The sequence below is a fragment of the Chryseobacterium aahli genome (assembly GCF_022699665.1).
Classification (GTDB): domain Bacteria; phylum Bacteroidota; class Bacteroidia; order Flavobacteriales; family Weeksellaceae; genus Chryseobacterium; species Chryseobacterium aahli.
Window position 1 is genome coordinate 1 of the sequence record NZ_JALDNB010000003.1, and the last position, 57,671, is coordinate 57,671.

At 33.3% G+C, this 57,671-nt stretch carries 50 protein-coding genes (1 of these 50 running past the window's edge); 39 read left to right on the plus strand and 11 right to left on the minus strand.

What is annotated here, in order from left to right:
• Positions 1-39: 39 nt before the first annotated feature.
• Positions 40-1,065 carry a M23 family metallopeptidase gene (locus MQX03_RS06135; RefSeq protein WP_242802123.1) on the minus strand — a complete coding sequence of 342 codons (1,026 nt, stop codon included), beginning with the start codon at positions 1,063-1,065 and terminating at the stop codon, positions 40-42.
• Between the two features lie 223 nt (positions 1,066-1,288).
• On the opposite strand from MQX03_RS06135, the gene MQX03_RS06140 reads away from it, so the two are divergent.
• The 7 genes from MQX03_RS06140 to MQX03_RS06170 all read left to right on the plus strand — a co-directional run bounded on the left by MQX03_RS06140 (position 1,289) and on the right by MQX03_RS06170 (position 9,635).
• Complete coding sequence (locus tag MQX03_RS06140; protein ID WP_129534708.1) at positions 1,289-2,329, plus strand: NAD(P)H-dependent glycerol-3-phosphate dehydrogenase; 1,041 nt, start codon at positions 1,289-1,291, stop codon at positions 2,327-2,329.
• 507 nt (positions 2,330-2,836) lie between these two features.
• The gene (mqo, locus tag MQX03_RS06145) at positions 2,837-4,342 is read left to right on the plus strand and encodes a malate dehydrogenase (quinone) (RefSeq protein WP_242802124.1); all 1,506 of its coding nucleotides are present in this window, start codon (positions 2,837-2,839) and stop codon (positions 4,340-4,342) included.
• Positions 4,343-4,424: 82 nt separating this feature from the next.
• Positions 4,425-4,820, plus strand: coding sequence for a hypothetical protein (locus MQX03_RS06150; protein WP_129534706.1), 396 nt, complete (start codon positions 4,425-4,427; stop codon positions 4,818-4,820).
• Between the two features lie 4 nt (positions 4,821-4,824).
• Positions 4,825-5,451, plus strand: a complete 627-nt coding sequence (locus MQX03_RS06155; RefSeq protein ID WP_242802125.1) for a DUF1684 domain-containing protein — start codon at positions 4,825-4,827, stop codon at positions 5,449-5,451.
• 4 nt (positions 5,452-5,455) lie between these two features.
• A complete protein-coding gene (locus tag MQX03_RS06160) occupies positions 5,456-5,938 on the plus strand; it encodes a GNAT family N-acetyltransferase (RefSeq protein WP_242802126.1) in 483 nt (160 codons plus the stop codon).
• A 74-nt stretch (positions 5,939-6,012) separates the two neighbouring features.
• Entirely contained in the window at positions 6,013-6,822 is an 810-nt protein-coding gene (locus tag MQX03_RS06165; protein ID WP_242802127.1) for a glucose 1-dehydrogenase, read from the plus strand.
• Between the two features lie 152 nt (positions 6,823-6,974).
• Positions 6,975-9,635: an MGH1-like glycoside hydrolase domain-containing protein gene (locus tag MQX03_RS06170; RefSeq protein WP_242802128.1), complete on the plus strand. Its 2,661-nt coding sequence runs from the start codon at positions 6,975-6,977 to the stop codon at positions 9,633-9,635.
• A gap of 3 nt (positions 9,636-9,638) precedes the next feature.
• On the opposite strand, the gene recO is transcribed toward MQX03_RS06170, so the two are convergent.
• The 4 genes from recO to MQX03_RS06190 form a co-directional block, all read right to left on the minus strand.
• Positions 9,639-10,325 (minus strand): DNA repair protein RecO, encoded by a 687-nt coding sequence (recO, locus tag MQX03_RS06175; protein ID WP_242802129.1) that lies wholly within the window; start codon positions 10,323-10,325, stop codon positions 9,639-9,641.
• Entirely contained in the window at positions 10,325-12,568 is a 2,244-nt protein-coding gene (gene porZ, locus MQX03_RS06180; protein WP_242802130.1) for a type IX secretion system anionic LPS delivery protein PorZ, read from the minus strand. Before porZ ends, recO begins: the two co-directional genes overlap by 1 nt.
• 85 nt (positions 12,569-12,653) lie before the next feature.
• Positions 12,654-13,604 (minus strand): bifunctional metallophosphatase/5'-nucleotidase, encoded by a 951-nt coding sequence (locus MQX03_RS06185; protein ID WP_242802131.1) that lies wholly within the window; start codon positions 13,602-13,604, stop codon positions 12,654-12,656.
• Positions 13,604-14,359 carry a 5'-nucleotidase C-terminal domain-containing protein gene (locus tag MQX03_RS06190; RefSeq protein WP_242802132.1) on the minus strand — a complete coding sequence of 252 codons (756 nt, stop codon included), beginning with the start codon at positions 14,357-14,359 and terminating at the stop codon, positions 13,604-13,606. Before MQX03_RS06190 ends, MQX03_RS06185 begins: the two co-directional genes overlap by 1 nt.
• A 107-nt stretch (positions 14,360-14,466) precedes the next feature.
• Here MQX03_RS06190 and dapA point away from each other — a divergent pair, with 107 nt between their 5' ends.
• Positions 14,467-15,339: a 4-hydroxy-tetrahydrodipicolinate synthase gene (gene dapA, locus MQX03_RS06195; protein WP_242802133.1), complete on the plus strand. Its 873-nt coding sequence runs from the start codon at positions 14,467-14,469 to the stop codon at positions 15,337-15,339.
• A 263-nt stretch (positions 15,340-15,602) separates the two neighbouring features.
• On the plus strand, positions 15,603-16,103 hold the full coding sequence (locus MQX03_RS06200; RefSeq protein WP_242802134.1) for a GNAT family N-acetyltransferase: 501 nt from the start codon (positions 15,603-15,605) through the stop codon (positions 16,101-16,103).
• Here MQX03_RS06200 and MQX03_RS06205 read toward each other — a convergent pair.
• The 5 genes from MQX03_RS06205 to MQX03_RS06225 all read right to left on the minus strand — a co-directional run bounded on the left by MQX03_RS06205 (position 16,100) and on the right by MQX03_RS06225 (position 20,895).
• Positions 16,100-16,717 carry a hypothetical protein gene (locus tag MQX03_RS06205; RefSeq protein ID WP_242802135.1) on the minus strand — a complete coding sequence of 206 codons (618 nt, stop codon included), beginning with the start codon at positions 16,715-16,717 and terminating at the stop codon, positions 16,100-16,102. The genes MQX03_RS06200 and MQX03_RS06205 overlap by 4 nt on opposite strands.
• Before the next feature lie 121 nt (positions 16,718-16,838).
• A complete protein-coding gene (locus tag MQX03_RS06210; RefSeq protein ID WP_034756700.1) occupies positions 16,839-18,497 on the minus strand; it encodes a ribonucleoside-diphosphate reductase subunit alpha in 1,659 nt (552 codons plus the stop codon).
• A gap of 321 nt (positions 18,498-18,818) precedes the next feature.
• Positions 18,819-19,106, minus strand: a complete 288-nt coding sequence (locus MQX03_RS06215) for a hypothetical protein (RefSeq protein WP_242802136.1) — start codon at positions 19,104-19,106, stop codon at positions 18,819-18,821.
• 101 nt (positions 19,107-19,207) lie between these two features.
• Complete coding sequence (locus MQX03_RS06220; protein WP_242802137.1) at positions 19,208-19,915, minus strand: hypothetical protein; 708 nt, start codon at positions 19,913-19,915, stop codon at positions 19,208-19,210.
• Between the two features lie 5 nt (positions 19,916-19,920).
• The gene (locus tag MQX03_RS06225) at positions 19,921-20,895 is read right to left on the minus strand and encodes a ribonucleotide-diphosphate reductase subunit beta (protein ID WP_242802138.1); all 975 of its coding nucleotides are present in this window, start codon (positions 20,893-20,895) and stop codon (positions 19,921-19,923) included.
• 430 nt (positions 20,896-21,325) lie between these two features.
• Here MQX03_RS06225 and MQX03_RS06230 point away from each other — a divergent pair, with 430 nt between their 5' ends.
• The 5 genes from MQX03_RS06230 (at position 21,326) to MQX03_RS06250 (ending at position 27,325) form a co-directional block, all read left to right on the plus strand.
• Positions 21,326-22,015, plus strand: a complete 690-nt coding sequence (locus tag MQX03_RS06230; protein ID WP_242802139.1) for an ABC transporter ATP-binding protein — start codon at positions 21,326-21,328, stop codon at positions 22,013-22,015.
• Between the two features lie 80 nt (positions 22,016-22,095).
• The gene (locus MQX03_RS06235; protein WP_129534694.1) at positions 22,096-23,325 is read left to right on the plus strand and encodes an ABC transporter permease; all 1,230 of its coding nucleotides are present in this window, start codon (positions 22,096-22,098) and stop codon (positions 23,323-23,325) included.
• 84 nt (positions 23,326-23,409) lie between these two features.
• Positions 23,410-24,681 carry an ABC transporter permease gene (locus MQX03_RS06240; RefSeq protein ID WP_185145182.1) on the plus strand — a complete coding sequence of 424 codons (1,272 nt, stop codon included), beginning with the start codon at positions 23,410-23,412 and terminating at the stop codon, positions 24,679-24,681.
• Between the two features lie 118 nt (positions 24,682-24,799).
• Positions 24,800-26,113 carry a hypothetical protein gene (locus MQX03_RS06245; RefSeq protein ID WP_242802140.1) on the plus strand — a complete coding sequence of 438 codons (1,314 nt, stop codon included), beginning with the start codon at positions 24,800-24,802 and terminating at the stop codon, positions 26,111-26,113.
• Positions 26,114-26,128: 15 nt separating this feature from the next.
• On the plus strand, positions 26,129-27,325 hold the full coding sequence (locus tag MQX03_RS06250; protein WP_242802141.1) for an efflux RND transporter periplasmic adaptor subunit: 1,197 nt from the start codon (positions 26,129-26,131) through the stop codon (positions 27,323-27,325).
• Between the two features lie 106 nt (positions 27,326-27,431).
• On the opposite strand, the gene MQX03_RS06255 is transcribed toward MQX03_RS06250, so the two are convergent.
• On the minus strand, positions 27,432-27,725 hold the full coding sequence (locus tag MQX03_RS06255; protein ID WP_242802142.1) for a hypothetical protein: 294 nt from the start codon (positions 27,723-27,725) through the stop codon (positions 27,432-27,434).
• A 282-nt stretch (positions 27,726-28,007) separates the two neighbouring features.
• On the opposite strand from MQX03_RS06255, the gene glyA reads away from it, so the two are divergent.
• From glyA to MQX03_RS06380, 25 genes are all read left to right on the plus strand, one after another.
• Entirely contained in the window at positions 28,008-29,273 is a 1,266-nt protein-coding gene (glyA, locus tag MQX03_RS06260) for a serine hydroxymethyltransferase (RefSeq protein ID WP_242802143.1), read from the plus strand.
• 109 nt (positions 29,274-29,382) lie between these two features.
• Entirely contained in the window at positions 29,383-29,850 is a 468-nt protein-coding gene (locus MQX03_RS06265) for a regulatory protein RecX (RefSeq protein WP_242802144.1), read from the plus strand.
• Positions 29,851-30,194: 344 nt separating this feature from the next.
• Positions 30,195-33,017 carry a T9SS type B sorting domain-containing protein gene (locus tag MQX03_RS06270; protein ID WP_242802145.1) on the plus strand — a complete coding sequence of 941 codons (2,823 nt, stop codon included), beginning with the start codon at positions 30,195-30,197 and terminating at the stop codon, positions 33,015-33,017.
• Positions 33,018-33,168: 151 nt separating this feature from the next.
• On the plus strand, positions 33,169-33,420 hold the full coding sequence (locus MQX03_RS06275; RefSeq protein WP_242802146.1) for a regulatory protein RecX: 252 nt from the start codon (positions 33,169-33,171) through the stop codon (positions 33,418-33,420).
• A gap of 146 nt (positions 33,421-33,566) precedes the next feature.
• The gene (locus tag MQX03_RS06280) at positions 33,567-34,661 is read left to right on the plus strand and encodes a DegT/DnrJ/EryC1/StrS family aminotransferase (protein ID WP_242802583.1); all 1,095 of its coding nucleotides are present in this window, start codon (positions 33,567-33,569) and stop codon (positions 34,659-34,661) included.
• Between the two features lie 103 nt (positions 34,662-34,764).
• Positions 34,765-36,693, plus strand: coding sequence for a polysaccharide biosynthesis protein (locus MQX03_RS06285; protein WP_242802147.1), 1,929 nt, complete (start codon positions 34,765-34,767; stop codon positions 36,691-36,693).
• Positions 36,694-36,816: 123 nt separating this feature from the next.
• Positions 36,817-37,548, plus strand: coding sequence for a polysaccharide biosynthesis/export family protein (locus MQX03_RS06290; RefSeq protein WP_242802148.1), 732 nt, complete (start codon positions 36,817-36,819; stop codon positions 37,546-37,548).
• Between the two features lie 48 nt (positions 37,549-37,596).
• The gene (locus MQX03_RS06295) at positions 37,597-38,892 is read left to right on the plus strand and encodes a nucleotide sugar dehydrogenase (RefSeq protein WP_242802584.1); all 1,296 of its coding nucleotides are present in this window, start codon (positions 37,597-37,599) and stop codon (positions 38,890-38,892) included.
• 83 nt (positions 38,893-38,975) lie between these two features.
• Positions 38,976-41,354 carry a GumC family protein gene (locus tag MQX03_RS06300; protein ID WP_242802149.1) on the plus strand — a complete coding sequence of 793 codons (2,379 nt, stop codon included), beginning with the start codon at positions 38,976-38,978 and terminating at the stop codon, positions 41,352-41,354.
• A gap of 3 nt (positions 41,355-41,357) precedes the next feature.
• Complete coding sequence (locus tag MQX03_RS06305) at positions 41,358-42,545, plus strand: UDP-N-acetylglucosamine 4,6-dehydratase (protein ID WP_242802150.1); 1,188 nt, start codon at positions 41,358-41,360, stop codon at positions 42,543-42,545.
• A gap of 2 nt (positions 42,546-42,547) precedes the next feature.
• Positions 42,548-43,690: a LegC family aminotransferase gene (locus MQX03_RS06310; RefSeq protein WP_242802151.1), complete on the plus strand. Its 1,143-nt coding sequence runs from the start codon at positions 42,548-42,550 to the stop codon at positions 43,688-43,690.
• On the plus strand, positions 43,680-44,306 hold the full coding sequence (locus MQX03_RS06315; protein WP_242802152.1) for an acetyltransferase: 627 nt from the start codon (positions 43,680-43,682) through the stop codon (positions 44,304-44,306). The genes MQX03_RS06310 and MQX03_RS06315 overlap by 11 nt, the downstream gene beginning before the upstream one ends.
• Complete coding sequence (gene neuB / locus MQX03_RS06320) at positions 44,307-45,317, plus strand: N-acetylneuraminate synthase (protein ID WP_242802153.1); 1,011 nt, start codon at positions 44,307-44,309, stop codon at positions 45,315-45,317.
• Entirely contained in the window at positions 45,314-46,468 is a 1,155-nt protein-coding gene (gene neuC / locus MQX03_RS06325; protein WP_242802154.1) for a UDP-N-acetylglucosamine 2-epimerase, read from the plus strand. The genes neuB and neuC overlap by 4 nt, the downstream gene beginning before the upstream one ends.
• Positions 46,465-47,517 carry a nucleotidyltransferase family protein gene (locus tag MQX03_RS06330; protein WP_242802155.1) on the plus strand — a complete coding sequence of 351 codons (1,053 nt, stop codon included), beginning with the start codon at positions 46,465-46,467 and terminating at the stop codon, positions 47,515-47,517. The genes neuC and MQX03_RS06330 overlap by 4 nt, the downstream gene beginning before the upstream one ends.
• Before the next feature lie 6 nt (positions 47,518-47,523).
• On the plus strand, positions 47,524-48,252 hold the full coding sequence (locus MQX03_RS06335) for an acylneuraminate cytidylyltransferase family protein (RefSeq protein WP_242802156.1): 729 nt from the start codon (positions 47,524-47,526) through the stop codon (positions 48,250-48,252).
• 4 nt (positions 48,253-48,256) lie between these two features.
• Positions 48,257-49,174 carry a Gfo/Idh/MocA family protein gene (locus MQX03_RS06340; protein ID WP_242802157.1) on the plus strand — a complete coding sequence of 306 codons (918 nt, stop codon included), beginning with the start codon at positions 48,257-48,259 and terminating at the stop codon, positions 49,172-49,174.
• Positions 49,159-49,908: an SDR family oxidoreductase gene (locus tag MQX03_RS06345; protein WP_242802158.1), complete on the plus strand. Its 750-nt coding sequence runs from the start codon at positions 49,159-49,161 to the stop codon at positions 49,906-49,908. The genes MQX03_RS06340 and MQX03_RS06345 overlap by 16 nt, the downstream gene beginning before the upstream one ends.
• Before the next feature lie 12 nt (positions 49,909-49,920).
• Entirely contained in the window at positions 49,921-50,766 is an 846-nt protein-coding gene (hisF, locus tag MQX03_RS06350) for an imidazole glycerol phosphate synthase subunit HisF (protein WP_242802159.1), read from the plus strand.
• The gene (gene hisH / locus MQX03_RS06355) at positions 50,754-51,419 is read left to right on the plus strand and encodes an imidazole glycerol phosphate synthase subunit HisH (protein WP_242802160.1); all 666 of its coding nucleotides are present in this window, start codon (positions 50,754-50,756) and stop codon (positions 51,417-51,419) included. The genes hisF and hisH overlap by 13 nt, the downstream gene beginning before the upstream one ends.
• A gap of 3 nt (positions 51,420-51,422) precedes the next feature.
• Positions 51,423-52,655 (plus strand): N-acetyl sugar amidotransferase, encoded by a 1,233-nt coding sequence (locus MQX03_RS06360; protein ID WP_242802161.1) that lies wholly within the window; start codon positions 51,423-51,425, stop codon positions 52,653-52,655.
• Positions 52,656-52,794: 139 nt separating this feature from the next.
• The gene (locus MQX03_RS06365; RefSeq protein ID WP_242802162.1) at positions 52,795-54,057 is read left to right on the plus strand and encodes an oligosaccharide flippase family protein; all 1,263 of its coding nucleotides are present in this window, start codon (positions 52,795-52,797) and stop codon (positions 54,055-54,057) included.
• Between the two features lie 2 nt (positions 54,058-54,059).
• A complete protein-coding gene (locus MQX03_RS06370; RefSeq protein WP_242802163.1) occupies positions 54,060-55,409 on the plus strand; it encodes a hypothetical protein in 1,350 nt (449 codons plus the stop codon).
• 11 nt (positions 55,410-55,420) lie between these two features.
• The gene (locus tag MQX03_RS06375) at positions 55,421-56,677 is read left to right on the plus strand and encodes an O-antigen polymerase (protein ID WP_242802164.1); all 1,257 of its coding nucleotides are present in this window, start codon (positions 55,421-55,423) and stop codon (positions 56,675-56,677) included.
• Positions 56,678-56,812: 135 nt separating this feature from the next.
• Positions 56,813-57,671, plus strand: partial view of a glycosyltransferase gene (locus tag MQX03_RS06380; RefSeq protein ID WP_242802165.1) — the 5' portion only. It continues 344 nt past the right edge of the window; 859 of the gene's 1,203 nt are visible here — the first part of the coding sequence; it begins with the start codon at positions 56,813-56,815; its stop codon lies beyond the right edge, outside the window.

Below are 57,671 nucleotides of genomic sequence, written 5' to 3' on the forward strand. Positions count from 1 at the left end.
CAAAGGTGCCGCCGAGTCTGTTATAACTAAATTAAATATTTATAAATTCATAAACAACTTCGGATTAACCGGAGTATTGTTCTTGTGCACTTCATAATGCAAATGCGGACCCGTCGAACGTCCTGAGTTTCCAGATTTTGCAATCACTTGTCCTACTTTTACTTTGTCATTTGCTTTAGCAACTAACTGTGATAAGTGTCCGTATAATGTTGCCAGACCATTTCCGTGGGAAACAATCACACAGTTTCCGTAACCTCCCTTTTGTCCTGAAAAAATAACTGTTCCGGCAGCGGTTGCAATTACATCAGACCCAAACGGCACAGCAATGTCTAACCCTTTATGAAACTGCATTTGGTCAGCTTCTGCAGGTGGATTATTTTTCTCAGGTACTTTTGATGGAGTTGTAGCAACAGTTTTCGTAGAAGAAGTTATAGGTGCGGCAGCAACAGCCTCTGTTTTCGCTTTTGGCGTTACCCAAACTTTTACCTCACGTTTATTTCCGTAGCTGTCCGTTACTTCTAAGATTTTTTCGTAAGGTTCAGCTTTGACTTCAGGTTTTGGAGCTGCTACAGCAACAACTACTGGCTTTGCTTCTGCGGTTGGTTTTACAGATGCATATACTGTTTTGAATGGAATCGGGTTTTTTCTGATCCCAAAATTAGATGAAATATAACCCTCACTAGGCATTCCCAAAGGAACCTGCATTAATTTTTTCTGCAAATCCATCAGATATTTGCTGTATCTGTTTGATTGTTTTGCCAGATAAATAGAGTTCGAGATACTGTCGCTATCAAGAACCATGAGTTTTTCGTTCTTGATGTCTTTAGATTTTAAAAATGAGTTCAGTTGTCCTACCGTTTGATCTACTAAATTAAGATCTGTCTTCATTTTCAGGTAATCTACACTGTCTTTTTCGGTGTTTATTTTTACCAGATTGACTTCGTAATTTTTATCATCTTTTTTCGAAAATAAGCTGGCGATAAAAATACTTTGTGCAAAAACTATCAGTAAAAGTCCTCCAATCAGAATGTTTACCTTCTTTTTGCTTCTTAAAAATTTCTTCATTTTCTCTTTCTTAGAATTTAAAAACCGTTTTAAGGGTGCAAATTTAATTAAAAATAATATTTGAGCGATATCTTTAATTTAAATTTATGATAATCTATACTTAACGGATTTTTAGATATTTAATTGTATAGCAATGTTAAATTTTTCAAAAAATGAGGTTTATCAGATTTATAAAGTCTTGTTATTTCTTTGTTTTAATATATTTGCAGTTCACACTTTAATTATGGCGAAAAAGAAAACAATTTCAGAATCAGCAAACTCAAAAAAGCCTAAAAAAGACATTTCCGTAGGAGTTGTCGGCAGCGGAAGTTTTGCTACGGCGATTGTGAAAATGCTTGTTGAAAACTGTAAAACAGTACATTGGTGCGTGAGAAGTGAATTTGTAAAAGGTGCAATCGAGCTTCGTGGTCACAACCCGACGTATCTTACGGCAGTTAATTTTAATCTTAAAAATTTAAAGCTTACAACCGATATAAATGAGTTGGTTACAGCTTGCGATGTGGTGGTTTTGGCAACTCCTTCCATTTATCTGTCAGACACGATGGATAAAATGACCTGTGAGTACAAAGATAAAATCTTTGTTTCCGCTATTAAAGGGATAATTCCTAAAGTGAATGATGTCGTAGCGCACTATTTAAAGGAAGAATTCCAAATCGGTTTCAGAAATCAGGCGGTAATTGCCGGGCCTTGTCACGCAGAAGAAGTTGCGATGGAAAGATTGTCTTATCTTACAGTTGCTACCGTTGAAGATGAAACTTCTGATAAATTGGTTGGAATTTTCAATTCAGATTTTATCAAAGTCAATTCCAGCAAAGATATTTTAGGAAATGAGTACAGTGCCATTCTTAAAAATATTTTTGCAATCGGAGCGGGTATTGCAAGCGGTTTAGGTTACGGAGATAACTTTACGGCAGTTTTCGTGTCCAATGCGATTCGTGAGATGGAAACCTTCCTCGAAGCGATTTACGAAGCGCCTAGAGATGTTAACGAGAGTGCTTATTTGGGAGATTTACTCGTAACTGCTTATTCATTATTTTCAAGAAATAGAAACTTAGGAAACTTAATTGGGAAAGGATATACCGTAAAATCGGCCATTCAATCGATGAACATGGTTGCAGAGGGATATTATGCTGCAGACTCAATTTATAAAACGGCAAGACAGAAAAATCTTGAACTTCCCATCATTGATACTATTTATGCGATTTTGTATGAGGGTAAAAACGCAGAGAAACAGTTCAAAAAACTGACTGCAAAATTGAATTAGAATATTTTAAACTAAATCAAAAATAGAACATCAGCATTTGTTTGCTGGTGTTTTTTTATGGAAGCTTTTGACAGTAAGTCGAATAGCAATTTTATATTTTTATGGCAGCTATTTCCGCCTTCCACTCCCGCTTTTTCGCCTCCGCTTTGCTTCGGCAAAAAGAGCTCCGTTCAAGTCGGGCTGTTGCAATTCGATGTTTTAATAGTCAATGAAAAGTAAAGAGAGACAAGTATAAAGTATGAAACAACAGTAGAATGATACAAACATTCCGCTCCTACGGAGCTCCCAATTCCTCCGTGATATTGATTTCTACAAACATTTTGCACCTATTGAGCAAAAGTTTTCGTGATTTCAATTTTTAGAATATCAATTAAAAAATCTGCAAAATCCGTTCAATCTGCGAGAGAATAAAATCCCAAATTCTAAATCAAAATTTACCATGTTAAAAATCATTAAACACGCATTTAATAAAAAACTTTTCCCGAAATTCGTAGTAAATTTAATGGAATGCCGAATACAATTTTAAGCAGAACGCCAAAACAAAAATACGACGTTGTTCTAATCGGAGGCGGAATTATGAGTGCCACTTTAGCAACTTTACTTCACGAATTTGATCCTAATCTTGAAATAGCAATTTTTGAAAGACTTGGAAGATTTGCCAAAGAAAGTACTGCGGCTTGGAACAATGCAGGAACAGGACATTCAGCTTTCTGCGAATTGAATTATACACCGGAAAATGAAGACGGAACAATCGATATTTCAAAAGCAGAAAAAATTGCCGAACAATTTGAAATTTCAAAACAGTTTTGGTCTTATCTTATTGACAAAAAATATATTTCGACTCCTTCAGATTTTATCAATTCTTGCGCACACATGAGTTTGGTATTTGGCGAAAAAGATGCCGAATATCTTAAAAAACGCCACGATGCGATGAAAGATTCTCCATTGTTTTCAGCAATGGAATTTTCAACTGATCATGACCAACTAAGGGAATGGATTCCTTTGGTGATGAGCAAAAGGAATGAATCAGAAGTGCTGGCCGCTACAAAAATGGATTTGGGAACCGACGTTAATTTCGGAAGCTTAACCCGAAAAATGGGAAGACATTTATTGGAAGATTCAAATGTGGAAGTTTTCTTGTATCATGAAGTAAAAGACATTGACCCAAGAGATGATGGAAAGTGGGAAATGAAGGTCAAAGACAGAATTCACAGTCATAAGCAGGAAGTTGTTGCAGACTTTGTTTTCATCGGAGCCGGAGGCTACGCTTTGCCATTATTGGAAAGTTCAGACATTAAAGAAAGTGAAGGTTATGGTGGTTTTCCGGTTTCCGGAGAATGGCTGGTGACACACAATCCTGAGCTGGTAGAAAAACATCAGGCAAAAGTGTATACTCAGGCTACAGTTGATGCACCACCAATGTCGGTTCCGCATTTGGATTTAAGAATTATTGATGGTAAAAAGGCATTATTATTTGGTCCTTTTGCAGGTTTTTCAACTAAATTTTTAAAAGAAGGAAATTATCTCGATTTGCCTGCAAGTGTGAATACAAAGAATATCAAGTCACTTTTCGGGGCTTGGTGGCACAATATTCCGCTGACAAAATATCTGGTACAACAAGTAGCGATGACCAAAGCTCAGAGAATTCAGCATTTGCGAGAGTTTGTAAAAGATGCCAAAGAAGAAGACTGGGAACTGAAAGTTGCCGGACAACGGGTACAGGTCATCAAAAGAGACGGTAAACAAGGCGGAAAGCTTGAATTCGGAACTGAAGTCGTAGTCAATCAGGCAGGGACGATTGCCTCTCTGCTAGGTGCCTCTCCCGGTGCTTCCACAGCAGTTTTTGCAATGGTTAATATTCTTGAAAAATGTTTTCCTGAAAAATTGAATGGTGAGTGGAGAGAAAAATTATTGGAAATGATTCCGTCTTATGGACAGAAATTAGCCAACAATCCTGAACTTACAGAGAAAGTGAGAGCTTACAGCAAAGAAAAATTAGAACTCAAACATTAAATATAAATAATGGGTAATGAGTAATGTGAATTTGACCGAATTTAGATATTACCCATTACCGATTATGCATTACCCATAACCCATGGAAGAAGTCATTGTAAAACCCATTATCGCAAAAGAATTGCTGGAATCTCTTCAGACAAAGGTTGATGAAGAGAAGCAGGTGATTGTGCATTGTTGTTTTCCGGCGTCACCGTTTTTGGGAAATCTTATCAGAATATGGAATACGACTTACTTGGTAGACAATTCTTCCAGCCACAAAAGTAAGTTGATTCACGCAGAGAATATTACGATTTATCCTAATTGGACAGCAGTTCCTTTTATGAGAGATTTTTGGTTTACATTGGTGTTTTCTGGACTTCCGAAAGACTGTACAAGTTTTGATTTTAAAGAGATCATTCCTGAAGAAGGTGGTTTTTTTGTGAAATCAATTAAAAGAAATTCGTCAGATATTTATAGAATTAAAATTTCAGAATAATTCTATGAAAAAATATATCCTATTTCTGTTTTTTATACTTCCGGTATTTGCATTTTCCCAAATCAATAAACGGCAATCGAAAGAAATTAAAGAAATCAAGAAATTTCAGCAAGATTTAGATAAAGAATATTTAGATCCAAAAGAAACACCTCTTAGAGATGATAATTTTGCGAAATTTAAACAGCATCCTTTCTTTCCGATTGATTTAAAATACAGAGTTACTGCAAGATTTATTAAAACTGAAAATCCTCAACCTTTTGATTTGCCAACATCATCAGGAAAATCAAAATCGTATCAGGAGTTTGGGAAAGCTACCTTTGAATTACATGGAAAATCTTATACCTTAACCATTTACCAAAGTTTAGATTTAATGAAAATGGAAAAATATAAAGATCATCTTTTTCTTCCTTTTCATGATGAAACCAACAATAAAGAAACTTATGGTGGGGGAAAATATATGGATCTGAAAATTCCAAGCGACAATACAATTGTTTTAGATTTTAATCAATCTTATCAGCCCTTCTGCGCTTACAATGCGTATGATTACAATTGCCCGATCGTTCCTGAAGAAAATAAATTGGCAGTAGAAATACGAGCAGGAGTGATGTACGAAGATATTTATCATCATTAAAAATATGACTGAATTAAAATTTTATCAACCTGAAGACCTTCCTGAACTTGATTATGTTCTGGATGATATCCAGTCGCAGTATACCTCAACTGCAAAGCAATCTTTAGAAAGAATAGAAGAGAGAAATCACAAAGGAGATTTTTTCGCTTACCCAATTACCGTTTTCTATGATAAAAAGATTGCCGGATTTTTTGTGCTTGATTTTGGAGACGATAAATTTGATCTTACAGAAAATGCGGATTCGGTTTTGCTTCGATCATTATCTGTAAACCCAAATTTTCAGGGAAAGGGAATTGGAAAATCAGCAATGATTGAAGTCGATTATTTCATAAAAGAGCATTTTGCAGATTGCAATGAGATTGTTTTAGCTGTAAACGAAAAAAATACCTCAGCTTTTCAATTGTATGTCAAAAGCGGGTATGAATTTGAAGGTAAAACGAGAGAAGGCAGAAGCGGACCTCAGTTCTTATTGTTTAAAAAACTCTAGGATAATTTAGAAAACAAATTTCTAGTTTGGCGTGATACTTTCAATTGTGTTTAGACACTATTTGAATATTTATTATGGAAGTATCATTAAAAAATCAGGTTGCTATCATCACAGGTGCATCAAGCGGTATAGGAACGGGAATCGCAAAATCTATCGCCGAAGCCGGAGCAACCGTTATCATCAATCATTCTTCAGAAAAATCTCACGATAGCGCTCAGGAAGTCTTAAAGGAAATCACCGATGCCGGCGGAAACGGAATCACCTATCAGTGTGATGTTTCCAAGGAAGACGAGGTCATTAGAATGTTTAAAGATGTTATTGCACAATTTGGAACGGTCGATATTCTGGTCAATAATGCCGGAATTCAGAAAGATGCAAAGTTCACCGAAATGACATTGGATGATTGGAATGCAGTAATGGGTGTCAATCTCACGGGGCAATTTCTTTGCTCAAGAGAAGCCATTAAAGAATTTCTACGTCGCGGCATTGATACTACCCGTTCTGTGGCTTGTGGGAAAATTATTCATATCAGTTCGGTACACGAAATTATCCCTTGGGCAGGTCACGCAAACTATGCCGCAAGTAAAGGAGCAATCAAAATGCTGATGCAGACGTTGGCGCAGGAATACGGTGCAGATAAAATCCGGGTGAATTCTATTGGTCCGGGAGCCATTCAAACGCCAATCAATAAAGATGCGTGGGAAACAAAAGATGCTTTGAATTCTTTACTGGATCTCATTCCTTATAACAGAATTGGTCAACCGAAAGATATTGGCAATTTGGCGGCATTTTTAGCGAGTGACCTTGCCGATTATATTTCCGGAGCAAGTATTTTTGTGGATGGAGGAATGACCAGCCTGGAGAGTTTCTCTTCGGGAGGATAGTTCTTCGGGCGCACAATTCCGGCTTTCACTACTTGCTTTTTTGTGCCTTTTCATTTGCCCTTTCGTACAAAAAGAGCTCATACATGCCGTTCAATCCGGGGCGCAGTCGTTCGTAGTATAATTTTAGTTTTTTATTTCAAAATCAGTCAATAATGAATTCTGAAAAAGAAAGATTAGCCGATGTTTCATGGAAAAAATGGGGCTCTTACGTAAGCAACCGTGAGTGGGGATTGGTACGTGAAGATTACAGTGCAGATGGCGACGCCTGGAATTACACCAATCACGATACCGCGGAAGCAAAGACCTACAGATGGGGCGAAGAAGGAATTTGCGGAATCTGTGATGATCTGCAGAAATTGGTCTTCTCCGTCGGATTTTGGAATAAAAAAGATAAGATGGTGAAAGAACGCTTCTTTGGCCTGTCAAACAATCAAGGGAATCACGGTGAAGATGTGAAAGAATATTTTTACTACCTCGATTCTACACCAACTCATTCTTACATGAAGATGTTGTACAAGTATCCTCAAAATGCTTTCCCTTATGAAGATTTAGTAAAAACCAATGCAGAAAGAACCAAGGAGGAACCGGAGTATGAGCTCATCGACACCGGAATTTTTGATCTGAATGAATATTTTGATATTTTCATTGAATACGCAAAGGAAAGTCAGAATGATATTTTAGTAAAACTGACGGTCATTAACAAATCCGAAAAAGAGGCATCACTGATTATACTTCCAACCATTTGGTTCAGAAATACTTGGAACTGGGGTTACGATCAATATAAACCTCATTTAAGTTCAGAAGAGGTAAAAAATATAAAAGTCAGTCATAAAGATTTAGAAATTAAGAATTTATATGCAAAACAATCTCTGAACGCTTTATTCTGTGAAAACGAAACCAATAATGAAAGGCTGTATCAATCCCCAAATCAATCAAAATATTGTAAAGACGGCATCAACGATTTTATCATTAATGGAAATTCGTCATCAATTAATCCACAAGATATTGGGACAAAAGCATCTTTTTTAATTGATGAAAATTTTAACCCAAATGAAACAAAAACTTTTGAATTTAGACTTTCTGATAAGGATTTAAAGAATCCTTTTGAAGATTTCGATAAAATATTTAATTCAAGAAAAACAGAAGCAGATGAATTTTATGCAGAAATTCAAAACGGGATAGAAACGGAAGATGAAAAATTGGTTCAGCGACAAGCCTTTGCAGGTATGCTTTGGAATAAAATGTTTTATCATTACAATGTTGAAAAATGGCTTAAAGGCGATCCCGATCAACCGAAACCTCCAAAATCCAGAGAAAAAATCCGAAATTATGATTGGAAACAACTCAATAATGAACACATTATTTCCATGCCAGACAAATGGGAATACCCTTGGTATGCAACCTGGGATTTAGCTTTTCATACGATCAGTTTTTCACTAATAGATCCTGATTTTGCTAAATATCAGCTCAAGCTTTTCCTTTTTGAATGGTATATGCATCCCAACGGACAGCTTCCGGCTTACGAATGGAATTTCAGTGATGTGAATCCGCCGGTTCATGCTTGGGCAGTTTTCAGGGTGTTCAAAATTGATGAATATCTGAAAGGCAAACCCGATTTAGAATTTCTTGAAAGTGCTTTTCAAAAGCTTTTAATGAATTTTACCTGGTGGGTGAACAAAAAAGATAACAACGGAAACAATATTTTTGAAGGTGGATTTTTAGGACTCGATAATATTGGGGTTTTCGACCGCAATACCACACTTCCAAACGGCGAACATCTCGAACAGTCAGACGGAACAAGTTGGATGGCAATGTTTGCACTGAACATGATGAGAATTGCCTTAGAATTAGCTCAATACAACAGAGTGTATGAAGAAATGGCGACCAAATTTTTTGAGCATTTCCTATATATTGCTAATGCTTTGGATAATATGGGAGAAGAGCATTTCAGTCTTTGGGATGAGGAGGACGAGTTTTTCTATGATGCAATTTCTTCAGGTGATGGTGACAATCAATTTTTAAAGCTGAGAACGATCGTGGGATTGATTCCTATGTTTGCTGTTGAGGTCATTGATGATGAAATGATCGAAAAGCTTCCGAATTTCAAAAGCAGAATGAAATGGATTCTTGAAAATAAGCCTGAACTTGCCGCCTTGGTTTCACACTGGGAAGTGAAAGGGGAAGATTCTAAACATTTGCTTTCGCTTCTGCGCGGTCATCGTTTAAAAAGATTGTTGAGCAGAATGCTTAATCCGAAGGAGTTTTTGAGTGATTATGGCGTTCGTGCTTTATCGAAAGAGTATGAAGAAAATCCTTTTCAATTAAATTTAAACGGAACAGATTATTCGGTAAAATATACACCTGCAGAAAGCGATAGCGGACTCTTCGGAGGAAACAGCAATTGGAGAGGCCCTATTTGGTTTCCTGTTAATTTTTTAATTATTGAAAGTCTTCAGAGGTTTTTCTTTTATTACAGCCCGGATTTTATAGTAGAATATCCTACAGGAAGCGGAAACTATTCAAATTTAGATGAAATTGCAGATTCTTTAAGCAAAAGATTGGCTCAGTTATTTCTAAAGGATGAAAACGGAAACCGACCTTTCAATGGTCAGTATCCGAGATTTCAGACTGATCCTGATTTTAAAGATTATATTTTGTTTTATGAGTATTTTCATGGTGACAACGGTCGTGGAGTAGGAGCATCACACCAAACAGGATGGACGGGTTTGATTGCAAAAATTCTTCAGCCAAGATTTACTAAAAAAGAAATCGCCAAATCTGAAACCGAAATGCCAAAAAATAAAGATTCTTAAAATCTACTCAAAAATCTGCTGAATAATTTCTAAAGAATTCGGAGTCTTAAAATCCGAAATATGATAATGATAATACACCAAAATACTGTCTAAAAATCCTTTTCTTTTTGAAGATGGAATTTTATTTTCGTAAGGATTCTGTGACGAAATAATGCTCTTCCAAAATAAAGAAATTTCCTCATCAAACAGCAGGTGACTAGAAAAAGGAGAAAAAGTTCCGGTTTCCGGATCAAGAAAATTTCCTTCGTCTAAAAGTGGTGCAACCCCTTGAATTTTTAATATTTTAATTAAAAAAATAAGATGTGACTGGTAATTTTTGTTGTTAAGCTGGTCTATGAATTCATCAATGACATAAAACACTGCTGGATTTTTATTTTCGTTTCTTAAAATTTGGTTTAAAAAATCTGAAATAAAAAATACGACAGTATTGGCTTTGATGTCGGTATAAATATCATGAAGATTCAGTATTTCTAGATTTGAGATAGTTTGCATACTGCCACTTCTACCAACTCGTATTGAAAAATTTAATTTATTTAAAGGCAAAAGAAAGGCTTTCTTCTTATTCTTTCTGGTATAAATACCTTTTAGAAAATAAGTCTGAAAGCCTTCCTCTTCGGTGAAACAATGCAAAATTGCATCGTTTTCACCATATTTTATAAACGAAAGTAAAAAACCGTTTTGAGAATTCATTAATTAACAACGGCTATTTTTGCAGTTGCTTTGTCGCTTGCGTCTTCATTGGTCATCAGTACAAAATAGATTCCTGAAGCTACTCTTTTCCCCTTCTGATTGTTGAGATCCCATTCGTAGTATCCGGTTCTGGCAATGGCAGAATGTACAATGTTTCCTGCAGCATCAGTGATTCTTATATTTGTTTTCTCAGCTAAACCTTTAATCGTTACTTTACCTTTAAACTGGGCGTAAACCACAGGATTTGGGTAGACTAAAACGTTTCCGAAGTCAGAGGTTACGTCGGCAACATCTCCTTGGTAAGTTACAATACCATCAAGTGTCACAAAGTAAACCTTCCCATTGGTTTTATCGACCTTAATGTCAGTTACACTGTTGGTTGGAAGAGGAGAATTTTCTTTTGTAAATCTCTTGATAACTTGTTCGCCAGATGCTGATAAGTAATAAACACCACCATCTTCTATTGAAACCCATTTTTGGTTTCCGCCATCAACTTCAATTTGAAGAATACTGTTGTCACGGAATAGTTCCTCAGCGATACCATTTTGTTCAATGACAATCGGAGTAGTTTGAGGGTTGTTTTCTGTAATCGCTGATTTTGGGTTTGAAAGAATTCTGAGGCCTATACGTGTACCAATCCATACATCATTATTCTTGTCAATTGCTGCCGACACTGTTCCATTAGCAGGCAAGTTATTTTCCTTACGTATAATCTTAAATGGTGATGTTGTTGATGATGGATTGTTACCATATTCTTTGATAATTAATCCACCAGGATCAAAATATGGACAAGGTATATATAGGTATCCTTCTTTTGTAAATGGTTTTTGAGTAGATGCTGCACCAACAATAGGAACCAAAGTAAAGTCATCTGCAGTTCTGTTATAAAGATAATATCCTGCGTTTGCAGAAACATTTTCTATAAGTCCGGCAGAAACAAATAAGTTATTGTTTTCATCGAATGTTATACCTATTGGGCGATTGTAAGCAGGATCGGAATCATTATTTTTATAAACTTTCTTAAAAACATTATTCTCCATTTTGTAAATCCCTTTCTCGCCGTTTGAGAATGAATAGTTAGCGAAAAATACTTCGCTAGGATTTGATGGATTTGCTACTGCATCTAACACATTGAAATTTATAGGGTTATTTACAAAATAATCCGGATAATTCCATTTGCCTCCATCAAAATGATAGTAACCGAGATCACTGAAGATGGGTTGATTATAAGCATCTCTACCTCCTGTAGAAACCCAGATTTGGTCATTTAGCAAAGATATCTTATAAGAAATATTATTGTATGGCCCATCCGGTTTATAGATAACATTATCTTCACTCTTTAAACCAGATAAAATAGTTCCGCAAAATATTTTTGAGCCAACCTTTGTTGCCGTATTACAATTCTCTCCAACGGTTACCGATCCTGCGAAAGTTCCATTCGTATTATAGCTGTAAATTCTGCTGGCATCTGTAATAATAATATTATCAGCATTCACTACCACATCGCTCACATTTCCAAAAGCCTGTGCAAGTGGGGTAGAAACTCCGTTGTTATAAATGTAGGTTGCTGTAGCAGATGAAAAAGCGACTATGTTTTCTGAATCTATATCTGTGAAGTTTCCAGCCAATTCTGTAGTCCATGTAGTGAATACTGGAAATGTTGTGTTCAGGTCGTGAGTCTTTAATCCTGTATTGGTTACAGAAAAAACTTTATTATCTTTAATTGTAGCTTCGTTACTTGCCTGATAAATTCCTCCGGTAACAAAGAACGCAGAATCTCCAAATTCTTTCTTTTTCAAATCAAAAATAGAAACTCCATATCCTACGGAAACTACAGCTCTATCGCCAGTGATTGAGATGTGATTGATCTTTTTACTTCCGTTATATCCGGTTGCAATAGGAATATCAATAACATACGTAATTCCTTGAGGCGTAATAATATCCAAAGAACCATTTTGATACCCAACAAGACCAATTTTTGTCTGCGGATTATAATCAAATGCGGATATTTTCACCTCATGCAGTCCGTTTGCTTTAGAAAGTTTTGAAATTTCACCTGTAGAAACGGTATAATAAAAAATTCCATTTTCTGTGGCAGCAACTATTTTTCCGTTATCTTCTTTTAATGCCAAAACATTATTGTAAGAAAATAAATCTGCCCATTTTTTTGATGAAATATTCTGAGCCTTTACCATCTGGAAAGTTGCCAAAATACCAAGAGAAATTATAGAGAATTTTTTCATATGTAGAATTACATTTTTTTAAAGGTCATATGCAATCGTTGAATATTCACGTGTGTTATGGTTTCCAAAACACGGCGATTTCATATTATGCTATTATACTGCTGTCGATTATTTGGTTGTTCCAAGAAATCTGTTGTACATTTTTATTTTTATCAAAGAAGAAGTCTATTCTGCCCAAAAGAAGACCTGCCCAACCAACTTGGTTTACCAAAACATTCTTCCCTTGTCTGTTTTTAAAGGTCTGAGGTTCCGGTAAAAAAGTATGGGTGTGACCGCCTAAAATTAAGTCAATATTTTCTGTTTTTGATGCTAAAATTTTATCGTTTAATTTTTCAGGTTCGTCACTGTAATCATATCCGATGTGCGAAAGACAAATCACAAGATCACATTTCTTTTCATTTTTAAGGAAATTGGAGTAATGTTGAGCTACATCAATCGGGTCAGACCAAACGGTTTCGCCATATTGTTTTTTTCCAACTAAACCATCCAGCTGTATTCCCACTCCGAAAATTCCTACTTTGATTCCGTTTTTATTGAAAATTTTATACTGCGAAGTTCTTCCGTCTAAAATGGTGTTTTTAAAATCATAATTCGAACAGATAAAGGGAAATTGCGCATTCGGTAAAACCTTTAAAAATCCGTCCAAGCCATTATCGAAATCATGATTTCCCATGGTGGAAGCGTCGTACTTCATCATCGACATCAGTTTAAATTCAAGCTCGCCTCCGAAGAAATTAAAATAAGGTGTTCCCTGAAAAATATCTCCTGAATCAAGCAACAAAAGATTGCTTTCTTCGCTTCTTATTTTCTGAATTAATGTCGCTCTTCTTGCAAAACCACCCTGATTAGGATTTCTCGTGTAGCTCGAATCAAAAGGTTCAATTCTGCTGTGCTGGTCGTTAGTATGAAGAATGGTCAATTTATTGGCTGATGAAAAAGAATTTAAATTTAATTCCTCCGCCATTACCAAATTTGGAGCTAAAGTCATCGCTAAAGTTCCGCCAGTAATCGTTTTTAAAAAACTTTTTCTATCCATTATTTCTTCCCGATAAATTGTAAACGAATTTCTTCTTTAGGATTGATCTGCTGATTTTTCTTAAAATATTCAATAAACAAATCTCTCAATTTGATACCTGTAGGAATTGATTCTCCTTTTGCGAAAAACTTCATATTATCACCACCCAAAGCCAGATAATCAGATGTAGCAATATAATAATCCTGAGTTGGGTTGACTGCATTTCCGTTGATTAAACTTTTTGAAACTGTTCCATTTGAAGTCTCAATATATAAATGAGAAACAGGATTGTTTTTCTGATTTTTCGCATAATAATCAAATAATCCCTGCAAATCTGAACCTTTAAATTTTACAATGATCACTTCATTTTCAAAAGGCATTACTTCAAAAACATTCTTCAGAAGAATATCACCTTTCCCAATCGTAGTACGGATTCCGCCGATGTTAATCAAAGCTGCATCAATACTTTTATTCAAATTTGCTTTTGCCCAAACATCCGCTCCGTCAAAAGTATAATCTGCCAAAAGATTTCCCAGATTGCTGTTGTCGCCTTCTTTTGTTAAATCTACTTGTGTGTAAGAGATTTTTTGGTTCATCTCTTTGTTGAGTTTCTCAGTGTAAGGCTCGATAAATTTTGCAAAATCTTCATTAGCCTTTAGGTCTTGATTAATAGAAATATTCTTCTGCGTCTGCACATTGGCAACCTGCAACGATGTCGTTTTACAGGCTGTGAGCGAAAACAAGGCAATTCCTAGTAATAAGAATTTATTTTGCATAATATCTTTAGTATAATGCAAATATAATTATATGTATAATAAAATAAGATTAAATATTGTAAATTCTTGTATGAAATTGTTAAATTTGGGGAAAATAATTCGAACAGATGAGCATTTTAAAAGGAGTAGGTGTTGCTTTGGTAACGCCCTTTAATGAAGATTTATCCGTAGATTTCGAAAGTTTGACAAAACTTGTTGAGTACAACATCGAAAACGGAACCAACTATTTGGTGGTATTGGGAACTACAGCGGAAGCTGCTACACTTTCTTCAGACGAGAAGAAACAGGTAGTTGAGCACATCATTAAGGTTAATAATAAACGTCTTCCTTTGGTTTTAGGAATTGGCGGAAACAATACTCTTGAAGTCAAACAGCAGATCGAAGAAGCTGATTTATCTGATTTTATAGCTGTTTTATCGGTGTCTCCATATTACAACAAACCTAATCAGGAAGGGCTTTACCAGCATTATAAAATGTTGGCTTCTACCGGAAAAAATATCATCATTTACAACGTTCCTTCAAGAACCGGACAAAATGTTGAGGCTGAAACGACTTTGCGTCTGGCAAAAGAATTCCCGAATTTATTCTTAATAAAAGAAGCTGCACCCAATATTCTTCAGTATTTTGATATTTTGAGAAAGAAGCCTGAAGGTTTTAATTTAGTTTCAGGAGACGATGAATTCACACTTCCAGTAACTTTGGCAGGTGGAGCAGGAGTGATTTCTGTAATCGGACAAGGGTATCCGAAAGAATTTTCGACAATGGTTCAGCTGGCTTTTGATAAAAAAGTGGATGAAGCTTATGAAATTCATAATAAATTGGTTGAAATTACAAGATTGATTTTTGCGGAAGGAAACCCATGTGGGATTAAAGTTATTTTGACAGAAAAAGGATTGATTAAAAATTATTTAAGACTTCCTTTAGTTCCTGCTTCAGAAGGGCTTTATGCAAAAATTAAAGCTGAAATGGCGAAGATTTAATTAAATTAAAAGTCAAGTTCTATAAAATATTAAAAGTGAAAGGTGTGATGCTTTTCACTTTTTTAATCTAAAAAATTTAACTGCAATTTTTTTTAACACATAAGTTACTTGAAGTGATTGATTCGAATGTTTAGAAGAACATATTAGTCCTTGAAAATCTCTGATTTTCTTCTTAAGTGTTCTAAATATTTTCAAAGGATTTAAACTGAAAAAAAACTTATGTGTTCTAATGTGTTTAAAAAATTTCTAATAATTATTCAGATATGAAATTAATCAAAGCAACAGAAAAAGATATACCCTTGATTCAGGATTTAGCAAAAAGATCATGGGAAAACGCCTACGCCGAAATTCTTACCAAAGAACAAATGGAATTTATGCTCAATACAATGTATTCGGAAGCTGAAATTTCAGAACATTTAAAAAATCTAAACTATCATTATTACCTTGTTTTTGATGAGATTTTAAATGTTTTTGATGGATTTTTAGGTTACGAAAATCATTATGAAAAACAAACGACTAAACTTCACAGAATTTATCTCGTTCCTGAAAGTAAAGGAAAAGGTTTAGGCAAAAAAACACTTGAATTTCTTAATGAAAAGGTGAAAGAAAGTGGCGATAACAGAATTATTTTAAATGTCAATAAATATAATTCAGCGCAGAAATTCTACGAATCTCAAGGTTATAAGGTCTATGATGAAGGTGTTTTTGATATAGGAAATGGCTTTGTTATGGATGATTATTTGATGGAGATAACGTTTTATTAAAATGATTTATTTGGTGTGGTTTTATTAGCAGTATCAAAAACTTTTTGCCATATGTATTCTCCTCTGAAGATGGTGTAATTTCCGTCCGGAAAAATAACAATTGCAGAATCGCAAGGATAATGCATTTTAAAAAATAACTTTTCTATTGCACCTGAACGATCATCTATCCAAGATGTTTTATTAAGCCTGTTTTTCAAACCCTTTGTTTCTTTATAAACAGAATAGAGATTTAGGTTTGATTTTTTAAATTTTCTGACGTATGTTTTAATATCATTTATTACAAGCTGATTTGTATCTGAATGCTGATTGCAACGGTCTAAACCTTGATAATAGTGGATGACAATATTTTTATTGTTCACATCTGAAATGTTAAGATGTTTTTTTAAATTATTTAAATCTACAGTAGCTAGTTTTCCGTGACCTTCATGCTCTACACGAACTTTGTATAGAACAGAATCAGTTTCAATGTTTTGAAAACGGTAATTTTCTCCACGTTTTTTGTAATCCTCTTTCGAAATAATTTGCAGATTATCATTGATGTAAACTTCTTTTTTCTGTGAAAACAAAATTTGATTTAAAGTAAGTAGAATTATGGCTGTTAGTAGTTTTTTCATCGTGATCAAATTTATAAAAAATACTTAAAATTCTTTATTGATAAAAACAAAAAACCGCAGAAAAAATTCTGCGGTTTTATATGTATTCAAAGCCAAAAAATTGGCTATTTAAATTTTTACCTTAAGCCTCACAAGCCGAACAGCTCACAAAATTCACCATCATTTCCTTAGAAACAGATGAACTTCTTTGGTAATACAAAGTTTTCACCCCTTTCTTCCAAGCTTCAATGTAAAGGTAATTTACATCTTTCACGGGCATCGTAGACGGAATCTGTAAATTCAGAGACTGAGCCTGGTCGATGTATTGCTGTCTTTGTGCAGCCTGAGAAATAATCTCCATCGGAGAAATTTCTTTGAAAGTTTTGAATACTGCTTTTTCTTCGTCAGTCAATTCATTTAAATGTTGAACTGAACCGTGATTCAACATAATTGTTCTCCATGTTTCTTCATTATCAAGACCTTTTTCTTCTAATAATTTAGCAAGATATTTATTCTTACGCATGAAGTTTCCTTTTGCCAAACCAGCTTTGTAATAATTTGATGCAAAAGGCTCAATTCCTGGAGAAGTTTGTCCTAAAATTGCCGAACTTGAAGTAGTAGGAGCAATCGCCATAACGGTTGTATTTCTCATTCCGTAACCTTTTAAGATTTCCGGTTCTCCGTAGATGTTCGCCAATTCTTTTGAAGCAATATCCGCCTGCGCTCTGATGTGTTTGAAAGCTCTTGCATTGAATTGAGTAGCCTCAAAACTCTCAAAAGGAATCATGTTTTTCTGAAGATAAGAATGGTAACCCAAAACTCCTAAACCAAGTGCTCTGTGACGCAATGCGAAGTCTCTTGCTCCCTGAAGATAATAATTCCCCTCAGTTTTCTCGATAAATTCAGATAAAACAGCGTCAAGGAAATAGATTGCCAATTGTACTGCGTTCGTATCTTTCCACTCGTCGTATAATTCTAAGTTCATAGACGACAGACAACAGATGAAAGACTCTTCTCTGGTTGACGGAAGCATGATTTCTGAACAAAGATTACTCGCATTAATCGTCAATCCAAGGTCTTTATAAACCTGAGGTTTGTTTCTGTTCACGTTATCTGTAAAGAAAATATAAGGAAGACCTTTTTGCTGACGGCTTTCCAAAACTCTTGCCCAAATTTTACGTTTGTCGGCATCACCGTCAATCATATCCTGCATCCAGTAATCTGGTACGCAAATTCCTGTAAACAGGTTCTGAATCGGACTTCCGATGTCTTTAATTGATAAAAATTCTTCAATATCGCCGTGGTCAACATCAAGATAAGCCGCAAAAGCACCTCTTCTAACACCACCTTGAGAAACTACATCCATTGAAGTGTCAAAAAGCTTCATAAACGAAACTGCACCAGAAGACTTTCCGTTATCGGTTACCGCAGTTCCTCTGTTACGAAGTTCTCCGAAATATCCCGAAGTTCCGCCCCCGATTTTCGTCTGCATAATCACTTCACCCATTTTGTGGGTAATTCCTTCAATGCTGTCCGGAATATGCACGTTGAAACAAGAGATTGGAAGACCTCTCTGCGTTCCCATATTCGCCCAGACCGGAGAAGAAAAACTGATCCATCCTTTCATGATCATTTCCTTGAAAGCCGGCTGCAGTTCAGGTTTGTATAGTTTTTTTGCTGCTGCAGTAGTGATTCTGTCGATTGCACCGTCTACAGTTTCTCCTTTCAGAAGGTAACCTCTGTTCAGCATTTGCTCAGATTCTTCGTTGAGCCACCAGATATTGTTGTTTTGTTCTTCCATTTTTATATTGTAAAATGCAACTTATGCATTGTTTTGTTAATTTTTTAGGAGCAGAAAATTTTGTTCTTCTCCTCACTTTTCTACCTGCTTTCGCTACTCGCTTTTTTCTTTTGCAAAGAAAAAGAGCTCAAACATGCCGCTCAATCAGGGCTAAGACGACGGTTTGTTTTCTTTATTTCTGAATCACGTCATTGCTACTGCTTTGTCATTGCTAGGAATGAGGAATCTCTACTTTTTGTTGAGATGCTTCGACAAGCTCAGCATGACATCTCTAATGCTATCTGTTTCGACGCTCGCTTCGCTTGCGCCTTTTACTTTATTTCAAACAGGTTTTAAAAATTCTACTTTATGAGAATCATTAAGTCCGCTTTCGTCTCTTAATCTCTGAAATTCTTTGAAGGACGGAATATTTAAAACTTCATTCTGCACTTCTTCATTTTCATAATTTGAAAAATGCACAAACGTAAAACCATCTTCTTTTACAAAAACTTTATACTCAAATTTTGTCTGATCTAAAGTTTTAAAATCATTCAAAAACTTTTGAATATTGCTTTTGTTGTCAGAAACAAATTCAGGTTTTACGGTATAACTTACGATTACATCAATCATATTTTTATTTTTTTGTCATTGCGAGGAACAAAAGCGATTTATTTAAAAGTTCTTTATCACGCTTTTTAATAATCTTCAAGCAGTCAGTATATATTTGAAAATTAATTTAAATATTTATGTAAAAGAGCTATGTCACTATCTAATTGAAAGCCTACTCTAATTTCGTCTAATGAAAGTGGAGTTTCATTTCCTATACTTTTTTCACTTTTAAATTTCGCAAACCAGCAATCATAAGAATTGCCATATTTATTGAAAATAATGAAACAGTTTTTATTTTTTGTTTTAGTAAAATAAATTAAATTATCTTTAGAAATACCACTTTTTAAATCAATTGTAGATTCATAATTGTTCTTTTTAAAAAAGGAAATAAATTTTCCATTTTCTAATTCAAGTTTATAATTATTATCTAATTCTAATTTTATTTGATGCTCTTCTTCTTTATTTGGAATAAAGTAAAGATAGTATTTAAATAAATTGTCATTTTTAATGACTTCTATATTGTTAGAATATATTTCCTCCAATAAAAGCATGAAATCTTTGACTGAAAATTTTTCATTATTAAATAATAATTGATTTTGCAAGTATTCATTTACAAAATAATAATTTAACTCGCTAAATCTTGTAAATTTAATTTCACCTTCAACTTTTCTACAAAACTTAAAATCATTTTCATATATGAAAAAGCCAAATCCTTTTTCTTTTAAAAGTTTATAAATATTGGCTTTATTATCAATACTTAATGATATTTTTAGATTTCCGTTCTTATATCGAGAAATTGTAAAAAAATCTTCTAAATCCCAAATTTTCATACAAATTAAAAAAGATCATTCGCCGTAATACTCTTATCGTGCTTCGTATAGTCCACCGGTCTTTTTGCGAAGAAATCATCCATAGAATTAGCGAAAACTTCTTCTTCAAACCATTTCATCGGGCTGTATTGTTCTGTAGTGGTGTTATAACGTTTTTCCATGTTGATCTTGGTTAAACTTTCGTCAACACGATATTTCATAAAGTTAATCAGGTCTTGCTTTGAGAATTTATCAAGTTCACCCATTTCAAAGATCCAGTCAAGAATTTCTCCTTCCAGTTCTATGGATTGATCTACCAAAGTGTAAATATCTTCAATATCAGAATCAGTTAAAAGATCCGGCTGCTCTTCACGGATTTTGTTGATCAGATAAATTCCGCCATTAGCGTGAATCTGCTCATCAATAGATGTCCACGCAATAATATTCGAAACATTTTTCAGGAAACCTTTGAATCTTGTAAATGATAAAATAATTGCAAACTGCGAGAACAAAGACACATTCTCAATCAGAATACTGAATAAAAGCAAAGAGGAAACATATTCTTTTGGTGTTGCAGAATTGGCGTGTTTCAGCACGTTGGATAAGAATTCAATTCTTTTTTTCAATGCAGGAACTTCTACAACCTGAGAAAATTCTTCATTATATCCCAAAACTTCCAACAAACGGGAATACGCTTCAGAATGACGAAATTCACATTCTGCAAATGTAGATCCCAAACCATTCAATTCAGGTTTTGGAAGGTGATTGTAAAGGTTTCCCCAAAACGACTTTACCGAAACTTCAATCTGGGCAATCGCCAAAAGTGCATTTTTTACCGCATTTTTTTCGTGTGGCTCCAGCTGCGACTGGAAATCCTGAACGTCTGCCGTGAAATCAACTTCCGAGTGTACCCAGAAAGATTTGTTGATCGCTTCTGTAAACTGAAGAACCTCAGGATACTCAAATGGCTTGTAGCTTACTCTTTTATCAAAAATTCCCATATTGAATGTAATGTCTTTAAAAATTATAAAAATAGATCACTGTGCATAAAACCCGGGAGATGGGTAACTTTCTGATTCGTTGTAAGTTGTGTTTGAAACTTATTAACGGAAGTAATCATTCATCTCTCGTACCGTGCGAAGCACAAAGTTCGAAAAAAAGAAACGATTTGGAAAGGGGTAAAGAGTAATTGGTTGAGTTTTAACCTTAAAAGTTTTCCACATTTACATGAAACTCGCTCTGATATTGGTTTATAGATACTTAACTGTTGAAAATCGAAGTTATGTTAAGTTTGTAATTAAACACTTTATTTTAATTTATTGAATATTAATTAATTATATGTTAAACAATATTTTTTTTAAAGATTTTTTTAATCTTGTAACAAAATGAAAATATATACTACTTATTGGAAATAAAAACAGCAATCACTTAATGTTAGTAATTCAGGATCTACATAAATCATACGATACAGGCAAGAGTAAACTGCACGTTCTCAAGGGTATTAATCTTAATATTGATGAGGGTGAATTTGTCTCTATTATGGGAAGTTCCGGTTCCGGAAAATCTACTTTACTGAATATTATCGGAATTTTGGATGAAAAAGACAGCGGCGTTTATGAGCTCGACGGAATTCCGATTGAACATCTGAACGAAGTAAAAGCTGCAGAATACCGTTCGAAATTTCTGGGATTCGTCTTCCAATCGTTTAATTTGATTGGATATAAAACGGCTTTAGATAATGTTGCACTTCCTTTATATTATCAAAATGTTCCGAGAAAAGAGCGTAATCAAAAAGCAATGGAGTATCTGGAGAAAGTAGGTTTGGCACAATGGGCAACCCATCTTCCGAATGAGCTTTCGGGTGGACAAAAACAAAGAGTTGCAATTGCGAGAGCATTAATTACCAATCCAAAAGTAGTTTTAGCTGATGAGCCAACCGGAGCATTAGATTCAAAAACTACTCACGATATTATGAAGCTTCTTCAGGATATCAACAATGAAGGTAAAACCATTATCGTGGTAACCCATGAGCCGGATGTTGCCGCACAAACCAAAAGAAATGTCATCCTCCGAGACGGAATTATTGAGAGTGATGAGTTTATCAATCAGATTGTGCTTTAATTTTAAAATAAAATCAATTGAAAATTTAGAGTCATTAATTTTTTAATCTTTAAATTTTTTAATCATTTAATAAAGAAAAAATGTTTGACCTAGATCGTTGGGAAGAAATATTCAGTTCTATTCGCAGTAATGTATTGCGGACGGTGCTTTCGGGCTTTACGGTGGCATTGGGTCTGTTTATATTTATCGTTCTTTTCGGAATTGGAACCGGGCTGAAAAATGCTTTTACACAAGGTTTTGCAAGAGATGCTCAAAATCTTATTTCAATATTTACCGGAAATACAACTGTTGCTTATAAAGGTTTGCAGTCGAATAGAACCGTAACGATGAATAACGACGACTATGATTTCTTAATCGACAGTGATAAAGAAAAAGTAGGGTATTCTACTCCGAGATATACCGCCAATCTGATGGTAAAATACGGTAAAGAAAGCGGAAATTACCAGATCAATGGTGCAGATCCTGAAGAGAAATTTATCGAAAACAGGAAAATGCTCGAAGGACGTTACCTTACCCCCGGAGATTTACAGAGAAAGCAAAATGTTGCGGTTGTAGGAAGAATGGTGCAGCGGGATTTAATAAAAAACGGAAGTCCGGTAGGTAAAGATCTCGATATCAACGGAACGATGTTCAAAGTAGTCGGGGTTTTCTCAGATGACGGCGGCGATTGGGACGAAAGACACATTACAGTTCCGATTACTACTTTGCAGCAAATGAAAAAAGGTTCTGATACGGTGAGCGGAGTTTACATTGCTTATGATGAGAATATGACACCGGAACAGGCTATCAAATACGGTGACCAGCTTAAAGAAAGGCTTAAATCAAGAAAAAATGTTTCTCCGGATGATGAGAACGCAGTCCGTGTTTGGAACAATGCTCAGAATATGAACGAAACCTTCATGTTTATGGCAGTTCTTACAGGAATTGTGACTTTTATCGGGCTAGGAACTTTATTGGCAGGAATTATCGGTATCAGCAACATCATGGTGTATATCGTGAAAGAAAGAACCAAAGAAATCGGTGTAAGAAAAGCCATCGGAGCAAAACCACGAAGCATTGTTGCTTTGATTGTTCAGGAAAGCGTGGTGATTACTGTGGTTTCGGGGTTTGTAGGAGTTGGTTTGGGTGTTTTAGCATTACATTTAATAGGTGACAGTCTTGAAGATTACTTCATTAAAGATCCGAGTGTGGGTTGGGGAACTATCTTTGCGGCATTTGTGGCATTGGTTTTTTCAGGTTTGATTGCCGGATTCGTTCCTGCCTACAGAGCCTCAAGAATTAAACCTATCGAAGCGTTAAGAACAGAATAATTTAATTTGAAAATTTGTTAGTGAGATAATTTGAAAACGAAATTCAACTTACAACTCATAATTAATAACTTATAACTCATCAAAGTGAACATTTTATTTAAAAAAGATACCTGGCAGGAAATTTATTATTCACTAAAGAATAATAAGCTCCGCACATTCCTTACCATGATTGGCGTGGGTTGGGGTATGTTTTTGTATGTAGTTTTATTGGGTTCCGCAAAAGGAATGGAGAATGGTTTTGATAAATTATTTTCAGGATTTGCTACCAATTCCATTTTTCTTTGGGCACAAAATACTTCGATTCCTTACGAAGGTTTTCCAAAAGGGAGAGATGTGAATCTGAAATTAACTGATGTTGAAGTTTTAAAAAGAAAAATATCAGATATCGATTATATTTCGCCACAGAACTCAAGAGGAAGTTTCACAGGAACGCCCGGCGAATCGATGTCAAGAAACGGTAAAAACGCTACGTATTCTTTAACGGGTGATTATCCGATCGGGAATAAAATTTCAGAAAAGAAACTGATTTTCGGAAGATATATCAACGATGCAGATGTTTCCGGAAATAAAAGTGTAGCAGTGATTGGAGAAGAAGTGTACAATAATTTTTTCGATTCAAAAAAGAAAGAAAATCCGCTAGGGAAATCAATTAACGTGAAAGGACTTTTCTTTAATGTGATCGGAGTTTTCAGAGTGAGAAAAGGGGGTGGTTTTGAAAATGACCGTACTGTTTTTATACCGCTTTCTACGTATACCAAAATGTACAATGCAGGAGAGCAAATCGATATGTTTGCGATTGTGAGCAAGCCCAATGTTGATGTAAATAGCGTTGAAGAAAGAGTGAAAACAGAATTAAAAGCCAAAAATCAGGTTTCGCCGGAAGACACTAATGCTTTTGGAAGTTTTAATTTAGGTAAAGAATTTAAAAAACTCACAGGATTTTTAACCGGAATGCAGCTTTTAACAATAATCGTAGGAACTCTCACAATTTTGGCCGGTGTCATTGCGATTTCAAATATCTTATTGATTACCGTAAAAGAAAGAACTAAGGAAATAGGTATTCGAAGAGCTTTAGGTGCAAAACCGTCTGAAGTAAGAAATCAGATTTTGCTGGAAAGTGTGGTTATCACGCTCAGTTCGGGTATATTGGGTTTTATTCTCGGGATTTTTGTCTTGATGATATTCAACTCATTGACTCAGAATCAGGATGAATTTCCGTTTTATAACCCGACTGTCAATTATACCAATGTTTTTGCGGCAATGTCGGTGATGGTAATTTTAGGTTTAATTATCGGAATGATTCCTGCTCAAAGAGCGGTGAAAATACGACCGATTGAGGCATTAAGAAGTGAGTAAGAGAATGATAAAAAAAGCTTTTTTAATTCTGATTATTTGTTGCTTTAGTATTGCTAATGCACAGAAAAGCGATTTTTTTATTTTCAAGGAAAGTGAAGTTTACAGTCTCTTCAATTTTATGGAGACAGCTGCCAAGAAACAAGGGACTTCATCGAATTATAGACAATATATTGAGTCAAAATTATCTAATGATAAAGATTTCCAAAAGCTTATCAATGATTTTAAATCTCTTGATTTTAATGAAGGAATTGTAAGGCAGGATTATCCGAAAGGAAGAAATTACAGAAAAAGTTATTTGACGTTATTGATTGTTCAATCTTTAAAGTCCAAGGATTTAAATGATTTTAATGAAAGAATTACTGGAATTCTCCCTGTGAATGAACAGATGAGAATGTTTGATGTTTTAAAAAATGCACAGCCTTATTTCCGGAAATATATTTGGAATGACAGCGAATTAAAGATAAAAAAACAGGTTGCAGCGTTGAAGAAATATCAGGATTTAAGTTCTCAGATGTTTTTGAAGTTTAATAAATTTTATAAATCTTCTTGGGATCAGCAAATACCATTTTATGTAACTTTATATCCTATTCCCGGAAAAGATGGGAATACAGTTTCTACACCTCATGGAAATGCTCTGTGTATAGGAACTTTGACGGATGGTAATGATATTGAAGGAACTTTGAGCGTAACGATGCACGAAATGTGTCATATACTTTATCAGGAGCAGAGTCGTGAAGTGCAGGTTGAGCAGGAGAAGTATTTTAATGAAAATCCTTCAAAATATTCAAAACTTGCCTATTCTTATTTTAATGAAGCGGTTGCAACAGCTTTAGGAAATGGTTATGCATGGAAAGTTCTAAAGAAGGGAGCTTTAGATAAAGGTGAGTGGTATAATAATCCTACCATCAATCTCTTCGCAAAAGCCATTTATCCGATGACGGAAAAATATCTTGAAAAAAATAAATCTATTGATAAAGATTTTATAGATCATTCTATAAAAATGTTTGGTGAAACTTTTCCGGATTCCATTTATGAATATGCTCAAAATTTTAATACGATTAATATCTATACGGATGATATTGATGGGAATTATATTTTCGACAGTTTCTTTGAATATTTTGATGCAAACAATGTTGGCATAAGCAGCCCAATGAAAAATATTTCGCAAAGTCCGAAACTTTTAGAAGATAACTCGTCTTTTATAATAATTTTAGATAAACTGCAGAAAGAATATCTGGAAGAATTGAAAACGGTTTTTCCTGAAATTAGAAATATTAATTATGATCAGTCCACGCAAAATATCAGTTTTCTGGATGCAAAAAACAGAATGATTGTAATGCTTTTCATTAATAAAAAAGAAGATTTGAAAGCAGCTATAGAAAAACTTTCAAAACACAAGAAAATAGAAAAAAATAAACGTATTCAATATTAAAAATAAACTATACATATGAAAAAGAAGTTCACCTGGAAAAAAGCAATCTATATCGTCTTGGGACTTTTATTGGCATGGGCATTATTTGCAGGAATCAGTTATCTTGTAAAATCAAATTCTAAAGAAAGTGAGGCATTCCTTACCAGAAAACCGACCGTTCAGAATATGGATGACAAAGTGATGGCGACAGGAAAAATTATTCCAAAAGAAGAAATTGAGATTAAACCGAATATTGCCGGAATTATCGATAAAATCTTGGTTGATGAAGGTGACAGAGTAGAAGCCGGACAATTGATTGCGACTGTGAAAATCATCCCGAACATCGCTGAGGTCAACAATGCGCAACAGGAAGTTATGAATTCTCAACTTCAGATCAGCAATGCGAAAATGAATGTTGATAATATGCAGAAACAGTTTGCAATGCAGCAAAAACTATTCAGCCAGGGTGTAATTTCAAAACAGGAATATCTGAATTCTCAACAACAATTATATTCAATGCAGCAAAGTGTGAAGAATGCTAATCAGCAACTTCAGACTGCGCAAAAAAGATTACAGATTGTAAAAACGGGTGCAATTCCGGAATTGCAAGGTTTGGCGACGACTCAGATCCGTTCGAAAGCTGCAGGAACTGTTCTTGAAGTTCCGGTAAAAGTGGGAAGTCAGGTAATTGAAGCCAACTCTTTCAACGCAGGAACTACGATTTGCTCGATTGCAGATTTAAATTCTTTGATTTTTCAAGGTGAAATTGATGAAGCTCAGGCTGGAAAATTGAAGCAGGGAATGGATATGAATATCGTTATCGGTGCTTTGCAAAATAAATCTTTCCCGGGAAGACTGACGATGATCGCTCCAAAAGGAAAAGACAACAACGGAACGATAAAATTCCCTGTGGAAGGTGATGTTCATAATCCGAATAACGAATACATCAGAGCCGGATTTTCAGCAAATGGTGAAATCGTCATGAGTTCTCAGAAAAATGCTTTGTTATTGGATGAATCTTTGGTGCAGTATGAAAAAAGCAATGGTAAAGACAAAGCTTTTGTTGAAGTAAAGCAGCCGGACGGAAAATTCAAAAAAGTGTATGTGAAATTAGGCGCAAGTGACGGTATCAATGTACAGATTCTTTCAGGAATTGATAAAAACGCAAATGTAAAAGTCTGGAATCCTTCTGATAAAGATAAAGAAGAATTAAAAGAAAAAGCGAAGAAGTAATCGCAAGCCATAGATAAAAAAGTCCCGGATTTCCGGGACTTTTTGTTTTACTATTCTTTAACCTAAAAGGTTTAAATTTAAATTTTAATAAAAAATTGACGTTAAATTAACTTAAAAATTTAATTTCTTTATCTTTAAATTTATTTTTTATCACCAATTTATTCATTGTTTTCAACATTTGTCGGCGAAGTTTGGCTAATTTTCTTATGTTTTTATCTTCGCTGTAATCAAAAATATTATCCTTGAAACTAAATGTGTCACCATCTTTGAACGTGATATTGTTTTTCTTCAATTCCCTCTGTATCATAAGATTGGTCATGCTTTTAAGGATTAAATATTCAGATTTACCAAGAGATTTTAAAGAAGTAAGCAATTGTTTTTTGTATTTTTTCTTTCCCATAATTCAGACTATTTTTTCCTTTTTAAGATTTGTTCAAATATATATTTTTCTTAACAAACTTTTTTAAAATTAGTCAAAATTTATTCCTCAAATTCTATAAAATGTAATCTTAACGAATTTTATGAAATTTCCTTTATCAAGCTTTAATAAAAGAAAATTTAAACAAATTTCTATAAAAATGCTGAATGATTAATCAATTGTAAATTAATGGACTGATTGATAACAAATAATTCTCTAAAATTCCGTAATTTTGGCATTCAAAATCTAAAAATCTAAAAGTAAATGGACATTATTTTTGACCTTATCGAAAAAGAAAGAGAAAGACAATCCCACGGATTAGAACTTATTGCTTCAGAAAACTTTGTTTCTGAAAATGTAATGAAAGCAATGGGAAGTGTACTTACAAACAAATATGCAGAAGGATATCCCGGAAAAAGATATTACGGAGGTTGTGAAGTAGTAGATGAGGTTGAAACTTTGGCAATCAACAGAGCTAAAGAACTTTTCGGAGTAGATTATGTAAATGTTCAGCCGCATTCTGGTTCTCAGGCGAATGCTGCGATTTATTTGGCAGTTTTGAAACCGGGAGACAAAATCATGGGAATGGATCTTTCTATGGGAGGTCACCTTACTCACGGTTCTGCAGTGAATTTCTCAGGAATTCAGTACGATGTAGTTTCCTACGGTGTTCAGCAGGAGACCGGTTTGATTGATTACGACCAAATGAGAGAAGTGGCGTTAAGAGAAAGACCAAAAATGTTAATTGCAGGTTTCTCAGCTTATTCAAGAGATTTAGATTATGCAAAATTCAGAGAGGTTGCAGACGAAATAGGTGCAACACTTTGGGCTGATATTGCACACCCTGCAGGTCTAGTTGCAAAAGGTTTGTTAAATAATCCATTCGAGCATTGCCATGTTGTAACAACAACAACTCACAAGACCCTTAGAGGTCCAAGAGGTGGAATGATCATGATGGGTAAAGATTTTGAAAATACTTACGGTCACAAAACACCAAAAGGAGAAATTAAGCAGATGAGTCAGGTTCTTGATGGAGCTGTTTTCCCGGGAATCCAGGGAGGTCCATTGGAGCATGTAATTGCCGGTAAAGCTGTTGCATTTGCTGAAGCAATCGATGATCAGTTTTTAACGTACGCAAAACAAGTACAGTCTAATGCTAAGGCTTTATCAAAGGCAATGGTAGATTTAGGTTTTGATATTGTAAGCGGCGGTACAGATAACCACTTGATGTTGGTAGATCTTAGAAACAAAGGTGTAAACGGAAAAGAAACTGAGAAAGCTTTGGTAAAAGCAGATATTACTTGTAATAAAAACATGGTTCCTTTTGATGATAAATCTCCGTTCACAACTTCTGGAATCAGATTAGGAACTGCGGCTATTACAACAAGAGGTCTTAAAGAAAATGATATGGAAACTATTGCAGGATTGATTTCTGAAGTAGTAGACAATATCAAAAACGAAGAATTAATTTCTGAAGTTAGAAAAAAAGTAAATGGATTGATGGAAGGTAAAGCTTTATTCAATTACTAACCAACTATTGGCTTTTTAGCTTTAAATAAATCAAATAATATAAAGAGGTGCAAATTATTTTGTGCCTCTTTTTAATAAGTCGTAATTTTTAATTACTCATGATCTAAATATGCAGTCGGAAAAAAAACTTTTCACCTTTGAAGAAACTAAACAAAAGCTAGTTAATTATTGTGTGTATCAGGATCGTTGTCATGCTGAGGTGGAGCAGAAGATGAGAGAATTTGTGTTGATTCCAGACGCAAAAGAGGAAATTCTTTTGTATTTAATGAAAGAAAATTATCTGAATGAAGAACGTTTTACAAGAAGTTATATTCGAGGAAAATTCTACATTAAAAGTTGGGGCAAAACTAAAATCAAGATGTATCTCAAGCAAAAAGGGATTACGGAAAAGTTGATTGTCAAAAGCTTTGATGAAATTGACGAGGATGATTACGTGAAAACAATACAAAGATTATACGAAAATTACGAATCAAAACTGAAAGGATTACAAGCGTATCAGAAGAAATCTAAAACCATAAAGTACCTTTTAAGCAGAGGTTTTGAATATGAGGTGATTTTGCAACTGACTGAAAATTAATACAATTGTGATTTTAAATCTTTATTGAGTTTTTTCGGAATGAAATGTGAATTTTGAACTAGAAATGTTCCTGTTAGAATGAATGAAAACATTTATAGAGCGGTCTAGAATATATATTATTGGGAGTTTTTTATTGTAAAAGAAAATTTGCTATAATATACAACTGTAATTACTTTTTGATATTATAAATTATTAGTGAATAATAATAAGATACAGATGAAAATGAATAGAATTAATATTATGAATATGTTATTTTAATATTTTTTATGATTATTTTAGGAAATAAAAAGAGAAATTTGTATATTTAAGACGAGATAGCTGATATTAAATGAAAATGATTAAATATGAAAAAGCTTTTATTTTTTTTACTCCCTGTTTTTTTGTTTAGTAATTTTCTTTACGCTCAGCGAGACACTGATCATTGGTTTGCACCATACTATGATAGTTCTTCTACTAATTATGTTCACGCTTTATACCTCTCTACCGATTCTGTTATACCTTTCCAGGTTCGTGTTTATAATAATAATATTCAAATAGGAACAGTAACAATAAGTAAAGGCAGCCCGCAGATTTTCAATGTTCCGACTGCTTTGATAAAAGCTAATTTAGTAAATAATGCAGCTCAGGTTAGGACTTTGGGTCTATATACAAACGGTAATTTACCTTATTTCGCTACACTCAGAATTTACAGTCCGAACCATGGAGAAGTGGTAACGTCAAAAGGTAGAGCTGGTCTTGGTCGATTTTTCTATAATGTTTCTGCTCCTATGACCTACACGAATAGTACATTGAATTTTACGACAGGTTTTTTGGCTATAGAAGATGATACTACTGTCACAGTTTCAGATTTTGATAATGGTGTTCAGTTTATTAATGTCACTGGTTCTCCTTCTACGATAACGTTTACATTAAACAAGGGACAATCATATATTCTTGCAGGGCAATCGGTGGTACCGGAAAACAGATCCGGATTTATAGGGGCGAAAATTGTTTCAGATAAGCCCATTTCTGTAACAAATGGGAATGCTAATGGTTTCTATGCCACTACAAACACCCCACTTGGTTCCGATCTAATATTAGATCAGTCTGTTCCAAGTACACGGTTAGGCTCTGAATTTACAATCGTTAAAAGTTTGTCAACCAGTCTTAACAATATGGAGGGTGGGATTATTGTGGCTACTGAAGATAATACACAAATATTTTTGAATAATAATCCGACATCGGTTGCAACTATTAATGAGGGTGGATTTTATCGGGTTTTAACTTCTTCTTTCGTTAATCAAGGACAGGGGCATTTTAATCTGTATGTAAAAACATCTAAAAATGTATATTTCTATCAGCTAGTTGGTGCGTCAGGAAATACAAATTATACTGGAGGTTTCAACTATATTCCGCCACTCAATTGCTATCTCCCAAAAACGATTGATGAAATTGGTTTTGTTAATCAAATGCCAACCTATACCGGTAATATTAATTTAAAACTTAATATTATAACAGAAACAGGTGCTGCTGTTACAGTAAATGGCATAACACCAACGGCTGCTCAGGGGCCATATCCTGTAACAGGTACCAATCAATGGGTAACCTATTCAATTCAGGGAATTTCCGGTAATTTAACTATTAATTCTAACCGTGCTGTTACAGCAGGGATAAATGGTGGTTACCTAACTGCCGGCTATGGTGGCTATTTTGCGGGTTTTTCATCTTTACCGGCGATTACCAGGTTAACGGGTGACTGTATTCCCGGAATAGTTCTTCGTACTGAGGCTATTTATAATACTTATCAATGGTATTTAAATGGTAACTTAATTCCTGGAGCGACGAATAGTACTTATACGCCTTTACTGGCAGGCGTTTATAGTTTAATGGTAAGTGCCGGGGGCTGTGCTCCGATTATGACTGCGAATTATAAAGTGTATACTTGTCTCTATGAAACAGCACAGACTACTACTATGTGCGAAAGTTCACTTATGATAACACCTCAATTTTCGACCTCGCAGCAAGCAGTTTTAAATTCTTCAGTCCATATTATTACACAACCCATAAACGGTACGGCAGTAGTAAACCCTGCAACCGGAGTAATAACCTATACTCCAAATACAGGCTTTTTAGGTACAGATACTATTTCCTATCAGTTTTGTGGTAATGTTCAGGATTTTCAGGATTGTGAATTGATTACCCATACAATCAATGTAATACCAATTCCCGTAGTCAATAATGCTGTTTTGCGTGCCTGTGCAATTGAAACCAATCCATCAACCGGTTTATTTGATCTTACTACAGCACCGGTTAATGCTCAGCCAGGTGTCGTGAAAACCTACTTTACATCATATAATAATGCGGTTAACAATACAAATCCTATTTCTGCTCTCTCAGCATCCGCATACACGTCAGGCAATGCAACAATTTTTGTAAGGGTAGGGTATCCCGGAGGTTGTTTTAAAATCGCTGAAATACAACTGTTTATTATTCCTTTGGTTTATTCGCAAACGTTATTAGATCAAACCATTTGTCAAGGAGCTACCACAACGCTGGACGCAGGTGTCGGTTTTGATTCTTATCAATGGAGTACTGGGGCAACAACCTCTTCTATCACTGGGGTTGGAGTAGGAACTTATTGGGTGAAACTGACAAAAGGACAGTGTATTGTTCAGCAATATGTCAATGTACTTGCAGCTTCACCACCAGAAATAAGCAATGTGGAAATAAAATCCAATGGTTTTACAGTTACGGTGACTGGAGGGAATCCTCCGTATGAATATTCTATAGACGGATTCAATTGGAGTACTTCCAATGTTTTTACCAATGTGATGCGTGGAGATGTTACAATATATGTACGAGATAAATACCGCTGTATCCCGGTAAAGTTTGAATTTTTTCTTCCAAATATTGTGAACGCTATTACTCCCAATGGTGATGGGCATAATGATATCTTAAATTATGCAGGATTAAGTACCTACCCTAACTTTAGATTTGAAGTCTTTAACAGATATGGTGCTGTGGTTTTTTTAGGAAGTAAAAATAATAATTATACTTGGGACGGAACAATAAATAATAATATTAAACTTCCAACCGGAACCTATTGGTATAAATTAAGCTGGAGCGATCCCAAAAGCAGAGTTCTGATAAACCATATAGGGTGGATACTGCTTAAAAATCGGGAATAAATGATGATTTGTAATTATGAAAATCAGGTCTTTCCTTTTATAAGTAATTATGTCTAAAATATTGTTTCTATTTTAAACTGACGATTTCAAAGACTGAAATTAAGGACTGTTTATATTTTTTTTGTGTAGTATTTTGATTTTCAGTGAGTTCATGATTCCAGAGGCAAAAAAGGAGATTCTTTTGTATTTAATGAAAGAAAATTATCTGAATGAGAAACGTTTTACAAGAAGCTATATTTGTGGTAAGTTTTACATAAAATATTTGGGAAAAACCAAAATCAAAATGCATCTCAAACAAAAAGGGATTACGGAAAAGTTGATTACTAAAAACTTTGATGAAATTGATGAGGATGATTACGTGAAACAATACAAAGATTATACGAAAATTACGAATCAAAACTGAAAGGATTGCAAGCGTATCGGAAGAAATCTAAACCATAAGTGCCTTTTAAGTAGATGTTTTGAATATGATAAAATAAATGATACATTTGATAAATTATAAAATACAAATTTTTGAATAACAATAAAATTTGGCTTTCACCACCCAATATGGGGGGAAGTGAGCTAAAATATATACAAAACGCATTAGATTCAAATTGGGTTTCTCAATATGGCTCAAATATAGATGAATTTGAAAAGAGTTTGGAGCAATATTTTGGGGAGAATTCTCATGTTTCTGCTTTATCTTCAGGAACTGCCGCTATTCATCTGGGGCTGAAAATTCTCAACGTTGAAGAAGGTGATTTTGTGATTTGTCAATCTTTCACTTTTGTAGCCTCTGCCAATCCTATTTTATATTTAAAAGCAATTCCGGTATTTGTTGATAGCGAAAAAGACACTTGGAATATATGTCCGAGTGCATTGGAAGATGCAATCAAATTTTGTTTAAGTAAAGGGAAAAAGCCGAAAGCCATTATTGCCGTTTCGTCATATGGAATGCCTTTTAAGGTTGACGAAATCTTGGCTTTGTCAAAAAAATATGAAATTCCGGTTTTGGAAGACAGTGCAGAGGCATTAGGAAGTAAATATAAAAATAAACCGTGCGGAACTTTTGGGGATTTGTCGGTCATTAGTTTTAATGGAAACAAAATTATAACCACTTCGGGTGGCGGAATATTAATCTCAAAAACTCAATCTGAGAAAGACAAAATTTTGTTTTTGGCGACTCAATCAAAAGATAAAGCAGATTATTACAGCCATTCTGAAATAGGATATAATTATAAAATGAGTAACATCTCTGCTGGCATTGGTAGAGGGCAGATGGAAGTTTTGGAGGAGAGAATAAAGCAAAAAAGAGAAAATCACGACTTTTATAAGAATTTAATAGAAAATTTAGAAGGTATTACTCTTTTTTCAGCACCAAACGAAGATTTCTTTTCTAATTTTTGGTTAAACACCATTACAATAGAAAATAGTAAGTTTTCACCCGAAATAGCTAAAAAGTATTTTGCAGAAGTAAATATTGAAACAAGATACCTTTGGAAGCCCATGCATCTTCAGCCTTTGTATGAGAAATATCATTTTTTCGGGAATAATTTCTGTGGTAAGCTTTTCGATAGAGGACTGTGCTTGCCTTCAGGCACTTCACTTACAGACACTTGTAAAAATACTATAAGTGGGGCATTTAAAATTATGTCAAATTAATTTTAAAAGATAAAATTTTATCATACTTTTGTGCGATATTTCGAAGGGTAAATCGTGTCTTAGAAATACAAAGCACATATTATAAATATGAACAACAATATTAATGTTTAGTTCTGTAAGAAAGAAAATGTTTAGAGGAGATAATGTTGTTAATCTCTCAGATGTAAGGTATCTTCCTCGTTGGATTATACTGGGTATTGATATTCTAATCTTAATCATTTCATTATTTCTCTCGACCTATATTATAGAAAAAATATCTCCACGCGAATTCATTTATCATGAGGAGCAAACTGTTGTTTTCGGATTCATTATTTTAATCAATGTTTTATTTATGTATGTTTTCAAGACATACGCAGGAATTATAAGACATTCTACATTTATAGATTTATTTAAACTTTTGATGGCGAGTTTCTGTACATCGTTTGTTGTAGGAGCTTCCAATATTATTTTACTTTGGATCTCTGGAGAAAAATTTATCCTTACGCCTTACCTCATATTATACTTTATAACATCCTTTATGGGATTGTTTTTATTCAGATTATATGTTAAAGAATTTTTTCATATAGTTCGTGAATATAGAAGAAGTGCTTTGAAAAAAAGAATATTAGTTTTGGGCATTGATGAGCAATCTATTGCTATTGCAAGAGCTATTCTAGATAATCCAAGTTTACCTTACCAGGTAGTTGGTTTCCTTACACAACGTACAGATAGTAAGAGAGCATCTTTATTGGGTAAACCTATTTATGGTAAAAAGAGGATAGAAGAAAATACTAAAGATGATCTTATTATTGACGGCGTTCTAGTGGTGAAAGAAATGATGTCTAAAGATGAGATGAACTCTTGGGTAAATTTATTCTTAGAAAAAGATTTAAGAATTTATAAATCGCCATCTGTACAAAAATTGAGAGAAAGTGATTTGGGAGTTTCTATTAAAAACCTTCAAATAGAAGATCTTCTTAATAGAAGACCCATCAAGATTGAGAATGAAGAAGTAAGAGCAAGACATTTTAATAAAAATATATTGGTTACCGGTGGAGCCGGATCGATAGGTAGCGAAATTGTAAGACAAGTTGCACAGTTTAATCCCGCACTTATTGTTGTTTTGGATCAGGCTGAAACACCTTTGTACGATATAGAATTAGAATTAAAAGAAAAATTCCCTCAAGTCAGATTCAAATTTGTATTAGCAGATGTTTCAAATAAGTATCGTGTGGAACCCATATTTGAAATGTATAATTTTTCTATGGTTTATCATGCTGCTGCGTATAAGCATGTACCATTAGTTGAAGAAAATCCGCATGAAGCTATATTAGTAAATGTTTTGGGATCTAAAAATATCGCAACTTTATCAAGCAAGTATAAGGTCAACAGATTTGTTATGGTATCTACAGATAAAGCTGTAAATCCCACGAATGTGATGGGAGCATCAAAAAGAGCTGCTGAATTGCTGGTACAATCAATCCAAAATATAGATGGAAATACGACTAAATTTATCACCACAAGATTTGGAAATGTTTTGGGCTCCAATGGCTCTGTAATTCCTCACTTTAAAAGACAAATAGAGGCGGGAGGCCCGGTTACAATTACACATCCGGATATTGTAAGATACTTTATGACAATTCCTGAAGCCTGTGAGTTGGTGCTTCAAGCGGGAACGATGGGGAAAGGCGGTGAAATTTTTGTTTTTGATATGGGAGATCCTGTCAAAATACTCGATTTGGCGCAGAGAATGATAAAGCTGTCAGGTTTTGAACCTCATGTAGATATTAAAATAATCTATACAGGTTTACGACCTGGTGAGAAGCTTTATGAAGAGTTACTTAGTGACGACGCAAAAACACTTCCGACACATAATGAAAAAATTATGATTTCCAAAGATCCAAAATTGGAATATTCGGAAATAGATTCCTTAGTTAATTTAATTACAAAAGCATCTATTAAAAGAGATAAAACTGAAATCGTAAAAATTCTAAAAGTTATAGTTCCCGAATTTAAGAGTAATAATTCCATCTATGAAATTTTAGATAATTAAAAAAAAGATAAGTGTATATTTACACAATTTTAAAACATGAAAAATAAATTGTTAATTATATTTTCCGCTGTAATAATCGTTTCTTGCAAAACAAATCCTAATGCGAAAAATGATTTAAATTATATGCAAAACATTGAACAGGTAGCCGTGGAAAACTCAATGAGAAATTCTAGTTCAACTATTCAGCCTAGTGATCAGTTAGTGATTCTTATAACTGCCAAAGATATGGATGTTGTAAAACCATTTAATCAGAATTATTCTTCTTCAGAAATGATTCAGACAAATGCAATGGCAGGCGGAAATACTCCAAATCAAGGTTTGACAACACTGCAAGGGCCTACTTATATTGTAGATACTAATGGGAATATAGATTTTCCAAATCTTGGTGTTTTAAACACGACAGGTAAAACTCTAACTGAATTTAAAGAAGAGCTGAGAGAGAAAATGTTAAAATATGTAATCAACCCTACAGTTAGCATGAGATTGGCAAATTTTAAAGTTACAGTTTTAGGAGAGGTAAACAGACAAGGTGATTATACAGTTGCAAATGGTCAAGCAACAATTTGGAATGCTTTGGGGATGGCAGGTGACCTTACGATGTATGGTAAAAGAAATGATGTATTGGTTGTTAGGACAGAAAATGGAGTAGTTTCTCATGGTAAAGTCAACTTACAAGATGCATCCCTTATCAACTCTCCTTATTATAATTTAAAGCAAGGTGATGCTATTATTGTATCTGCTAATAATTCTAAAGACATTCAAGCTAAACAGAATCCTAATACAAGCTTGTATTTAACTGCTGCATCAATTGCAATAACTGCGGCGGCTGTAGTGGTAACTTTAATTACTAAGTAAAAAGTAAATAATTAATAGTCATCAAAACAACCAATTCATAATTATTAAATAATGAAATCTTATAAAATAGCAATAATAGGGCAAGGATATGTAGGGCTTCCTCTTGCATTAGAATTTGCTAAATATTTTCCTGTTTTAGGCTATGATATCAATTCTGAGAGAACTGACCAGTTAAGTAATGGTGTAGATATAACGCTAGAAGCTGATATTGAAAAACTTAATACCCACCTTAATCTTTACAAAGAATCTGAGGGTAAATTTGGCTATAAGGCTAGTGCTGATTTAGAAGAAATATTAGAATCGAATATTTTCATTGTAACTGTACCTACACCTATAGACAAATATAATGCTCCGGATTTAAAGCCATTGCTATCTGCATCAAAAATGTTGGGAGGAATCTTAAAAAAAGGAGATATTGTTATTTACGAGTCTACTGTTTTCCCAGGATGTACAGAAGAAGATTGTGTACCTGTTTTGGAAAAATATTCTAATTTAAAATTCAATAAAGATTTTTTTGTAGGATATTCGCCCGAAAGAATTAATCCTGGAGATAAAATTAATACGTTAACCTCGGTAATGAAAGTAACATCAGGATCTACTCCTGAAGTTGCAAAAGAGGTTAATGAATTATATAAAAAGATAATCATCGCAGGAACTCACCTTGCACCGAGTATTAAAGTTGCGGAAGCATCAAAAGCGATAGAGAACGCACAAAGAGATGTTAACATTTCTTTTGTAAATGAATTGGCTTTAATATTTGATAGAATTGGTATTGATACTACAGACGTTTTGGAAGCGGCAGGTACAAAGTATAACTTTCTAAAATACAGACCAGGATTGGTAGGGGGGCATTGTATCTCTGTAGATCCTTATTACTTAGCACATAAGGCAGAACAATTGGGTTATCATCCTGATGTTATTTTATCTGGCCGTCGTGTAAATGATTCCATAGCAAAGTTTATAGCTTCAAAAGTTGTAAAATTACAAATAGCAAAAGGTGGAATTATTAAAAATTCTAAAGCCCTTATTTTGGGTGTTACTTTTAAAGAGAATTGTCCGGATATTAGAAATACAAAAGTTTTTGATATTTATAAAGAACTTATAGATTATGGGATTATTGTAGATGTTTACGATCCTTGGGCAATCAATGAAGAGGTAGAAAAAGAATATGGAATATGTCTATTAGATAACCTGAATACAAATACCAAATACGATTCTATAATTATTGCTGTTTCTCATAAGGAATTTCTTTCAATAGATTTAAAAGCTTTAAAAGATGTAAATACAGTTGTGTTCGATACAAAATCTTTTTTAGAAAGAAGTCAGGTAGATGCTAGGCTATAAAGTATTAAAAATTAACATACATTTCTTATATTGTGATAAACAATAATATACAGTTGCAAAACCATAAAACATTCTTATTTTAAATGAATAATTCAGCAGCAGACGAGTCAAGCACCGAAATCAATATTCAGGAACTTATCAAACCATATCTCAGAAATTGGATTTGGTTAGTAATTATTCCAATTTTAACTTTAATTTTAACATTTTTATATTTAAAAACAACAACACCTGTTTATAGTATTCAATCATCAGTATTAATAAAAGACGCAAAAAAAAGCTCGTCTGGAACAGGAGAATTTGGAGTGCTTCAAGACTTGTCAGGCCTAGGCGGGATGGGGACAAATAGTATTGAGAACGAGATTGAGGTATTAAAGTCTAAAAAGTTAATGTATGATGTCGTTAAAAATCTTGATATTCAGACATCTGTGTTTTCAAAATTTGGTTTTTCACAGAAGGAGTTATATAAAGATACATCTCCTATAATTGTTAAAGTTATCAAAGAAAAATCATTAGACAAATTACCTGAAAAACCAATATCTTTAACTATTTCTGGGAATAATATTACTTTGTTTTCAGATGAATTTCTTCATGAAATTAAAGGTGAATTTAACAAAACTATAAATCTTCCTTTTGCTAATATAATTATATTAAAAAACACAAAATTTAATAAACACAAAGCTGGAGAATTAAGAGAACTATCGTTTACCTTTTCCTCGTTGGAAAGTACTGTTAACAGTTTACAGAAAATGATGGGAATCAGTCTTGTAGACAAAGATGGGACAGTAATTGGATTATCACTAAACTATCCTAATGTTGATAAAGCAAAAGATATTGTCAATAATTTAGTGGCAGTTTACAATGAAGATGCTACAAAAGATAAAAATTCTGAATCTGGAAAGACAAAAGATTTTATTGATGAAAGAATTACTATTATTGCTAATGATTTGGGTGAAGTAGAAAATAAAAAAGAGTATTTTAAGACCAAAAATAATATAACAGATATAGAAGCAGAGGCTCAAATAAGTCTTGAAACTAATGCTAAAGCTCGAGCAAATCAGATAGAGGTTGATGCTCAGCTTGAGCTTACAAATGCACTTATCTCATTTATATCCAAGCAAAATAATGGAGAAGTATTGCCCTTGAGTGTTGGATTACAAAATTCAGATGCACTTAGTAACATATCTGTTTATAATCAATTGGTATTAGAAAGAAATAGACTTTTAGAAAATGCTACGCCACAAAACCCATTAGTTATAGATTTAAATAAACAAATAAGCTCGCTTAGATCTTCCGTAGCCCAAAGTTTAGACAAAAATAAATTGGGTCTGCAACTTACAAAAAACCAATATCTGGCTGAGCAAAATAATATGTCCTCCAGAATATCAAAAATACCATCACAGGAAAAGTTATTCAGAGATATTCAAAGACAACAACAAATAAAAGAGAGTCTTTATTTGTTATTATTACAAAAAAGAGAAGAAACTGCCATTGCTTTAGCTGTTACAGGAAACAAAGCAAGGATAGTGGATTATGCATACTCTTCTCCTAAACCAGTAGCTCCAAAAAAAATAATGTACTACATAGTAGCTTTGCTGATTGGTGGATTTATACCGATTGCCGTGATTTATCTAAAAGAGTTACTGAATGATAAAATTAAAAGTAAGCACGATTTAGAGAAACTCCTCATTGACAAACCTATTATTGGTGAAATACCTAGTTTAGTAAAGGGACATGATGAACTTATTAAAGTTAATGATCTGTCACCAATCGCAGAAGCATTTAGGATTTTAATTACTAATATGAATTTCTTACTTCCAAAAAAGAAAGAAGAGGCGAAAGTAGTTTTTGTAACTTCTAGTGTAAAAGGAGAAGGGAAGACATTTATTTCTGTAAATCTTGCACTTACTTTGGCGACACCTTCTAAGAAAGTTATAATTATTGGTTCCGATATTAGAAATCCACAATTGCAAAGATATAATCCAGCTAGAAAAGGATTATTAGGTCTTACAGAATACTTGTATGATAGTAAAGTAGATTTACCAGAAATTGTTCATATATCTACTTTTAACCCTTACTTAGATGTTATTTACTCCGGAGGTATACCACCTAATCCTACTGAGCTTCTTAGTAATGGAAGATATGAAAAATTAATTGAAGATCTTAAGTTTAAGTATGACTATGTTATTTTAGATACGGCTCCTTTAATGTTGGTTACAGATAGTTTCCTATTTGCTGATAAAGCAGATGCTACCTTATATGTAACAAGATCTAGATATACAGAAAAAACCCTTATAGATTTTGCAAATAGTAGTGTAAATAGTGGTAAAATAAAAAATGTAGGATTTGTTTTGAATGACGTGTCCAAAGACGATTTTGGCTATGGTAATAAATATGGTTATGGTTATGGAGAAACTGAAAAGAATTGGTTCGAAAGATTAAAAGATAAATTTAAAATGTCATAAATTATGAATATTCTAAATTTAATTGGAAGAACAAATGAGCTTTTTTCAAATGATATTATTAATCACGAGAAAGAACTCATTTCAATTGTCTCAAATTCCAAATTTCTAGTCATTGGAGGTGCAGGTTCCATAGGTTCTGCAACTACAAAAGAAATTTTTAAACGTAATCCGAAAAAGCTTCATGTGGTTGATATCAGTGAGAACAATATGGTGGAGTTGGTACGTGACGTTCGTAGTTCTTTCGGGTACATTGATGGCGATTTCCAAACCTTTGCTTTAGATATTGGATCGATTGAATACGACGCATTTTGGGAAGCAGACGGAGATTATGATTATGTATTAAATCTTTCTGCTTTGAAGCACGTTCGAAGCGAAAAAGACCCTTATACTTTGATGAGAATGATTGACGTTAATGTTTTTAATACCGATAAAACATTACAGCAATCTATTGATAAAGGCGTAAAAAAATACTTCTGCGTTTCTACTGACAAAGCTGCCAATCCTGTAAATATGATGGGCGCTTCAAAACGTATTATGGAAATGTTTTTAATGCGAAAAAGCAAAGAAATTAAAATTTCTACAGCACGTTTTGCCAATGTAGCTTTTTCTGACGGCTCTTTATTACATGGATTTAATAAACGAATTGAAAAAAAACAGCCAATTGTTGCTCCAAATGACATCAAACGTTATTTTGTAATTCCGAAAGAATCGGGAGAATTGTGTTTAATGTCTTGTATTTTTGGTGAAAACAGAGATGTTTTCTTTCCGAAATTAAGTGAAAATTTACACCTGATTACTTTTGCAGAAATCGCCATAAAATATCTTGCAGAAATCGGTTACGAACCTTATTTGTGTAAAGACGAAGATGAAGCAAGAGCTTTAATCGCAACTTTACCTCAAGAAGGAAAATGGCCTTGCTTATTTACATCAAGTGATACAACAGGTGAGAAAGATTTCGAAGAATTCTTTACAGACAAAGAAACTCTGGATATGGAACGTTTCGAGAATTTAGGAGTCATTAAAAACGAACTAAATATCGAAGAAGGTAAACTTAATTTATTTGAAACTAAAATCAATGAATTAAAATCTGACAAGAAGTGGAACAAGGAAGAGATTGTGGATTTGTTCTTTCAAATGATTCCAGATTTCGGACACAAGGAAACAGGTAAATATTTAGACTCTAAAATGTAACAATGGAGAATATTCAAAATATGGTCTCTTTTGTAAGAGAACATTTCAATTCAGATAAATTCATTCCGCTTCACGAACCACGTTTTCGAGGCAATGAAAAAAAATATTTAGCAGAAACGATTGATTCTACTTTCGTTTCTTCCGTAGGTGCATTTGTCGACCAATTCGAAAATATAATGCAAGATATTACTGGTGCAGTAAAATCTGTTGCAGTGGTAAATGGTTCAGCATCTTTACAAGTGGCGTTGAGAATGGCAGGTGTGAAAAAAGACGAAGAAGTCATCACACAGGCACTTACTTTTATTGCAACAGCCAATGCAATTATCTATAATAATGCAATTCCAGTGTTTGTAGATGTAGATTTAGATACAATGGGACTTTCGCCGAAAGCACTTGAAGATTTTTTAGAAGAATTCGGGGAACTTCGTGAAGATGGTTGTTACAACAAATCTACAGGTCGCAGAATTGCGGCTTGTATGCCAATGCATACGTTCGGTTTTCCGGTTCATTTAGATGAATTAATGGCAGTTTGCAACAAATGGCAAATTCCTTTGGTAGAAGACGCTGCCGAATCTTTAGGAAGTTTTTACAAAGGAAAACATACAGGAACTATTGGGTTAATCAGTGGTTTTTCATTCAACGGAAACAAAGTGGTAACCAGTGGTGGTGGTGGTGCAATTGTTACTAATAATATTGAACTGGGAACTCAGGCAAAATATCTGACTACCACAGCAAAACGCCCGCATCCGTACGAGTTTTTCCACGATGAATTGGGGTACAATTTTAGAATGCCGAATCTGAATGCAGCTTTGGCTTGTGCTCAATTGGAATCTCTAAACGGTTTTCTTGAAGACAAAAGAATTTTAGCGAATAAATACGCTGAGTTTTTCAAGGAATCTGGAATTAAATTCAGACAAGAAACTGCCGACACAAAAGCAAATTATTGGCTGATGTGTGTAGAACTTAATAATAAAGCTGAAAGAGAAGAATTTTTAAAAAATACCAATGACCAAGGCGTAATGACACGCCCGATTTGGAATTTAATGTATCGACTTCCAATGTATTCACATTGTCAACGAGATGCACAGAAAAATGCTGAATTTTTAGAAGAAAGAATAGTTAACATTCCAAGCAGTGCCAGATAAAAAATCTATAGCAATATTAGGCTATTCAGGACATTCTTTTGTTGTTTTAGACGCAGCAAAAAAAATGAGTCTGGATGTGAAATATTATTGCGAAAGAAATCAACTTTTTTATAATCCTTTTGAAATTAACTATATAGGAGATGAAGGAAGTGATTCATTTGATTGGAATTCTGTCGACCAATTTATATTAGGAATTGGGGATAACAAAATCCGCCAGAAAGCAGCAAATTTAATTTTATCTAAAAAAAAGATACTATTAAATGTTATTCATCCTTCGTCAATCGTAAGTAATTATGCGATATTTGGTATTGGAAATTTCATAGCTGCAAATGTTACTATTAATGCTTTAGCCAAAATTGGAAACAATTGTATTTTAAATACAGGATGCATCATAGAGCACGAATGCATCATCGAAAATGGAGTACACATCGCACCCGGAGTAGTTTTAGCAGGAAATGTATCGGTAGGTGAAAATTCCTTCATCGGAGCAAATTCTGTAGTAATACAGGGAGTGAAAATCGGAAATGGAGTAACTGTTGGAGCAGGAAGTGTAGTGATTAAGGATATTCCTGATAATGAAATCTGGGTAGGAAATCCTGCGAAAAAACTTAAATAGATGAATAAAGTTTTAATTATCGCCGAAGCAGGTGTTAATCATAATGGGAATTTAGATAACGCCTTCAAACTAATCGATGCAGCAGTAGATGCCGGTGTTGATTATGTGAAATTTCAGACTTTTAAATCTGAAAATTTAGTTTCCAAATCTGCAAAAAAAGCAGATTATCAAATTCAAAATACAGGAAATTCAACAGATTCGCAGTATGAAATGTTGAAAAAACTCGAACTTTCTCATGAAAATCACGAGCTATTAATTGATTATTGCAAACAAAAAAATATAAAATTTTTTTCCACTGCTTTCGATTTAGATTCTTTAACATATTTAAGAGAAATAGGTTTAGATTTAGTAAAAATTCCTTCAGGGGAAATTACCAATCTGCCTTATTTAAGAAAAGCAGCACAACTTTTCAATAAAGTAATTCTTTCCACAGGAATGTGTACCATGGAAGATATAGAAGCGGCGATTAGTGTTTTTTTAGCGGAAGATATTTCAAAAGATGATATTACCATTCTTCATTGCAACACAGAATATCCCACTCCGATGTATGATGTGAATCTGAAAGCAATGCTTTCCATTCAGCAGAAATTCGGAACTGACATAGGATATTCCGACCATACTTTAGGAATTGAAGTTCCGGTTGCAGCAGTTGCTTTAGGAGCATCAGTTATTGAAAAACATTTTACTTTAGACAATACAATGGAAGGTCCAGACCACGCTGCGTCTTTGGAACCTCAGCAACTGAAAGAAATGGTAAAAGCCATTCGAAACATAGAACAAGCCATTTCTGGTGACGGACTTAAAAAACCGAGCGCATCAGAGATGAAAAATATTGAAATTGCTCGCAAAAGCATTGTAGCTTCGGCATCGATTTCAAAAGGAGAAATTTTCACAGAAGAAAATTTAACTATTAAAAGACCAGGAACCGGAATTTCTCCGATGAAATGGGACGAGGTGATTGGGAAAGTGGCATCAAAGGATTATTCAGCAGACGATTTAATTGAGATATGAAAAAAGTTTGTGTAATAACTGCTACACGTGCAGAATATGGTTTACTAAAACCGTTAATGCAACTCATCAAAGAGTCTAGTCAATTGCAATTACAAATTATTGCAACAGGTGCGCATTTGTCGCCTGAATTTGGATTGACGTATAAAAATATTGAGAATGATGGTTTCGTAATTGATGAAAAAGTAGAAATTCTTTTATCATCTGATACGCCTGCAAGCATTACAAAAACAATGGGAATGGCAATAATGGGAATGGCAGATGTTTTACCAAGGCTAAAACCGGATTTAATTGTTATTTTAGGAGACCGATATGAAATGCTATCAATTGCCTCTGCAGCTACAATTTTTAAAATTCCGATTGCGCATTTGCATGGCGGCGAAATCACGGAAGGAGCATATGATGACGCAATCAGGCATTCTATTACCAAAATGAGTCATCTTCATTTTACTTCCACCGAGGAGTATAAAAAAAGAGTTATTCAAATGGGCGAAAATCCTGAAAATGTCTTTAATGTTGGAGCCATTGGTTTGGATAATATCCGTGATTTGAAATTGCTTTCGAAGGGAGAATTAGAGGCAGATTTAGATATTAAATTCAAAAAATTTAATTATCAGATAACTTTCCATCCAGAAACTTTAGGAAATTTATCTTCTGCAGAGCAATTTCAGAATTTATTGAATGTTGTTGAAAACCAAGAAGATAGTTTTTTTATTTTTACAAAAGCGAATGCTGATACAGACGGACGAATTATTAACCAAATGATTGATGATTTTGTAAAAAAACATTCGAATATTGCAAAAGCTTTTAATTCTTTAGGAACTTTACGGTTTTTATCTACTGTAAAAATCTGTGATGCTATTGTTGGGAACAGTTCTAGTGGTATTTTGGAAGCTCCATCATTGTTTACACTTACTATTAATATTGGTGATAGACAAAAAGGAAGAACACAGGCTTCAAGTATCATTAATGTAGATAACTCGGAAGAGGGAATTTCTTCAGGATTTGAATTAGTGAAAAAACTAATTGCAGAAAACAAAGTTTCTGAGGTGAAAAACCCTTATGATAATGGCGGGGCAGCTCAAGAAATTTTAAATAAAATTCTCGATTATAAAATCATTCAAACCAATAAATCTTTTTATAATTTATCATGAATATAGTTGAAAAACACATTATTTATTATGGGCAATCTGTAAGAGATGCGCTCATAAAGCTTGATGAAATAGCTCCTTCTTCTATTTTATTTGTAGTAGATGAAGACAGAAAGCTTTTGGGGTCATTAACAGATGGTGATTTACGAAGAGGTTTTATAAAAGGATTGGGATTTGAAAATAAACTTCTGGATTTTGTGCAACCTTCACCAATATCTATTAAACATAACAAGTATGACCTTAATCAGTTAGAGAGATTTAGAAAAGATTTATTGAAAATCATACCCATCATCAATGATGATAATGTAATTGTTGATATTCTAGATTTCAGTTTAAGAAAGACCCTGCTTCCTGCTGATGCTATATTGATGGCAGGTGGTGAAGGAAAAAGATTACGTCCGTTAACAGAAAATACACCAAAACCTCTATTGGTTGTTGGTGACAAGCCTATCATTGAATATAATATTGACCGGCTAATTAATTTTGGAATTAAAACTATAAATTTAAGTATCAATTATTTAGGAGAACAGTTGGTTGATTATTTCAAAGACGGAACTTCAAAAGGTATTGAAATTAAATACGTCAAAGAAGATAAACCTTTAGGAACTATAGGTTCTGTGTTATTGGTTGAAAACTTTTATAATGATGATATTATTGTGATGAACAGTGATTTGCTAACTAATATTGATTTTTCAGATTTTTTCAAAGCTTATAAAGAATCTGATGCAGATATGGCAGTAGCTACCACATCTTACCATGTAGATGTTCCGTATGCAGTCTTGGAGGTTGAGGATGATGGTACTGTTGTAAAATCTTTGAAAGAAAAACCAAGATATACTTACTACTCAAATGCGGGAATATATATCATGAAGAAAAAACTGTTGAAAATGATTCCAGAAAATGAATTCTATGATATTACAGACCTTATGGATCGCGTTTTGGAGATGAATCTAAAATTAATTACCTATCCTATCAATGGTTATTGGCTGGATGTGGGTAAACATGAAGATTTCAAAAAGGCTCAGGAAGATATAAAACACATTAAGCTTTAAAAGATAATGAAAGGTTTAGTTACGATTTGTGCACGAGGTGGTTCTAAAGGAATTCCTGGAAAAAATATAAAACCTATTAACGGAAAGCCATTAATAGCTTATTCATTGATTGTTGCTACAGAATTGTCAAATAAATATGATTTAGATATTTTTCTTTCGACTGATTCTGATGAAATCAAAAATGTTGTAAGTTCATTGGGATTTCCTAATATAAATGTAGAATACAACAGACCAGACTTTTTAGCAAACGATACGGCAGGAAAATTAGATGCTATTTCAGATGTTTATCATTATGCTGAAAAGACCAATAATAAAATTTATGACTTTGTTATAGATTTAGATGTTACTTCACCTTTGAGAACTGCTCAGGATTTGTCAGATTCTATTGAGTTGTTGTTTAATAATAATGAAGCACTCAATCTTTTTTCTGTGAGTCCTGCCAATAGAAACCCATATTTTAATATGGTTGAAGAAAAGGAAAATGGTTTTTTTGAATTATGCAAAAAAGGACAGTTTCTTACAAGACAGTCTGCACCAAGGGTTTTTGATATGAATGCATCTTTTTATGTATTCAAGAAAGAATTTTTTGAAGAAAATCATAAAACGGTAATTACAGACAAAAGCTTAATTTACGAAGTACCTCATCTATGTTTTGATTTAGACCATCAGATAGATTTTGAATTTATGTCTTTTCTTTTAGAGAACAGAAAACTTGATTTTGATTTTAATTATTAATTAAATGAAAGTTTTAATTATTGGTTTAGGTTCCATCGCAAAAAAGCATATTATCGCTATCAATCAGTTAGATCAATCAGCTGAAATTTATGCATTAAGGAGTAATCCTAATAGTAAAAGTGATATTGCAGGAGTAATTGATACTTATCATCTCAATGATGTAAAAGTGTCAGAGTTGGATTTTGTTTTAATATCAAATCCCACTTCAGAACATTTTTCTACCATTCAAAAGTTAGTTGAATTTGATATACCCTTGTTTATAGAAAAACCTTTGTTTTCAGAAATAAACAACGAAACCCAATCTCTTGTTGATGAAATTGAAAAAAAGGGAATTACCACTTATGTTGCATGTAATCTCAGGTTTTTAGATTGTATAAAAGAGTTAAAAACAATTTTAAAAGACGAAAAAATTAATGAAGTCAATGTTTACTGTGGATCATATCTTCCAGATTGGAGACCGGGAGTAGATTTTAGAACCGTTTATAGTGCCAACAAAGAAATGGGAGGAGGTGTACATATCGATTTGATTCATGAATTGGATTATGTTTATTGGCTTTTTGGCAACCCTGATAAAACAAATTCCTTTTTCTCGAATACTTCGTCTCTCAAAATCTCTGCGTACGATTACGCCAATTATTTGTGGACTTATAAAACTTTTTCTGCATCAATAATTTTAAATTATTTCAGAAAAGAAAGGAAAAGGTCGATTGAGGTGATCACTGATAAAGGAGCATATTATGTTGATTTATTAAAAAATACAATTGAATTTAATAATAAATGTATCTTTGCATCGCAAAAAAGAATAGTGGATACTTATTATAGTCAGATAGAATTTTTTGTTGAAAATATCTTGAAAGGGAGTGAAAAATTTAACACAATTGAAGAAGCAAATACTATCCTAAAATTATGTATGAAGGATTAAAAAATAAGGTTATTATACTCACTGGTGCAGGTGGTTTAATAGGACAACAATCCTTGAAACATCTTGTAAAATATGGTGCGAAAGTAATTGCTGTAGATGTTAAAAGCTTCGACTGTGAAGCAGATTTATTTTTAACAAATGATATTACACAACCACAGGCAGTAGATGAACTTCTTCAGATTGTTCTTGATAAATATGGTAAAATAGATGGACTTGTCAATTTGGCCTATCCAAGAACTGCCGATTGGGGAGCTAAGTTTGAAGATATACCATACGATTCTTGGACAAAAAATGTAGATATGCAGCTGAATTCAGTATTTTATATTTGTCAGAAAACAATAAAAATTATGAAGATGCAGAATTGTGGTTCTATCGTTAATATAGCCTCAATTTATGGAGTGGTGGGTAATGATTTCACTTTGTACGAAGAATATGGGGGAACATCTCCTGCAGCTTACGCAGCAATAAAAGGTGGTGTTATTAATTTTTCAAAATATTTGGCATCTTATAATGGAAAATATAATATCAGAGTCAATTGTGTTTCACCGGGTGGAGTTTTAGACGAGAAAAACCAAAATCCATCATTTATAAAAAGATATAGCGAGAAATCGCCATTAAAAAGATTAGGAAACCCAGAAGAAATGGCACCGGCTATTTCGTTTTTACTCTCAGATGATGCTTCGTTTATAACAGGACATAATCTGATGGTTGATGGAGGGTGGACTGCAATTTAAATAAAATAAAATATGAATACAGTAAGAGTTATTCCAAGATTAGATATTAAAGGTCCTAATCTGGTTAAAGGAATACATTTGGAAGGTTTAAGAGTTTTAGGTAAACCCTCTGATTTTGCTAAATACTACTACGAACAAGGAGCAGACGAATTGATGTTCATGGATGTGGTAGCATCTTTATACGAAAGAAATAGCCTTCACGATATTATTTCCGAAACAGTAAAAAAGATATTTATTCCTATAACAGTAGGAGGAGGTCTTAGAACCATATCTGACATTAAAGAGGTATTGCGTGTAGGTGCTGATAAAGTTTGTTTAAATACGGCTGCAATAAAAAACCCGCAACTTATAAAAGATGCATCAAGAATGTTTGGTTCTTCTACAATTGTAGTGGCAATCGAAGCCATCAAAGAAAGTGAAGGTAAATACCTTGCTTATACAGATAATGGAAGAGAATACACCGGTGTTGATGTATTCGAGTGGGCTCAGAAAGTAAACGAATTGGGCGCAGGTGAAATTGTTATTACCTCTGTAGATAAAGAAGGAACAGGTCAGGGTTATGATTCTGAACTTATTTCTAAGTTAAGCAGCCTTGTGAGCATTCCGGTTATTGCTCACGGTGGAGCAGGAAAAAAAGAAGATGTGGTAGACGTTTTGAAAACCGCACATCCAAGTGCTGTGATGATATCGTCTTTATTTCACTATGACTTTATCAAAGAAAATGAATCAAATGGTTCTGAACTTGAAGGGAATGTGGAATTCTTGAAACAAAAAAGAACTTTTCACACTTTTGAGCCTTGCAGTATTTCCGATGTTAAAAGAGAATTATTAGCTAACCACATTGAATGCAGATTATAATGGATAATAAAAAGAAAGTAGTGATTATAGATTACAAATTGGGTAATCTATTCAGTGTAAAGCAAGCTTGTGACACTGTAGGAATGAATTCTATAATGAGTTCCAGCAGAGAAGATGTAATGAATGCAGATGCTCTTGTATTACCTGGAGTAGGTGCCTTCAATGAAGGAATGAATAATCTGAAAAATCTTGATTTGGTAAGCGCTATTAAAGAAAAAGTTGCCAATGATACTCCTTTATTTGGGGTATGTTTAGGACAGCAATTGCTCTTTACAGAAAGTGAAGAATTTGGAGCAGGTAACGGACTCGATATTATTGCAGGAGTAATAAAAAGATTCCCAGAACAAGTAGAAGACAGAAAAATAAAGGTACCTCATATCTCTTGGAACAAAATCTATGCTGCAGAGCAGGATTGGAAAAATACCCCTTTAACTGAGTTGGACAACAATGAATTTATGTACTTCATCCACTCCTATTTTGTAAAACCTGAAAATGATTCTTGTATCTTAACTTTAACAAATTATGATGAGATAGAATTCTGCTCATCTGTTTCTTACAAAAACATATTTGCCACACAATTCCACCCGGAAAAGAGTGCAGATAAAGGAATTTCTATTTATAAAAATTGGGCTTTAAATAATAATTTAATATAACAAATGTCAGAAAAAAAATTACTAGAAGCGTATTACGGCTTACCTCAAGAAGTGAAGTTTTGTACCAAGTGTGTAATGTCTAATCAAAGACCAACTTCCGCTGTAGAATTCAAGCACACTATTGACAGCAAAAAAACTACCATGAATTTTGATGAGGATGGTGTTTGCGATGCATGTAGAACTGCCGAAATCAAAGATGGTATCGATTGGGGGATGCGTGAAGAAGAGCTTGTTAAGCTTTTGGATAAGCACAGAAAGAACGACGGTTCGTATGATTGTTTGGTTCCTGGAAGTGGTGGTAAAGACAGTGCTTACCAAGCACATGTTCTAAAATATAAATACAATATGAACCCCCTAACGGTAACTTGGCCTCCAATTTTGTATACCGATTATGGTTTAAAAAACTGGAGAAACTGGTTGGATAGCGGTTTTGACAATATATCTTTTTACAGAAATGGAAAAGTGATGAAATTGTTGACAAAACTATCAATCGAAAATCTATTACATCCATTCCAAACATTTATCTTAGGACAAAAGAACCTTGCTCCAAAAATTGCGGCACAACACGGTATCAATCTGATATTTTATGGAGAAAATGAGGCAGAATATGGTAACCCTTTAGCTGATAATACATCTTCTTTGAGAGATAAATCTTATTATAGTTTTGAACACTTGGATGAGATATTTCTTGCTGGTGTTTCTGTAAAGGAATTGGTTGAAAAATATGATGTTCGTTTAAGTGATTTGATGTCTTATTTACCTCCCAAATTGGAAGATCTTGAGAAAGCAAATATTGAAGTTCATTATCTTGGGTATTATCTAAAATGGACTCCACAAGAAGTGTATTACTATGCAGTAGAAAATACAGGTTTCAAAGCAAGACCTCACAGAACACAAGGAACTTTCAGTAAATACAGTGGAATCGACGATAAAATTGATGATTTACACTTCTTTACTACCTTTATTAAATTTGGAATTGGAAGAGCAAGTTACGATGCAGCTCAGGAAATCAGAAACAGACACTTAACTAGAGAAGAGGGTGTAGCATTAGTGAATAGATTTGATGGAGAATTCCCAGATAGATACTTCGATGAAATCATGGAGTATATTGGTATGGAGCCAGAGTATTTCCATGAATTATGCGACAAATTTAGATCACCTCACTTATGGGGTAAAGATGCAGATGGTCAATGGAAACTGAGACATAATGTTGCACAGTCTGGATTAGAAGATTAATCGAAAGCACTTAAAGATAAGCCCAAATTTTTAATTTATTTTGTAATATCAATAATAAATTAAAAATTTGGGTTTATTTTAGAAAATAATATTAAAAAATAATTTCCGAAAAAGGATATAGATCTTGAAAATTAAATAGATGAGAACAGTACCCGGAAAGATAAAAAAAGGTTTTGTTACTTATAAAACACCGATTATTTATGCTTCAAGCTCTATTACTAAAGCTGTTGCAACGTTAATTGCGGGTTTCTTTATTGCAAAATTTATTTCACCTGAAGATTTGGGATTATGGTCTACGCTTTCCTTATTCATCACGTATGCCTTATTTTTGCAAGGCGGTGTAATTAATGGATTGAACCTCGAATTACCACTGTCTTTTGGTGAGGGAAAAAATAAAAGAGGCAGATTAATGGTAAGTGTAACGCAAACATTTACGCTTTATATATCTAGTGCATTTTTTGTAATAGGATTTATGCTGTATCTATTTTTCCCTTTCGAAAATATTAAAATTAAATTTGGTGTTTTAGCCGTATCCTGTATTATCGTATTAACTTTTTACCAAAATCATTTGCTTTCAACTTTTCGTTCGAATAATTCTTTTTTAAAGTTGTCCTATTTGCAGATCATTGATGCGTTTGTAAATATTATCACCATATTTTTAGTCTTATATTTCTCCTACTATGGTTTATTGCTAAAAGCCGTTATTGTTATCATCATATTTGTTGCACTTTTACATATAAACAGACCTATTAAAGTTTCCTTAAAATGGGATCGGAAAGTTTTTTTTAATTTGGCAAAAGTTGGATTTCCAATATTTATTTTAGCTTATATAGAATCTTTAGCACTTACTTTTGATAAACTAATTTTAATTAAATACACAGACCTGAAAAGTGTGGGATTTTATTCTTTTGCATTATACGCATTAGCTTTTTCAACGCTTTTTGCTAATTCTATTGCAAGTTATATTTATCCTAAAATGTCTTATCAATATGGGAAAGATAAGAATACATTAATCCTTTGGAAATACGTAAAAAAAATAACAGTTTTATTATTCATTATTCAACTGCCACTTTTTGTAATAGGCTATTTTGTGATACCGATAGTAGTAACAGACTATTTTCCGAATTATATAGAAAGTATAATACCAATGCAAATTTTATTACTGGCAGGAATTATGAAAGGTTCCGTAATTGGTGTAAATGTTATTTGGAGTATGAAAAAATGGAAGTATATGATAATCTATCAAGTTTTATATTCTGTACTTGTCGTTGTACTTACTTTTTTGTTTCTAAAGTTGTTTGATGATAAAATTATTGGGGTGTCATTTGGAATATTGGTCGCTAACACATTAAATCTTATAAGTGGGATTTATCTTTCTTATAAGGCAACGCACATCGCATAAAAATGGAAAACATCAAACCAAAGCAATTATCGTTTTCAGAAATCACGGATAAATTCCTGAAATTAGAAGAGAAAAAACAACTTCTAAATTTAAAAATCAACAATGTTTTTCCTTGGCAAATTGTAAGGGTGAAAATTTTTACCGAAATTATAACTCACTATATGCCCGGAAATGTAGAACAGCCGACTGAACAAAAATTTAATAATCTAAAAAGAATACTTTATAGATTATTAGCAAATGCTATGATCTACAATCCTTTTTTTGATTTTGCAAAAAGCGAAATTTTAATGTTTGAAAGTGGTAGAAAATATAGAAGTAAGAATTCTTATATTGATATTTATACTCATTATTTGCATGATATTTTAAAAAAACAAGGAAAAAACATTACTACGTATGAAACGTATTATAATGAAAATGAAAGTTTTTACAAACGAGGTAAGAAAGTAAAACATCTGGATTTTATCCATTTTTATACTTCTTTTCTCTCAAAAATAAAAAAAGGTAATTTCACTGATTCAGAGTTGAAAAAAATAAAATCTATTAGAAAAGATCTTACCAACGAATTTAATTTAGATATAAATGTTTTAGGCATTTTTAATTCGGAAATTAATAAGTTTAAAATTGAATTTAGTCTTTATGATCGGTTATTAAAAAAGAAAAAACCAAAAGAAATATTCATCATTAATTCTTGTGATAGATGTTCCCTAATAGATGCTGCGAAGCAAAACAAAATCTTTGTAAATGAACTTCAGCATGGCCTCAATAGTGATAAAGATGTTATTTTAAATTTTCCATTTGCAAAAAAAGATTCTTTAGCCTACTTTCCAGACAAATTTTATATTTGGGATAACGTAGATATGTTTTTTGCGACATTGCCATTAAGTGAAAAAAATATTTTATCTCTTCCTAATTATCATTTGCAACAGTTAGTTGATGAAACTATTGATGTTCCAAAGGAAAATGATCACCTACTTTTTATATCACAACCAATAGGATCTATTGAAATTCAAGAATTTATTATTAACAATATAGAAAAGTTGGCTAATTATAAAATTAGCTATAAAGTACATCCGGCAGAGAATAAAGATAACTTAGTGAAGTTACGCAATTACTCTGATAATCATTTAAATTTGAGAATAATAGATAATAATGAATCTATTTATGTATTGATGAAAAAAGCAAAATATGTCATTGGCATTTATTCATCTGCACTTTTTGAAGCAATAGCTTTTGATTGTAAAATTATTCTTCTAAATTTGTCTGGAGTGGAAATGTCATTTCCTTTATTAAAACAATCTAATAATAAATTGATAGAAATAAATGAAGATTTATCAGTTTATTTAAATGATTAACCTACGTATAAATGGTTTTACTTTTTATTTTTTTTTTAGTTCTATTTCTTGGATATCTCAAGAACAAATCCTTGGCTTGGATTTTAGTTATTATACAGTTGCTTTCTGCCGGAGGTGTATTTTTCATGGGAAAGGATTTGAATATGGAAAATTTAACCGATTACGCATATGTTCTTCTATCATGTGTTTTATTATTTTTAATAATTTCTCCTTGGAAGAATTATTATGGAGTGCAAGAATTTGTTGTGCCTAATTCCCAAAAACTTAAAAATTTTACGAATTTTCTGATTATTGTTAATTCAATTGCTTTTGTAATCCTGTCCATTATTACATACATTGTACAATCCACAGTGGTAGATATTAATAAATTTAAATATTCTGAAGGAGTTGGTGCCGATTTCATAGCATCTCATTTGCCATTTCCAAATGTTTTTTTCAGTTTAGCAATTATGTTATCTTATTTTGGTTATTTTATTTTGCCACTTCATTTTTACTATCTATATAAGAAGAGATTTTTATTATCATTGGTTTGTTTTATTCTTTCATTAAATATTATGCTTGTTGGCCTCACCTATTTTTCACGTGCAGCAGTATTGCAATATGTTTTTATTTACCTCTTCATGTTGTATTTGCATTATAATATTTACAATAAATTTATAAAACGAAATATTAAAATAGGAATGATCATAACTAGCGTAGTTGCTGTTATGTATTTTATAAATGTTTCAGTTTTGAGATTTCAAGAAGATACTTCTTTGGCAAAGAGTTATTCTAAAACTATTCCTGTAGATGCTGTAACACAGGATCCATTAACATATAGTTTTTTAGATTATATGTCGCAAGGCTATTTAAATGGATTTGAAGTATTGAAAATTTATAAGGGCGAAGGATTTAATGGCACACTTACTTTTGAGAAAGTGATTGGTCTCATCTCCAATGATTCAAATGCAACTTATAATCGTTTAAAATATAGACAGAAATTATGGCCTCGTGAGTACAGTTATAGTTTTAACGGTTTTCCTGCTTATGCAGTTTATGATTATGGTATTTTAGGTAGTATTTTAGTATGTTTGCTTTATTTTTTCTTAATAAATAAACTAAAACCTAGAAATGATATGCTGGATTTAAGAAATGTTTTTATAATTGTTGTGCTTATTCAAATTCCGCTAATGTCAATATTTTATAGCGAAATAGGAGGTTCTATTATAGCCATTTTATTGTGTATACCGGTTTGGATATATTTTAAATTTAATATAAAAAATGCTTAATTGTTTTAAAAAGCTAAATGTAATTCAATTTAGATATTAATAGTCCCTACTATAAAAGAACTTTTTTTAATGAAAAACAAGATATTGGTTATCAGTCACAATCCTTTTTCAAAAATTAGCAACAATGGTAAAACATTGGAAGCAATTTTTTCCAAATTCAAAAAAGAGGAATTGGCGCAATTATATTTTGTTGAAATCGATGTAGACAGAGATTTTGCAGAAGCAAACTTTTATGTTTCCGATAAAGATGTTGTAAAATCAATGTATGGTGCAAAGATTGAAAATAAATATTCTTTAACAAAATCACTAAATGACAACTCACAAAATTTCGGAGAATCCAAAATAGTTCAGTTTTTAAGAAATCATAATCAAACATTCGCTTTATTTCGCGATCTACTTTGGCAAACTTTCCGATTGGAAAAAAAAGATTCACTTTTGAGCTGGATTAAAGATTTTAATCCCAATTTTATCTTTTTTGTAGGTGGCTATCAAGCCTCAACTCATAGGATGGTAAGATTTTTGTCTAACAGATTTCAAGTGAAATATGGAATTTTTTATACAGATGATTATATTATATACCCTAATCAAGACAATATTCTAAAGAAAATTCAACATGGCAGGTTAAAACGGAGCTATGCTAAAACAATCAAAGACGCTTCAATTTGTTTTGCAATTGGTGATATGATGGCAGAGGAATATAGTAAATATTTTAACAAAACGTTTCAACCTATTATGAATATGGTAAGAACCGATTTGCCTATCATTAAAATAACGAATAATGAGAAATTTGTGATTTCTTATTTTGGTGGATTACACCTTAATAGATGGAGAATGTTAGCTGGTTTTTCTTCACAACTTGATCAAAAATCAATTATTTTGCGAGTATATGCAAATGACGTTTTAAAAGAAGATGTCGCACGAATTTTTGAAGAAACGAATATAGATTTTAAAGGATGCGTAACTGGCGAAGGATTAAAAAATGCAATAGCCGATT

Excerpts from the sequence above, each read along its gene's own strand:
- porZ (WP_242802130.1), bottom strand. The coding sequence starts at position 12,568 with ATGAAAAAATTCTCTATAATTTCTCTTGGTATTTTGGCAACTTTCCAG.
- MQX03_RS06340 (WP_242802157.1), top strand. The coding sequence starts at position 48,257 with ATGAAAGTTTTAATTATTGGTTTAGGTTCCATCGCAAAAAAGCATATT.
- dapA (WP_242802133.1), top strand. The coding sequence starts at position 14,467 with ATGAGCATTTTAAAAGGAGTAGGTGTTGCTTTGGTAACGCCCTTTAAT.
- MQX03_RS06205 (WP_242802135.1), bottom strand. The coding sequence starts at position 16,717 with ATGAAAAAACTACTAACAGCCATAATTCTACTTACTTTAAATCAAATT.
- MQX03_RS06255 (WP_242802142.1), bottom strand. The coding sequence starts at position 27,725 with ATGGGAAAGAAAAAATACAAAAAACAATTGCTTACTTCTTTAAAATCT.
- neuB (WP_242802153.1), top strand. The coding sequence starts at position 44,307 with ATGAATAAAGTTTTAATTATCGCCGAAGCAGGTGTTAATCATAATGGG.
- MQX03_RS06280 (WP_242802583.1), top strand. The coding sequence starts at position 33,567 with ATGGGGGGAAGTGAGCTAAAATATATACAAAACGCATTAGATTCAAAT.
- MQX03_RS06265 (WP_242802144.1), top strand. The coding sequence starts at position 29,383 with ATGCAGTCGGAAAAAAAACTTTTCACCTTTGAAGAAACTAAACAAAAG.
- MQX03_RS06250 (WP_242802141.1), top strand. The coding sequence starts at position 26,129 with ATGAAAAAGAAGTTCACCTGGAAAAAAGCAATCTATATCGTCTTGGGA.
- MQX03_RS06345 (WP_242802158.1), top strand. The coding sequence starts at position 49,159 with ATGTATGAAGGATTAAAAAATAAGGTTATTATACTCACTGGTGCAGGT.
- MQX03_RS06335 (WP_242802156.1), top strand. The coding sequence starts at position 47,524 with ATGAAAGGTTTAGTTACGATTTGTGCACGAGGTGGTTCTAAAGGAATT.
- MQX03_RS06310 (WP_242802151.1), top strand. The coding sequence starts at position 42,548 with ATGGAGAATATTCAAAATATGGTCTCTTTTGTAAGAGAACATTTCAAT.
- MQX03_RS06200 (WP_242802134.1), top strand. The coding sequence starts at position 15,603 with ATGAAATTAATCAAAGCAACAGAAAAAGATATACCCTTGATTCAGGAT.
- MQX03_RS06300 (WP_242802149.1), top strand. The coding sequence starts at position 38,976 with ATGAATAATTCAGCAGCAGACGAGTCAAGCACCGAAATCAATATTCAG.
- MQX03_RS06150 (WP_129534706.1), top strand. The coding sequence starts at position 4,425 with ATGGAAGAAGTCATTGTAAAACCCATTATCGCAAAAGAATTGCTGGAA.
- MQX03_RS06375 (WP_242802164.1), top strand. The coding sequence starts at position 55,421 with ATGGTTTTACTTTTTATTTTTTTTTTAGTTCTATTTCTTGGATATCTC.
- MQX03_RS06230 (WP_242802139.1), top strand. The coding sequence starts at position 21,326 with ATGTTAGTAATTCAGGATCTACATAAATCATACGATACAGGCAAGAGT.
- MQX03_RS06220 (WP_242802137.1), bottom strand. The coding sequence starts at position 19,915 with ATGAAAATTTGGGATTTAGAAGATTTTTTTACAATTTCTCGATATAAG.
- MQX03_RS06235 (WP_129534694.1), top strand. The coding sequence starts at position 22,096 with ATGTTTGACCTAGATCGTTGGGAAGAAATATTCAGTTCTATTCGCAGT.
- MQX03_RS06270 (WP_242802145.1), top strand. The coding sequence starts at position 30,195 with ATGAAAAAGCTTTTATTTTTTTTACTCCCTGTTTTTTTGTTTAGTAAT.
- MQX03_RS06135 (WP_242802123.1), bottom strand. The coding sequence starts at position 1,065 with ATGAAGAAATTTTTAAGAAGCAAAAAGAAGGTAAACATTCTGATTGGA.
- mqo (WP_242802124.1), top strand. The coding sequence starts at position 2,837 with ATGCCGAATACAATTTTAAGCAGAACGCCAAAACAAAAATACGACGTT.
- MQX03_RS06370 (WP_242802163.1), top strand. The coding sequence starts at position 54,060 with ATGGAAAACATCAAACCAAAGCAATTATCGTTTTCAGAAATCACGGAT.
- MQX03_RS06140 (WP_129534708.1), top strand. The coding sequence starts at position 1,289 with ATGGCGAAAAAGAAAACAATTTCAGAATCAGCAAACTCAAAAAAGCCT.
- glyA (WP_242802143.1), top strand. The coding sequence starts at position 28,008 with ATGGACATTATTTTTGACCTTATCGAAAAAGAAAGAGAAAGACAATCC.
- MQX03_RS06330 (WP_242802155.1), top strand. The coding sequence starts at position 46,465 with ATGAATATAGTTGAAAAACACATTATTTATTATGGGCAATCTGTAAGA.
- MQX03_RS06305 (WP_242802150.1), top strand. The coding sequence starts at position 41,358 with ATGAATATTCTAAATTTAATTGGAAGAACAAATGAGCTTTTTTCAAAT.
- MQX03_RS06170 (WP_242802128.1), top strand. The coding sequence starts at position 6,975 with ATGAATTCTGAAAAAGAAAGATTAGCCGATGTTTCATGGAAAAAATGG.
- hisH (WP_242802160.1), top strand. The coding sequence starts at position 50,754 with ATGCAGATTATAATGGATAATAAAAAGAAAGTAGTGATTATAGATTAC.
- MQX03_RS06190 (WP_242802132.1), bottom strand. The coding sequence starts at position 14,359 with ATGCAAAATAAATTCTTATTACTAGGAATTGCCTTGTTTTCGCTCACA.
- hisF (WP_242802159.1), top strand. The coding sequence starts at position 49,921 with ATGAATACAGTAAGAGTTATTCCAAGATTAGATATTAAAGGTCCTAAT.
- MQX03_RS06185 (WP_242802131.1), bottom strand. The coding sequence starts at position 13,604 with ATGGATAGAAAAAGTTTTTTAAAAACGATTACTGGCGGAACTTTAGCG.
- MQX03_RS06290 (WP_242802148.1), top strand. The coding sequence starts at position 36,817 with ATGCAAAACATTGAACAGGTAGCCGTGGAAAACTCAATGAGAAATTCT.
- MQX03_RS06275 (WP_242802146.1), top strand. The coding sequence starts at position 33,169 with ATGATTCCAGAGGCAAAAAAGGAGATTCTTTTGTATTTAATGAAAGAA.
- MQX03_RS06160 (WP_242802126.1), top strand. The coding sequence starts at position 5,456 with ATGACTGAATTAAAATTTTATCAACCTGAAGACCTTCCTGAACTTGAT.
- MQX03_RS06285 (WP_242802147.1), top strand. The coding sequence starts at position 34,765 with ATGTTTAGTTCTGTAAGAAAGAAAATGTTTAGAGGAGATAATGTTGTT.
- MQX03_RS06360 (WP_242802161.1), top strand. The coding sequence starts at position 51,423 with ATGTCAGAAAAAAAATTACTAGAAGCGTATTACGGCTTACCTCAAGAA.
- MQX03_RS06365 (WP_242802162.1), top strand. The coding sequence starts at position 52,795 with ATGAGAACAGTACCCGGAAAGATAAAAAAAGGTTTTGTTACTTATAAA.
- neuC (WP_242802154.1), top strand. The coding sequence starts at position 45,314 with ATGAAAAAAGTTTGTGTAATAACTGCTACACGTGCAGAATATGGTTTA.
- MQX03_RS06155 (WP_242802125.1), top strand. The coding sequence starts at position 4,825 with ATGAAAAAATATATCCTATTTCTGTTTTTTATACTTCCGGTATTTGCA.
- MQX03_RS06165 (WP_242802127.1), top strand. The coding sequence starts at position 6,013 with ATGGAAGTATCATTAAAAAATCAGGTTGCTATCATCACAGGTGCATCA.
- MQX03_RS06210 (WP_034756700.1), bottom strand. The coding sequence starts at position 18,497 with ATGGAAGAACAAAACAACAATATCTGGTGGCTCAACGAAGAATCTGAG.
- MQX03_RS06215 (WP_242802136.1), bottom strand. The coding sequence starts at position 19,106 with ATGATTGATGTAATCGTAAGTTATACCGTAAAACCTGAATTTGTTTCT.
- MQX03_RS06245 (WP_242802140.1), top strand. The coding sequence starts at position 24,800 with ATGGAGACAGCTGCCAAGAAACAAGGGACTTCATCGAATTATAGACAA.
- recO (WP_242802129.1), bottom strand. The coding sequence starts at position 10,325 with ATGAATTCTCAAAACGGTTTTTTACTTTCGTTTATAAAATATGGTGAA.
- MQX03_RS06225 (WP_242802138.1), bottom strand. The coding sequence starts at position 20,895 with ATGGGAATTTTTGATAAAAGAGTAAGCTACAAGCCATTTGAGTATCCT.